Raw genomic sequence first — 47,315 nt, forward strand, 5'->3', positions numbered from 1 at the left:
TGGGTGGCGGAGCCTGCGGCGACGGCGCGGTCATGAGGCGTCCTCGGCGAGGGCCGCGTCCGTGCCGGCCATGGTGTCCGCGACGTGCTGCATCCACCGTGCGAAGTCGTCGAGCGTCTTGCCCGCCTCCGTCATCTCGGTCCGCCACGTCAGTTCGAAGGCGGCGGCGTTCGCGGCCACCTGCTCGTCGAGGAACGACGTGTCGAGGCACGTGGAGAACATCCCCGTCGCGCTCGTGGCCGCCCCACCCACCGTTTGGACGATCGCCGTCAGGCCCGCGTCGTCCACCTGCATCGTGCCACTCATGGGTCCCCGCTCTCCGATGCTGTTCGCGCTTGCCGGTCGATCCCGGTGATGCGCCTGATCCGATGGTTCCACCCTGTCCCCGCCAGCACCGGAAGACGATGGGCAGCACTACCCATCACCCGTCGGGCGTCGGACGTGGCACACGCCGGGGCGTCGGTTACGGTGAGGGTGACGCGTCCGCCCGGGCGCCGCGGAAGGGGCCGTCATGCAGCAGATCCATCGCCGCCTCGCGACCGTGTCGCTGAGCATCCTCGTCGCCGCGCTCTGTTGCACGGGATGCGGCCTGTCGGCGAAACCTGTCGTCGCTGACGGGACCGACGACGCCCGGCTCGCAGCGCTTGCCGATGATCCGCTCTTCACGGACGGCAGCGTCAACGGGCCGCAGGTTCCGGACACCTCCGCCAATGTCAGCGTGCAACGCGGGGCGATCACGGTCGATGGCCTCTGGCCGTCGGACGTGACCGCGGAACCGGGACCGAGCGGGCCCGCTTGGCCTGCCGCCACCGCCATGTTGGTCCAGCTGCGCGAAGCCGGTTGGCGGCCGGTGGCCGTCTCCTGCGAGCTGGATCGGTCGTCGGGCTTGGAGGGAGCGACGGTGTTCGCCACGAAGGAGTTCGGCGACTTCACCGCTGCGCTCGAGGCCGTGGTGAGGCCCCCGTCTTCGAAGCTCGTCGGCTACGTGCCCTTCCATGCCGAGGCCGACGACCCGTGGTCGGCCCACTCGGAGGTCCCCGCCGGATCGAGTTGCCTCGACGGCAGTGGGCCGCCGGTCGACGAGGGGTCCGTCCCCGACGACCTGGCCATCGCTCCCTGGTACTGAGCGGCGGCCGGTCCGGCCGGACGTGTGGGGCCGCGACCGAGCGGCCGCCGATCCCAGGGTCGACTCAGGGTGATCCCGGAGGTTCCGGGGGTTGCCATGCGCCAAAACGCGATATATCGTGAACTTCAGTTCAACGCGATATATCGCGATCACTCGGAAGGAACCGCACCATGGCACAGGAGAAGTGGATCATCGCTCCCGGCGAGAGCCGCATCATCGACCTCGAACTCGTGAGACGGCTCAAGGTCGGCCTCATCGGCGGCCAGGTCGACATCATCGGACACGACGAGCCCGGCGCCCGCATCGAGGTGGGGGCCGTCACCGGCAAGGACCTCAAGATCACCATCGACGGCGACGTCGCCGAGATCGACCACCCGCAGCTGCGGTGGGACAACTTCCTCGAAGTGTTCTCGAACTTCGGCGCCAACCGCGCCACGGCCCAGGTCAGCGTCCTCGTCCCCCGCGACATCGCCCTGACGTTCGGCGTCGTGAGCGCCAGCGGACTGGTCGCAGGCCTCACCGCGGACGCCAAGCTCAACACGGTGTCCGGCGACCTCGTGGCCGACCGGATGACCGGACGACTCGACCTCAACTCCGTGAGCGGCGAGCTCACGGTCCAGAACCACACGGGTCGCATCCAGGCGCACACGGTCTCGGGCGACGTCACCGTCTCCGGCGACATCACGCGCGCCTCGATCGACGGCGTCTCCTCCGACCTGCTCCTCGACATCCACGGTGCGTGCGAGCATCTCGACCTGAACACCGTCAGCGGCACGATCACGGTCCGTCTCGACGAGGAACTCGCCGCACGCTACACGGCGAACTCGGTCGGCGGCCGCCTGGCGATCGACGGCGTCGTCCTCAAGGGACTGCGCGGTGGCGGGTACAACTCGCACACCGGCGCCCTCTCCGGACAGTTCGCCGAGGTGCGCATGAACACCGTCGGCGGCGCGGTGACCGTCCTCCGACGCCCGGCTCCCGAGCCGGCGGGCGCGGCCACCACCGCAGGGAGCGAGGCAGGCGCATGAGCCCCGTCTTCGCCCACGGCAGCCTGCGGCTGTACCTCCTGAGCCTGCTCGACGAGTCGCCGAAGCACGGCTACGAACTCATCCAGGCGCTCACCGACCGGAGCGGTGGCACCTACAGCCCGAGCGCCGGCACCATCTACCCGCGCCTCGCGAAGCTCGAGGAGGAGGGACTCGTCACGAAGACGAGTGACGGCCGGAAGACCGTCTACGAGATCACCGAGGCGGGCCGGGCCGAGCTCGCGGCACGGGCGGGTGAGCTCGACGGCATCGAGGATCAGCTCACCGATTCCGTCCGCCGTATCGCCGACGAGGTCCGCAGCGGGGTCACGGCGGCCATGAAGAGCCTCCGGGCCGATCTCGCCTCCGCCGCGCGCGAGGCGAAGCAGTCCGCGAAGCCCGGTCCGAGCTGGACGTCGACCGCCGAGGAGAGCGCCGATCAGAAGGTGCAGGGTCGCTTGGCGCTCCACGAGACCGACGTGTCGATCAACGAGTTCCGACAGGCGGTCCGAGCCGAACTCCGCGAGCACGTCGCCCGTGGGGGCGCGCTGGACGATGACACCGTGTCAGCCCTGCGTGCCGACCTCGTCGCCGTCCGCGACCGCCTGCGGGAGCGCTTGCAGGGCTGATCGCCCCGCCATGCGAGCCGAGACACGGAACCGCCCGACCTCGTTCTGGAGTCGGGCGGTTCCGTCGGCGCGGCGCGCGCGGTCGAGCTACCGTGCGGCCCCGGCCAGCGAGCCCGTGGTCGCCTCGGAGTCGTAGATCACGCAGGTGACGAGCCGGTCGTCCACCCCGTTCCAGCTGGCCTCGGTCGGCGTGTAGTAGTTGAACTCGAGGTTGGAGTCCTCGTAGACGATCCCGACGAACGCCTGGAACTGCGCGTAACAACCGTCGTCGGCCTGCTGCGTGACGGCCTCCTCGCCGGGCCACTCGTCGCCGGTCAGCGTGACCTCGCCGTACACCTCGTACTGGTGGGGCTCGGAACAGGGCACGGTCGGCACCTCCGTGACCTCGTCGGACGACGACTCGTCGTTCAGGCAGTCGCCGACCGAAAGGGTGAAGACGTCCGTCGTACCTCCACCGACGATCTCGCCGGACTGCGCGTCCCGGGTCTCGGCGGGCTTCGGGAGGATGCCCTCCACGACACTGCACCCGGAGAGCGTCAGGGTCGCGGCGAGGGCGGCGAGGGCGAGCGGGAGGAGACGACGGCGAGCGGTCACGATGAGGGTCCTTGAGGTGGGTGGTCGATCACGAGCGACTGTCCGGGCTCACAGCCCGGCGACAGCCGTCGATCAGGATATTGGTCGACCATTCCGGTCCGCCACTCCCCCGGTCGATGAACACTGCGTCACGGTCGGGTGACGATGCCTGTCCATCCAGCTCATCCCCGCTTGACTCCGGTTCCCGAAGGAGTAATATCGCCGCTCGTGACAACTGAGGGTCGAGAGCCCGGGACAGAACCACGATCGGCAAAACGCTGGTTGATCGGGGACCCGCTGCCGACCGAGAACCTGGAGGGCCAGCTCCTCCCCAAACGGCTCGCGCTGCCGATCTTCGCGAGCGACGCACTGTCGAGTGTGGCGTACGCACCGCAGGAACTCCTCATGATCCTGACGCTCGGCGGGCTCGCCTTCCTGAGCTTCGCGCCGTGGGTCGCCGCGTGCGTCGTGATCCTCCTCGTCGTGGTCGTCGCGAGCTACCGGCAGCTCATCAAGGCGTACCCGTCGGGCGGTGGCGACTACGAGGTCGCCCACCGGAACCTCGGCGAGAAGGCCGGCCTCGTGGTCGCCTCCGCCCTCCTCGTCGACTACGTCCTGACGGTCGCCGTCTCGGTGGCCTCGGGCGTCGACAACATCATCTCCGCGATCCCCGGGCTCAACCCGTGGCGCGTCGAGCTGGCCGTCGGATTCGTCCTCGTCCTCATGGCCGTCAACCTGCGCGGTGTCCGGGAGTCGAGCAAGGCCTTCGCGATCCCCACCTACTTCTTCATCGCGAGCGTGCTCGTCATGATCGTCGCAGGACTCGCCCGCACCGTCATGGGCGACGCCCCGGTCGCTTCGAGCGCCGAGTTCACCGTGCAGGGTGAGAGCCTCACCCAGGCGGCGTTCATCCTGCTCCTCCTGCGCGCCTTCTCCTCCGGTTGCTCGGCACTCACCGGTGTCGAAGCGGTCTCGAACGGTGTGCCCGCGTTCCGCCGCCCGCAGATCAAGAACGCCCAGAAGACGCTGGTCCTCATGGGCGGCACCGCGATCGTGCTGTTCGTCGGCCTCACCGCACTCGCCCTCATCTCCCGCGTGCACTACGCCGAGAACGCCTGTCACCTCGAGGGGTTCGCGGACTGCGCGACGACGCCGCAGCCGAGCCTCATGGCACAGGTCGCGACCGCGGTCTTCGGCGCGAACAGCATCCCGTTCTTCCTCATCCAGGCGGCGACCGCGTGCGTCCTCCTCCTCGCAGCCAACACTGCCTTCAACGGCTTCCCGCTGCTCGGTGCGGTCCTCGCGCGCGACTCCTACGCCCCCAAGTCGCTCAACACCCGCGGCGACCGCCTCGTGTTCTCGAACGGCATGATCATCCTGGGTCTCGCCGCATGCGCGATCCTCGTGGTCTACCAGGCGAACCTCACCCAGCTCATCCAGCTGTACATCATCGGGGTGTTCGTGTCGTTCACGCTCGGCCAGACGGGCATGGTGAAGCACTGGCTGCGGATGCTCCGGGAGGGCTGCGACAACCGCGGCTCCGTCTACCGCGGACTCGCGATCAACGCGTTCGGCGCCCTGCTCACCGCGAGCGTCCTCATCGTCGTCACGATCACGAAGTTCACCCACGGCGCCTGGCTCGTCTTCGTGCTCATGCCGATCCTCTTCATCCTCATGCTCGGCGTGAACCGCTACTACCGCGACGTGGAGAAGGAGGTCGAGGTCGACCCGACCACGACCTTCGGTGCGACCGGCGACCACGCGATCGTCCTCGTCGGCAAGATGCAGAAGCCGATCCTCAAGGCCCTGGACTACGCGATCGCCGCGAAGCACGACAGCCTCGAAGCGGTCCACATGTCGGTCGACCCCGAGGCCACGAAGCTCCTCGAACAGCAGTGGATCGAACAGAACATCCACGTTCCCCTCGTCATCCTTGAGTCGCCGTACCGCGAGTTCGCGATGCCGCTCGCGAAGTACATCAAGGCGCACCGTGCTGAGCACGGCGCCGAGGTCGTGACCGTCTACATGCCGCAGTACATCGTCGGGCACTGGTGGGAGAGCCTCCTCCACAACCGGCGGGCGTCGCGGATCCGCAACCAGATCATGCTCGTCCACGGCGTGACCGTCGCCCTCGTGCCCTGGCTGCTCGACTCCTCGGAGCTCATCTACGGACGTCGGTCACGGCCGCTGCCCGGCCAGGAGCGACGGGGCGAGATCGTCCGCGTCAAGAAGCCGATCGAGCGGAAGCCGCACATCGACCGCAACACGGGGCAGCCGCGCTCCTGATCGGCCACGCGCTCCGGCGACGGCGTGAGGGGTCGGCCGCCGACTGACAGACTGGGGACATGTTCACCTGGGGTCTCTCGCTGCTGTTCCTCGCGGCCGTCTTCGGGACGCTGTCGATGGTCCGACTCATCGCCGCGAACCCCGACTCGCCGCTGCCGATGTGGCACGGCCGCCCGCAGCGACTCCCGCAGTTCACCATCATCCTGCGCGGCCTGTCGGGTGGGCTCGGGGTCTCCGGGGTCTTCCTGCTGTGGTCGGAGATCGGCTTCTGGAGCATCCTCCTGCTCGTCGTCGCCCTCGGGATCCCGATCGTGCTGAACCTCCGGCACAACCGCCGCTTCGAGGCGTAGCCGCCGTATTCGTTCGCCCATCTTCGGGCGAACGAATACTCATTCGCCCATCTTTGGGCGAACGGGCGGCTAGGCGAAGAGCGAACCGAGCCCGTAGCCGACCAGGGCCGCGACGACCGACGCGACGAGCATGCCCAACGCGTTGGTCGATCCGGCCCGGGAACGTCCGTCGTGGAGCAGCCGGACGGTCTCGATGCTCGCGGTGCTGAACGTCGTGTACCCACCGAGCAGCCCGCCCCCGAGGACGAGCCGCCACGCCTCGTCGACGACCCCGCCGAGGGCCAGCGCCGTGACGAGGCCGAGCAGGAGCGACCCGCTGACGTTGATGACGGTCGTGCCCCAGGGGTACGCGCCGCCCACGCGGGACCGGATGAGGCCGTCGACGACGAAGCGAGCAGCGGCGCCGACACCGCCGGCCGCCGCGATCGCGAGGAAGAGCCAGGGCGTCACGAGCGGCCATCGCCGATCCGTCGGGCGAGGACGATGCCGCCCCAGCTCGCGAGGACGCCCATCACGACGCTCCCCACCGCGTACAGCACCCCCACCAGAGCGTTCCCCTCGATGAGGAGGACGCTGCTGTCGGCCGCGAGCGCGCTGTACGTCGTGAAGCCGCCGAGGACGCCGGTGCCGAGGAACAGGCGGACATCGCGTCGACGGCCGTCGTCGGGCCCGTGTCGGAGGAGCGACTCGAGGAGGAGGCCGAGCAGGAAGGCGCCGACGACGTTGATGCCGAGGATGGCCACGGGGACACCGCCGATGGGCGGGACCGCGAGGGAGATCGCCTCGCGGGCGCCCGTCCCGATCGCGCCTCCGAGCGCGACCATCGCGATCGTGGCGGGCCGGAGGTGCGGAGCCCGCGTCCCCGTCGGAGCGGCCGTCACCGCAGGTCGCCGGCGGGGGCGTCCCAGAGCGGTTCGTCGGTGGCGCTCGGCGCGAGCGGGACCACGACCACCGGACGCGCCTGCCGGTGGGCCAGCGTCGCGGCGACGGACCCGTTGAAGAACTCGAGGATGCCCTTCCGGAGGCCCCGCTCCCGGGTCCCGACGATGATCGCCCGGGCGGACACCGAATCGGCGAGCCGACCGAGGGCACGTGCCGGATCACCGGCGAGCTGGGTCAGTTCCCAGGCGACGCCGGTGTCGTCGAGGAGGCGATGCGCCGTCGCCTCCAGGCCGGGATCGACGGGCTCCGGATCGAAGTCGTGCAGATCGGCGTCGAACGGGAGTGACGTGACGGTGCCGTCGACGTTCTCGACCACGACGAACCTGCTCGCGTCGACGTGGGCGAGGACGAGCCGGCAGGCGAAGGCCTGCGCGAACGACGCCGCCTCGACGAGCACGGTGTCGGGTTGCCCCGGCGTGACACCGACCACGATCGCGGCCGACCGTTGCGCTTCGACCATGTCCTCACTCCCCTTTCGCGTGCTTCGCGGCGGCCTTGGCCGCCTGCTTCGCCGCCCGCACCTGCGCGAGCGACTCCGGGTCGACGATGTCGGCGACGGACCGGAGGCTGCCGTCCTCGCCGTAGGGCGCCGACGCTTCCCGCCAGTCGGCGGCGTCGAGCCCGTACTGCTTGCCGAGCAGCGCGAGGAAGATCTTCGCCTTCTGCTCACCGAACCCCGGCAGGGCGAGCAGGCGCTTCAGGATCTCCGGGCCGTCGGGCGCGTCGCGCGTCCAGATCGCCTCAGCGTCGCCGTCCCAATCGTCGACGATCGCGGCGCAGAGCCCCTGCACCCGGCCGGCCATGGAACCCGGGAACCGGTGCACGGCGGGACTCGTCTTGAAGAGCGAGGCGAACGCCTCGGGTTCTTCCCGCGCGATGGTGGCCGCGTCGAAGGAACCGAGGCGGTCGCTGATCTTCAGCGGGCCGGCGAACGCGGTCTCCATCGGCACCTGCTGATCGAGCAGCATGCCGACGAGGAGGGCGAGCGGGTCGGTCGACAACAGGCGGTCGGCGTCCGCATCTCCGGTGATGTGCAGGGTTCCGGTCATGGGTCCATCGTCCCACCACTCGGCGTGCTGGCCCAGCCCCGTTCCGTCGCGGTGTCGGCAGCGGTGCGCGCCGGACCGTCCCCGTACGAGCGCCCCGCCCACGGGCGGCATGGTAAGCTCAACGCTAGTCTTTATCGTTCCCTGGTAGGCGAAAGCCCCGGACGCCCCGCAAGCGCGGCCGGTCAGAAAATCATGAGGGGGTCTCGCATGGGTCGTGGCCGTCAAAAGGCAAAGCACACGAAGATCGCTCGTGAGCTCAAGTCGTTCAGCCCGGACGTGAACTACAACGCGCTCGAGCGCGAGCTCACTGGGCACTCCGTCGACCACCCGGGCACGGGCGTCGACGAGAGCTACGACGACGAGATCGCCAAGTGGGCTGAGTACGCCGAGAAGTACGCCGACGGTGAGGCGAAGGGCGCGTAGGCGCGTCCTTCCCACCGTTCCGGCGCGTCTGCATCAGCGGTTCGCCATCGCTCCGGCACGTCTCGGCCGGGTGATCTCCCAGACGAATGTCGGCAAATGGAGTTCTCGCTGGGCGGAGACTAGCCTGGACGGATGAACACCGACGAACTCCGCGTTGCCGCCAAGAAGCGCCTGAAGGCGCAGCACGATTTCAAGCAGTTTCTCGCCGTCTGGGGTGCGGTCTCCGTCCTCCTGATCGTCATCTGGCTCCTCACCGGCGCCTGGGGGTACTTCTGGCCGATCTGGCCGATCTTCGTGATGGGCATCGCCCTGGTCTTCGTCGGACTCGACGCCTACGGTCCGTCCAAGCACATCACCGAGGACGCCATCGACGCCGAGGTCGCGCGCCTCGTGAACCAGCAGCAGCAGCGCGCTGCCGCTCGCGAGGCCGCCTCGCAGCCGAACTCCACGCAGGCACCGTACGCCGGTCAGAGCGGTTACGAGCAGCACCCCTACCAGGCGGGCCAGACCGGCCAGGCGCCCGTGTACGACCCCGCGCAGTACGGACAGACCACCGCCTACGACACCTCGCAGTATGCCGGTGGCCAGACCGGCGGATACGGCACGACGCAGACCCAGCAGGGCTCCCAGGCGACGCAGCAGTACGGCGCCTACCAGGCACCGTCGACCGAGGCTCCGACCGCTGAGGCTCCGGCCGCGGAGCCCACCTCGGACTGGGTGCGCGCCGCCGAGCCCACCCCGACCGAGCAGTTCGCCGCGGTCTTCTCCGGCACCGACCGCGCGCCCGAGGCCGCCGCCGCACCGGACACCTCCGCCGAACCGGCCGAGTCGATCGTCCTGGAGTCGACGTCCACCGGCGACGCGGAGACCGTCGCAGCCGCCGCCGACGAGACCGAGGCGCGCCTCGCGAGCGACGAGACCGGAGCCGCCGACACGACCGGACGCGACGAGACCGTGTCGGCCGCCGCACCGGCCGCGGCCGTGAGCGCGCCCCGCACCTCGACCAGCCGGTCGACGACGACGCGTTCGACGACGGCTCGGAAGCCCGCCGCGAAGACGACCACGGCGACGGCCGCGGGGACCACCGTCCGCAAGACGAGTTCGACGCGCGCCACCACCGGTTCGACGACGCCCAAGGCGGCAGCGGCCAAGACCACGACGCCGAAGACCGCAGCCGCGAAGGCACCGTCGACGAAGACGACGGGCGCCGCAGCGAAGCCGGCCACCGCGAAGGCACCGGCGAAGCCGCGCACGACGAAGCCGAAGGCGGCCCCCGCGGCCACGCCGGCACCGCTCGAGCAGCCCGGTACGCCGGAGTAGCAGTCGGTTTCTGAACGACGAAGCGCGCGATCCCCTCGGGGCTCGCGCGCTTCGTCGTTCAGGCAGGGCTCAGGAGAGCTGTGAGCGCTCCACCCACTCGAGGTACTCCTCGGAGACCGTACCGGTGACGTACTCGCCGGTGAAGCAGCTCATCTCGAGGTCGCTGATGCCGGAGCCCTCGAGGATGGCGGCCTTCATGTCGGCGACCTCCTGGTAGATGAGGTTGTCAGCGCCCAACTCACGCGCGATGTCGGGGATCTTCTTACCGTGTGCGACGAGCTCCTGGCGGGACGGCATGTTGATGCCGTACACGTGGGGGTAGCGGACCGGCGGTGCGGCGGAGGTGAAGGTCACCTTGTTGGCACCGGCGAGACGCGCCATGTCGACGATCTCCTTCGACGTCGTCCCGCGGACGATCGAGTCGTCGACGATGAGGATGTTCTTGCCCTTGAACTCGGAGCCCATCGCGTTGAGCTTCTGACGGACGCTCTTCTTGCGCTGCGCCTGGCCCGGCATGATGAAGGTGCGCCCCACGTACCGGTTCTTGTAGAAGCCCTCGCGGTATTCGATGCCGAGCTTCTGCGCGACCTGCATGGCCGCTGGACGGGAGGAGTCCGGAATCGGCATGACGACGTCGATGTCGCCCATCGGCGTGTACTCGGCGATGGTGTCGGCGAGCCGGTTGCCGAGACGCAGCCGGGCCTCGTAGACCGAGATGCCGTTCATGACGGAGTCGGGGCGCGCGAGGTAGACGTACTCGAAGGAGCACGGCACGAGCCGCGGGTTCTTCGCGCACTGCCGCGAGTACAGCTCGCCCGACGCGGTGATGAAGACGGCCTCTCCCGGGGCGATCTCGCGGACGATCTCGTAGCCGCCGGCTTCGAGGACGAGCGACTCCGAGGCGACCACCCAGTCGTTGCCGACCATGCCCGTCTGGCGCTTGCCGAGGATGAGCGGGCGGATACCGAACGGGTCGCGGAAGGCGAGCAGGCCGTGACCGGCGATGAGGGCGATCGTCGCGTAGGAGCCCTCGACCCGCTCGTGCACGTTCTCGACGGCGTTGAACACCTGGTCGGGATCGAGGTCGAGGCCGCTGATCTGACCCTGCAGCTCCGTCGCGAGGACGTTGAGCAGCAGCTCGGTGTCGCTCGTGGAGTTCACGTGACGACGGTCGACGTGGAACAGGTCCTTGCTGAGCTCGCGCGTGTTCGTGAGGTTGCCGTTGTGGATGAGCGTGATGCCGTAGGGCGCGTTCACGTAGAACGGCTGCGCCTCGCTCTCGTTGGCGGCGTCGCCCTTCGTCGCGTAGCGCACGTGGCCGAGGCCCATGTTGCCGAGGAGCGAGCGCATGTCGCGGGTGCGGAAGGCTTCACGCACCTGGCCCTTGGCCTTGACCATGTGGAAGGTGCTGCCGTCGGCGGTGGCGATGCCGGTGGAGTCCTGACCGCGGTGCTGGAGGAGCAGGAGGCTGTCGTAGACCTGCTGGTTGGCAGGCTCGGTTGAGACGATGCCGACGATGCCGCACATGCGTGGGGACTCCTTGGGGTTCGTGCTGGGCGAGTGGCGGAACGGAGGAAGGTGGGCCGGAGAGCGGTGGGACTAGTCGCGGTAGGCGCCGACGAGACGGACGGCGCCGCCGTCGACCCCCTTGGCACCCTGTTCGAACGCGCTGAGGTCTGCGGCGTCGTCGCCGAGGTGCACGGTGCCGACCTGCCAGGTCGCGATCCCGTCGGCCTCGAGGGCGGCCGTGACGCCGTCGGCGACCGCCGGCGAGACGACGGCGAAGAACCCGACGCCCAGGTTCCAGGTGCCCTCGCTCGACTCGAGCGAGGATCCGGCCAGCTCGCTCAGGGTGCGGAACACCGGTGACGGGCTCCAGGTGGAGCGGTCGACCTCGGCCCAGGACCCCTTGGGCAGGACGCGCGCGAGGTTGGCGGCGATCCCGCCGCCGGTGACGTGGCTGAGCGAGTGGACGCCACCCGCGAAGGCCGGGGAGTCGAGCAGCCGCAGGAGGGGCAGGGTGTAGAGCCGCGTCGGCTCGAGGAGGGCCTCGCCGAACGTCGTGCCGAGCTCGTCGCTGTGGTCGGCGTAGCCGACGCCTGCCTGGGCGAGGATGTGCCGCACGAGGGAGAAGCCGTTCGAGTGCAGGCCAGAGGAGGCGAGCGCCAGGACGACGTCGCCGTCCTCGACGCGGTGCTCACCGAGGATGGCGTCCGCCTCGACCGCACCGGTGCAGGCGCCGGCGACGTCGTAGTCGTCGACCCCGAGGAGTCCGGGGTGCTCCGCGGTCTCGCCGCCGATGAGCGCCGTCCCGGTGTCGGAGCAGGCCCGGGCGATGCCCGCGACGATGGAGGCGATGCGCTCCGGGTGGACCTTGCCGCAGGCGATGTAGTCGGTCATGAAGAGCGGCTTCGCACCGACCACGACGATGTCGTCGACGACCATGCCGACGAGGTCCTGGCCGATGGTGTCGTGCTTGTCGATGGCCTGGGCGATCGCGACCTTCGTGCCGACGCCGTCGGTCGACGTCGCGAGCAGGGGCCGACGGAAGGCCGTGAGGGCCGAGGCGTCGAACAGGCCGGCGAACCCGCCGAAGCCGCCGAAGACCTCCGGGCCGTGCGTCTTCGCGACGGCGGCCTTCATGAGCTCGACGGCGCGGTCACCGGCCGCCGTGTCGACACCGGCCTCCCGGTAGCTGGTGGATGAGGTCATGACCGTCCTGAACCTTCTGCGATGGGTGGATTCGGGGGGCCGGACTCACCTGGCTCGGCACTGACGGAACCGGTCGGTTCCGCGTCGGCCGCGGGGGTCCCGGCTGGATGCACGTCAACTCTATCCGCTGCGACGATCCGCGTCCGTCGCGCCATGGAGCGGTCGATGAGGAGACCGACGACGAGGGCGATCGCACCGAAGACCACGACGCACACGAGCAGGAGGAACCCGAACACCTGGGTGAGCGAGTAGTCGGCGCTCCCCGGGAACGCGAAGGTGAGGATGAGTGCGGCGATGACACCGACGAAGGCACCGATGACGAGGAACCGCCAGTAGCGGGGTGACCGGCGCACCGAGACCGAACCGGAGGAGTACACGGTCGCGACCTCGGTGTCGGGCTCGGTCGAGGGCGTCGGACCGGTCGGTTCGGATGGGTGCTGAGCTTCCGGTGCTGGCTGCCCGGTGGCGTCTGTCATGCCTCCATTCTCCCCCACGATCCTGGGCATCGTGAACCGATGGTGAACGGCCGCGGTCGACGAGCCGACGGGTACGATCGAGCGGTGGACACGACGGGGACCGAGACGACCGATCCCGCTCCGATCCCTCCCGGCGACGCCCTGCTCTCGGCGGTCGAGTCCGCCGCCGCCGACGCCGGGTTCACGCTCGAGCCGGAGCAGCTGGAGGTGGCGAGGCGCCTGGCATCGCTCCGGATCGCCGACGATCGACCCGCACACCTGTACCTGTGGGGTGCGGCCGGGCGGGGCAAGACCTGGCTCCTCGACGCGTTCTTCGCGGCGCTCCCGACGCAGCGGCGGCGTCGCGTCCATTTCCACTCCTTCTTCCGCGGGCTGCACGCCGCGATCCACCGGGTCCGCGCGGAGGCCGCCGACGCGGCCCGCGCGACGGGCGAGCCGGGCGTCGCGTCCCGGGCGGCGGCGGGAGCGGTGACGAACGCGGTCGAGCAAGCCGTCGACGAGCTGCTCGCCGACGTGGACGTCGTGCTCTTCGACGAGTTCCACGTGCACGATCCCGGCGACGGCACCCTCATGATCCGGCTGCTCGATGCCCTCTTCGCCCGACAGGTGACCCTGTTGGCGAGCTCGAACTTCCGGCCGCAGGACCTCCTGCCGGACCCGGCGTACCATCACGTCTTCGAGCCCGGCATCGCCCTGATCGAGGCGAACATGCAGGTGCTCGAACTCGCCGGCTCGACCGACCACCGTCGCAGTTCGCCGGTCAGTCACCGCGACGGCTTCGCCCGTGGCAGCTGGTCCATCGCCGGCGAGGCCGCGGACGCCCGCCTCGCGACCCTCGGCCTCCACCGACCGGGGCCGGGCGAGGCGACGACGTTGACGATCAGTGGCCACACGTTCCACGCGGCCGCCACGCGCGACGGCATGGTGTGGTTCGCCAGCGCCGAACTCATCGAACGTCCGACCTCCGTGGGCGACTACCTCGCCTGGGCGGCGGACTACGACCGGTGGGTGCTCGACGCCCTGCCCGAATCCCATGCCCTCACCAGGGAGGCGCGCGCCCGGTTCGTCCTGCTCATCGACGCCCTGTGCGATCTCGGCGTCGAACTCCACGTCGTGGCCGCCACCGACCGGGAGACCTTCGTGACCGACCCCGCCCTCGGGCCGGGCGGCTTCGCCCGCGACGCGGTCAGGACGCGCAGTCGGCTCGCCCTGCTCCGCGAGGTCCGCTGACAGCCGCTCAGCTTCCGGCGAGCACGGCCCGCTCGAGGGCACGGTCCAGTCCGACGACGGGGCGGTCCGGACGCTGCGGCGCCACACCGCCGAGGGCCTGCAGCCAATCCCAGGTGTCGGCGACGGTCTCGGCGAGCGGACGACGACGGAGACCCGCCGCGATCGCACGCGAGACGTCACCGTGATGCATCGCGTCCGCGTGGGGTCCAGTCGGAAGCCAGACGGGGAGCTGGGTCCAGGGTTGGATCCCGGCCGCGAGCACCCGCTCCTGATCCACCCAGCGCAGGATCGCACCTGACCCGGTCGCGGCGATACAGGCGTCGAGCAGATCGCCCAGCGTGGCCGCCCGCGGCTCGCTCACGACGTTGAACGCACCACTCGCGCCCGTCGAACCGGCCGTGAGGAGGAAGGCCGCGAGATCCCGCGCATCGATGTACTGGATGGGGTCGGAGGCGGCGCCGGGGGCGAGCACCGCACCGCCCTCGGCGATCCGCGCCAGCCACCACGGCAGTCGACCGATGTTCTCGTGCGGTCCGAGGATGAGACCGGCCCGCGCGAGGACCACTCGATCGCCGAACGCCTGCACGGCGGCCAGCTCACCGCCGCGCTTGGCACGGGCGTAGTCCGCGAAGCCCTCGTCGTGCGCCGATCCGTCGACGACCGGCGCGTCCTCCGAAGCTCCGGCGGGAAGCGGGTCGGCGTAGACGGAACGGCTCGAGACGTAGACGTAGCTCCCGACCCGGTCGGCCAGCAGCGCGGCCGCGTCGCGGACGGCGACCGGAGCCCATGACCAAGTGTCGACGGCGAGGTCCCACGACCCGACCCGGAGCGCGTCGAGTCCGCCGGGCAGCGTCCGGTCGCCGTGCAGCACGCTGACGGCGTCCGACGGGGAGGACCGGTTCGTGCCGCGATGGAAGACGGTGACCTCCCAGCCGGCGGCGACGGCCTCGTCGACGACCGCTCGCCCGACGAACTCCGTCCCGCCCAGGACCAACAGCCGTTTCGTGCTCATGCCTCCATCACAGCGCACGAGGCGGTGATGCACCACCCCGTTCGCTGGGAGCAGCGGGCCCGAGTCGAGCGTCGCGTGCGGGCTACTTGCGACTGTGCTCCAGCGACCCGGCCCGCATAGCGGCCTCGTCGTTCAGGTCGACGCGTGAGGCCGTGTAGTAGCTGCTCCACTTGGCCGCGTGGTACGCGGGGTTCATGACGAACCAGTACGCCCGGCGCTTCCAGCCGTACTCCTTGTCGCGGATGATCCGCTTCGCATCACGGATGGCGCCGACGACGGTGTAGCCGATCTGCCGGGACCGCCGGAGCCGCGCCACGGGCTTGCCGATCCGACGCAACGCCGTCGTCTCGTCGAAGATGCGCTTGCGGTACTCGTCGAGGGTGAGGTCGTTCGAGTGGATGACCCAGCCCCGCGGCGCGTACGCCTTCCGCAGGCCGGCCGCGATGATGTCGGCGCCGAACGCCATGTCCTCGGAGTACGGGAGGTCGCGGTACGGGATGGCGCCGAGCAGGAGTTCGCGGCGGGTCGCCGAATTGACGTCGGAGTAGAACGCGAGGGCGTCGAGCAGTCCGCCGTTCCCGTCGGCGAAGCCGTCGTTCGCGAAGACCGTCGTGCCGAAGTCCGGCCCGAAGTTGTGGAAGACGTCGTGGATCTCGTACTTCAGCAGCGGGAAGCAGGTCGGGCGTGCGATCTGCTTGCCCATGACGGCGACGACGTCCATGCCGTCGGGGTCGAGCGGAGCGGTGAGCTCATGGAGCCATCGGGAGTCGCCGGGGATGGCGTCGTGCGTGAGGTACGCGACGTACTTCCCGCGGGCGAGCCGGGCGGCGAGCTGGCGGGTCCGGCCGTGGCCGAACTCGCTGTTCGGGATGACGTGCAGCCGGACATCGGGGTGGGCTGCGACGATGTCGAGCGTGCGGTCGGTGGAACCGGAATCGATGACGAGGGTCTCGAAGGTGCCGTCGTACTCCTGGGCCTCGATGGCGGAGAGGATCTGTTCGAGGTACATCTCGCCGTTGTACGTGGGGATGACGATCGTCGCGTCGAGCGTCGTCTCGGCAGGGGCTTCGATGTCGGAGGTCACCGCACCAATGTACCCGGAACGTCAGCGCGGCAGCAGCAGTGGCACGAGGCCCGTGAGGTCCGCGCGTTGGCCGGACGCGTGCACCGTGCCGCCGGCCATCGCCGTGGTCCAGTCGATGCGGCCTGAGGCGAGGGCGAGCCAGGTCGGCGCATCCATCTCGATGACGTTCGGCGGCGTGCCTCGGGTGTGGCGGGGGCCCTCGATGCACTGCACTGCGCCGAACGGCGGCACCCGCACCTCGACGGTGTTGCCGGGTGCCCGTTCGACGAGGAGCTCCAACAGGTAGCGGACCGCTGTCGCCGTGTCCGTGCGCGACGCCGGTGCGTCCCCGAGCGCCTGCTCCAGGGCAGCGCGACCGACGGCGTCCGTGATCCTGGGTCTGGCCATGCATTCGAGGCTAGGCCATTGCGCCTTAAGCTAGACGGGTGAAGATCCTCGTCCTCGGTTCCGGTGCTCGCGAGCACGCCATCATCAAGGCTCTCCTCTCCGAAGAGGCCGGGCACCACATCATCGCCGCCCCCGGCAACGCGGGCATCGCGGGCGACGTGACCGTGGTCGGCATCGACCAGGAGAACCCCTCGATCGTGCGTGACTTCGCCCGCGACGAAGCGGTCGACCTCGTCGTCATCGGGCCCGAGGCCCCGCTCGTCGCCGGCGTGGCCGACAAGCTGCGCGCCGCCGGCATCCCGGTCTTCGGCCCCAACCGCTCGGCGGCCGCGCTCGAGGGCTCGAAGTCCTTCGCGAAGCGGATCATGGACGAAGCCGGCGTGCCCACCGGTCGCGCGGTCCGCGCCGAGGACCTCGACGCAGCGATCGCCGCGCTCGACGACTTCGGTGCCCCGTACGTCGTCAAGGCCGACGGCCTCGCGGCGGGCAAGGGCGTCCTCGTCACCCACGACCGCGACGCGGCCATCCAGCACGCCACCAACTGGCTGGGCTACGACGGCGTCCTCGTCGAGGAGTTCCTCGACGGCCAGGAGGTCTCCCTCTTCTTCATCACCGACGGCGAGACGGTGCTCCCGCTCTCCCCCGCGCAGGACTACAAGCGACTGCTCGACGGCGACGCCGGCCCGAACACCGGCGGGATGGGCGCCTACTCCCCGCTGCCCTGGCTCGACAACCGCTTCGGGAGCGAGACGGCCTTCGTCGACGAGGTCCTGGAGACCGTCGCCGTCCCCGTCGTACGGCAGCTGGCGTCGGAGGGCAACCCGTTCCAGGGGCTCCTCTACGCCGGGCTCATCCTCACGGAACGCGGAATCCGCGTGATCGAGTTCAACGCACGCTTCGGCGACCCGGAGACGCAGGTCGTCCTCCCCCGGCTCGTCACCCCGCTGTCGGCGCTCCTGCTCGGCTCGGCCACCGGCACGCTCGACCAGCAGCCACGGCCCGCGTTCGCCGAGGCGAGCGCGGTGACCGTGGTGCTCGCGAGCCAGAACTACCCCGAAACGCCTGTCACCGGCCGGAGCATCACCGGCCTCGACGCCGCCGTCGCCGTCGAGGGGGTCCACCTCGTGCACGCGGCCACGGCCGACGTCGACGGTGGCCTGGTCGCCACCGGCGGCCGCGTCCTCAACGTCGTGGCCCTCGGATCCACCTTCCCGGAGGCACGCGGACGTGCGTACGAGGCGCTGTCGCGCATCGAACTCGAGGGCGGTCAGTACCGCACCGACATCGCCGCACGCGTCTCCTGATCGCGGCCCGGATGAGCGCAGCAGCGGGACTCGGGTCGTCGGCCGTCGTCGAGAGTCACGACGGCACCAGGCTGCACGTGGACGTGATCGGCGACGACGCCTTGCCGCCCCTCGTCGTCCTCGCCGGCGGTCCGGCGCGTCACCCGGTCTACCTCGGCGATCTCGCGGGCCTGAGCACCAGGCGTCGCCTCATCCTGCTGCACCAGCGCGGGGTCGGACGGTCCGAGAGCGGATCGTCGACCGCTGCGGCCAGCTGGCCGGAACTCGCCGAGGACGTCGAGGCCGTGCGTCGCTGGCTGGACGTCGACCGCCTCGAACTCCTCGGGCACTCCGCCGGTACCCGCGTCGCCGTGAGCTACGCCGCGCGCTACCCGCACCGGCTCGACCGCCTGTGCCTCATCACGCCACCCGCCACCTGGCTCGTCGACACGGACGACGACAGCGCGGAGATCATCGCCCGGCACGCGGCGGAGGACTGGTACCCCGGCTTCCTCGAGGCGCTGCCCGCGCTGCTCGCGGCGCCGGACTCCGCGTCGGGGAACCGCTTGTTCCCGGCGGTGGCGCCCATCGCCTGGGGCGAGTGGGACGACACCGCCCGCGAACACGAGCGTCTGGGCGCCTGGCACCCGGCCGCGCAGGACGCGTTCGTGCACACCCCCACGATCGACGAGGTCGAGGACATCCGCGACGCCCTCCGAACCGTCACGGCACCCGTGCTCGTGGTCGCGGGTTCCGAGGACGGCCTGACGGGACTCGCGCCCGTCGTCGCCCTCGCGCAGCGGTTCCCCCTCGGCCAGGCGATCGTGCTCGACGGGTGCGGACACTACCCCTGGGTGGAGCAGCCGCGATCCTTCGCCGCAGCCGTCTCCCCGTTCTTCCCCGTCGACTGAGGCGGTCCAGGACCGCAAGCCCTGTCGACGGGCGCCGCCACCGTGTTGACTGGGAGGGTGCAGACGTTCCTCCCCTACCCCGACTTCCTGGCGAGTGCCGAGGTCCTCGACGACAAGCGGTTGGGCAAGCAGCGGGTGGAGACGCTGCAGGTGATGAAGGCGCTCATCGTCCCGGGGTACGGCTGGCAGCATCATCCGGTGACGGCGATGTGGCGAGGGTATCGGCCCGCGCTCATGGACTACCAGGTCGCCACCTGCGCGGTCTGGGTCGGCCGAGGTCACGCCGACACCTGCCTCGAGAAGACCCTGCTGGCACTCGCCGACGCTCCGGACGACCTCGAAGCCTACGAGGCGGACGACTTCGAGCTGCCGCCGTGGCTCGGGCGGGCCGACGTCCATCGCTCCCACCGGTCCAAGCTCCTCGCCAAAGCGCCGGAGCTCTACAGCGGGATCTTCCCCGACGACCCGGCGACGCTCGACGACGTCTGGCCGGTGCCGACCGACTGATGACGGACAGTGTCGATGTGACCTTCGACGACGAGCTCGACGCGGCCGTCCGGGCTCGATGGCGCGCCCTGACCGAGGCCGGCTTACCGAGCCTGTCCACCCACCAGGGTGCCAGCAACCGTCCGCACGTCACCATGTCCGCTGGGGCGACGCTGGAGCTGCAGGGACGACCCGACTTCCGACCGTTCCCCGTCCGCCTCGGCGCCCCGCTGTTCTTCCCTCGTCGGTCGGGCGCGGTCCTCGCGCTCGGTGTCGTCCCAGGGGTGGCGCTGCTCGAGCTGCACGACCGGATCGCCGCGCTGGTCCAGGGCGCCTCCGACCACACTCGGCCGGGGTTCTGGACGCCGCACGTCACGCTCTCCCGTCGGCTGACCCGGGAGCAGACGGCCAAAGCGCTCGACACCTTGGCTGCGATCGGCCCGCTCCCGGACGGACGGGTCCTCGGCCTCCGATTCTGGAACGACGGCACCAGGACGGTCAGCGACCTCGTCGATACCTGAGCCGACCCGGTGTCGTCGCTCCGAACGCGTCACTCGGCGACTGCGCGACTCGCCGCCTCGGCCGCTGCGGTCGCTTGACCGTGTTGCGTCTCCGGGGTCGACCAGGACGCCGCCTTCGGCTTCTGGAAGAACAGCACCACGACGGCGCCCACGAGCGCCAACGCTGCGGGCAGGAGCAGCGACTGGGCCATCGCGGTGGTGAAGCCGGCGTGCAGGAACTCGGGCAGCTCGCCGCCCGTCACCTCGCTCACGCCCCCGGTCGCCCCACCGGGAGCGGCGGGCAGCTCGGCCGCGAGGCGTCCCTGGATGAGCGCGGCGATCGCGGCGCTGCCGAGGACGGCTCCGATCTGACGGGTCGTGTTGAACACACCTGAGCCGGCGCCGGCCTGGTGCTGCGGGAGCCCCCGGGTGGTGAGATTGGAGACCGGGCCCCACATGAATCCGTTGGCGAGACCGAGGACGGCGCTCGGGAGGAGCAGCATGAGGATCGGCTGCTCCGGCGTGAGCAGGATCGAGTACCAGCCGAGCGCGAGGGCCAGCAGGAGGAGCCCCGCGAGCGCGAACCACTTCGGGTTCACGCGGTCGATCGCCCGCCCGACCACGGGCGCGAGGCCAGCGGAGAGCACGGCCATCGGGACGAGCATGAGCGCGGACTGCGTCGGGGTCAGGCCGCGGACGGTCTGGTAGAAGAAGACGAGCGGCAGCGACATGCTCGTGATCGTGAACCCGATCGTCGAGATCGCGAGGTTGCCGACCGAGAAGTTGCGATCGCGGAACAACGCCAGCGGGAGCAGCGGCTCACCCTTCATGACGGCCTGCCACACGACGAACAGGCCGAGGACGACGACACCGGCGATGATGAGACTCCACACGGTGATCGGACCGGTGATCGTGCCCCAGTCGTAGCTCTGGCCCTCCTGGATGCCGAACACGAGGAGGAACATCCCGAGCCCGCTGAGGACGACCCCGAGCACGTCGAACTTGTGCGGGTGCGTGGCGAGCGCGGGGACGTTGCGCCAGACCATGATGAAGCCGATGACACCGACGGGCACGTTGATGAAGAAGATCCATTCCCACCCGAAGCCGTCGACGAGCACGCCGCCGAGGATCGGGCCGACGAGCGTCGCGACACCGGCGGTCGCTCCCCAGAGACCCATGGCCGCGCCACGGCGATCCGGCGGGAAGATGCGCGTGATGACGGCCATCGTCTGCGGGGTCATGAGCGCCGCACCGAGACCTTGCACGACGCGGGCGACGATGAGCATCTCGATGGAGCCCGACAGGCCGCACCAGAGCGAGGCGAGGGTGAAGACGACGAGACCGGTGAGGTAGAGGTTCTTCGGGCCGAAGCGGTCGCCGAGACGACCGGTGATGAGGAGCGGCACGGCGTAGGCGAGCAGGTAGGCGCTCGTGGCCCAGATGACGTTGTTGATGTCGGTGTCGAGGCCGCGCATGATCGCGGGGTTCGCCACGGACACGATGGTCGTGTCGATGAGGATCATGAAGAAGCCGATGACGAGCGACCAGAGCGCCGGCCAGGGGCGCACCGCCCCCTTCGCAGGAGACGGGACGCCGGCGGGCGGCGGCGTGGGGGATGCGGACATGATGTCCCTTTCTGCATGGAGGACGGGTTCGCGTTCGGGACGCGAGGATGAGCGGGACCGCCGGCCGGACTGGTCGGTCGTCCCGGAGGTTCAGGTGGAGGGCGTCGGCTGAGCCGACACGGGCGGGGTCGCCGCCTGCTCGTGGAGTGGCGCACGGGTCCCCGGCACGTGCCAGGCGAGTGCACCGTCGGCGATCTCGGCGAGGAGCGATTCGAGGTGGGCGATCTCGGCGCGCACCATGGCGGCCGAGTAGGGGACGTTGATCCAGTACACGCGCGGGATCCCGCGTTCGAGCGCCCACGTCATGCGGCGATCGAGGTCGGCGAGCTCGGCCTGCTGCCGGAGGATACGGGTCTCGAGCAGCATCCGCACCTCCTCGGCGCCCAGTTCGTGGGCCTCGGACAGCGCGAGCCCGAGCTCCGGGTACTCGTTCGTGGGGGTGCTGAGCAGCTCGCGCAGCCGCTCCCCCAGCAGGTGCCGACCGAGATCGGTGATCTCGAACATGGTGCGCTCGGGACGGGCTCCCTCGCGGTCGGTCCCGGAAGCGAGCACGAGGCCGTCGGCCTCGAGTCCGTAGACGGCGCGGTAGAGCGAGCCGGGACTCACCTTGACGACGCGGTCCTCCTGGCGGTGGAGCGCGAGTTGGTACATCTCGTAGGGGTGCATGGGTCGCTCGGCCAGATACCCGAGCGCGGCGACGGCGAGCGGACCGAGCGGCTTGACCTTGCCCATGACCCCCACCATCGTTCCGCTCGAACTATTCCACATGGAATATACGCTGCCGTCGACGCTGACGCAAGGCCGACGATCGGCCAGAGAGGAGGCCATGCGCGATAATGAACGAGTGAGCGCACCCTCGGAGACCAACGCCTGGAACCACGTCTACTCGGGCAAGGTCCGCGACCTGTACGAGCCGGCCGCCGGCCCCGACGACCTCCTGCTCGTCGTCGCGAGCGACCGGGTGAGCGCCTTCGACCATGTCCTCGAGCCGGGCATCCCCGGCAAGGGCGATCTGCTCACCAGCCTGAGCCTCTGGTGGTTCGACCAGCTCCGCGAGGTGCCGAACCACCTCGTGCCCGATCATGAGCTCGACGCCGCGGGCGTCGCGGTGTCCAGCATCCCGGTGGAGTTCGCCGGGCGCGCGATGCTCGTCAGGAAGCTCGACATGTTCCCCGTCGAGTGCGTCGTCCGCGGCTACCTCACCGGCTCCGGCTGGAAGGAGTACGTCGCGAACCGCACCGTCTGCGGCATCCCGCTGCCCGACGGTCTGCGCGACGGCGATCGCCTGCCCGAGCCGCTGTTCACCCCCGCGTACAAGGCGCCGCTCGGCGAGCACGACGAGAACATCTCGTTCAGCCGCATGGTCGAACTCATCGGCGAGGACGACGCGGTCGCACTGAAGGACCTGTCACTCGGCATCTACGAGACGGCATCGCTCACGGCGGAGCGTCACGGCGTCATCCTCGCCGACACGAAGTTCGAGTTCGGCCGCAACCCGGCGACCGGCGTCATCACGCTCGGCGACGAAGTGCTCACCTCCGACTCCAGCCGATACTGGGACCGCGACGTCTACCTGACGAGCGACGACCCCACCGCACGGATGGCGAGTTTCGACAAGCAGATCGTCCGCAACTGGTTGGCCCACAACTGGGACCAAAACGACGCCTCGACGCCCACACCACCGACCCTGCCTGCCGAGATCGTCACGCAGACGGCCGCCCGCTACCGCGAACTCCTCGAGCGCCTCACCGGCACCGGTCGCTGATCGAGGTACCGGTCAGCTCGTCTTCCGACGGGCACGGAGCCGAGCACTGTCGGCCAGGATGGCCTGCGCATCGGGCAGCGGCCCCTCCGGCACGATGACACCCATGAGCGTGGCCGTCTTCTCGAGCGCGTCGCGTGCATCGTCGGCCGCGAGCCGTGCCTCGACGAGATCGCATGAATCGTCACTGCCCACCTCGCTGCGTGTGCCGCTGCGCTCCACGAGCTCCCGCTGCAGCCGCTCCGCAGTGGCGTACATGCGCGTCAGCGTCCAGAGCGAGGTCCACGGAAGGTCGTCACTCAGCCCGATGAGGTGATCGTTGAGCGGATCGATCCACCGCGACGGCTGGTGTCCGCCGTCCAGTCGGCGGCGGCGGTTGCGTCGCTCGGCCGACGCGAGCAGGAGGACGGCGACGAGGATCGCACCGAGCAAGGCGCCGACGACGTCGAGCCCGGGCGCCCAATCCGGGTCGAAGCCGGGGAGTGACACGGACGAGCGTTCGTCGTGCACGAGCCACCACTCGACCAGCACGCCCGCCGTCGCACCGAGGACGAAGCCCGCGAGGAGGAGGAAGGCACCGAGCAGGAGGGTGATCCTCCGCCGCAGCTGGTGACCGCGCTGCTGACCCTCGGTGAGCTCGCCTCGTTCCGCGAAGGGATCCACGACCATGAGGCGACCACCGACACGGACCACCCCGGGGTGGCGAGTCGTGACCGTCATGGCCCGAGGATACCCCACAAGGTGGGTCATGCGGCGGGATTCACGAGCCGAGATCGGCGGAAATCCGCGGCGGATCGACCGCGCTGGCCCCCGGAATGGGGGCGCCCGAAGGGGTCACGCCACCTTGGCGGGCCGTCGCCGAGCCGTCGTCGGGACCCCGCCAGGCTTATCGGACGATCCGCGCCAGGTCGAAGCGCACCCCGTGGTCCGTTCAGGGTCGCACCCCGACGCGGGGGAAGGCGCCCGACGCAGCTGCGGCGAGCGCGTCGTCGACGTCCTGCAAGGGGAACTCCGGGCCGACGAGTTCGGCGAACGGATACCGACGCCACGCACCGGTGAGGAAGTCGACCGCGCGGGCCAGATCCCGCGGTCGGTAGTTGTGTGCCCCGCGCACCGTGAGGAGGCGTCGGACGATGCGTTCGGCGTCGATGCCGAGCGGCGCACCGGGCGACACACTGCCGACGAGGACAGCTGTTCCACCGATCGACAGCGACGCGATGGCGGCGTCCACGGCACGGGCGTCACCGGACATCTCGATGGCGACGGGGAAGCCCTCCACACCCGCCGCGAGGTGTGCGGCGTCGAGGTGCTCGGCGGCGCCGATGGTGGGGTCGACCGTCGCGATGGCCCCGAAACGGCCGGCGAGCAGCCGGCGGGCGGGGTCCGGATCGCTCACGACGACGCGTGCCCCGGCATCGGCCGCCATGGCCGCGACGGTCAGCCCGAGCATCCCGGCGCCGGTCACGAGCACCGCCGTGCCGGGCAGGTCGTGCCCGGCCGCATCCAGTGCGGCGATCGCGGTGGCCGTCGCGCAGGACGCGGGCGCGAAGACGGCGGCGGGCGGCGTCTCCCCCACGATGACGATGGCCGTGCCCTCGAGGAGTTCGACGTGGGTCGCGAACCCACCGCTCAACTCCCACCCGCGGTGCACCCGGTCGTGCCCGTACTTCGCGAGCCGGCGGCACTTCTGCTCCAGGCCGGCGGAGCAGCGGTCGCAGACGCCGCAGCTCACGACGACCGACCACACGACCCGCATCCCAGCGACGAGGACGGTGCCGTCCACCGCCGTGACCGGTCCCCCGACCGCGACGACGCGTCCCACCTGTTCGTGCCCGAGGACGAGCGGTGTGGCGGCGTCACGGTGCCCGAGGACGGTGTGCACGTCGGAGCCGCACACGGTCGCCAGTTCCACCTCGACGAGGACGTCCCCCGGCCCGAGCGTCACCCCGGGCACCGCCATCGCCTGGTGCGGGTGCCCGGGCCCCTGCCAGACCATCGCGATCGGCGACGGTCTGATGAAGACGTCGTTGCCCGCGTGCGCGGTGAGCGTCGTGTGCATGGTTCCCCCCGGTCGGTCGTTCAGTCGAGACCGAGGAGCGCGGGCAGCTCGGCGATGCTCGTGATGATCTCGTCGGCGCCCGCCGCGAGCAGCGTCTCCTCGTCGTGCGCTCCGGTGAGCACCCCGACGACGAGCCCCGCGCCGGCGTTCACCCCGGACAGCATGTCGCTTGCCGTGTCGCCGACGACGACGACGGTGTCGACGGCGCTCGCTCCGAACCGGAGGAGCGCCGTCAGCGGCAGGTCGGGCGCTGGACGCCCTCGGCCGGCGTCGGCGGGTGACAGGGCGTCGTCGGCGAGCTCGGACCACCCGAGGCTCGCGAGGAGTGCGTCGCGCGTCGCCGGGGCGAACCCGGTGGTGAACACGACCCCCACGCCGAGCTCGCGGAGCCGCCGCACCGTGTCCTCGGCTCCGGGGATCGCCTCGACGCGCCCCTCGCCGACGAGGCGCTCGTAGGCCGCTTCGAAGGTGGCGTTGCCGGAAGCGGCTCGAGCCTCGTCGCCGTCGGTCAGCATGAGGAACACGTCGAGCTTCGACTGGCCCATCGTGTCGCGGACGAGCTCGATGGCCGCGTCGAGCGCGTCCTCGGTGTCGATGCCGATCGTCTCGGCGGCGACGCGGAAGGCGTCCTCGACGACGCCGTGGTCCGAGACCGTCGTCCCGGCGAGGTCCAGGACCACCAGTTCGAGCAGGAGGTCGTCCTCGTGTGCGTCGTCGAACCCGTCCTCCAGCTCGTCGAGGTCGTCGAGGTCGGTCTCCACGTCGTCGAGGTCGGGCGCCGCGGTGCTGTCCTGCTGGGGTCGATCGATGCTGGTCACGAGAGGCCTTTCTGAAGGTGGGCTGATGCGGCACGGATGCTGGTCGGCTGCGCCGGCGAGAAGGTCGGGCCGAGGTGCTCGGCGACGGCCAGCTCGCCGAGCGCGGGTCCGGTCGTCATCCCGATGCCCGTCGTCGCGGCGACCACGCGGACGCCCGGGGTCGGTTCGTCGATGAGCAGCTCCTCCGGGGCGGTGGCGTAGACGCCCTGCCAGCGTTCGAGGACGTCGAGCCTCGTCCCGAACAGCGCGCTTCCTGCCCGGAGGAGTTCGTCGAAGGCGTGCTCGGACTGGAACGGGGAGACCGCCTCGCCGCGGCTGTGGGTGTCGCCGAGGATGATCGACCCGTCCGGCAGCTGGGTCGCCATGAGGTTGACGTCGAGCGAAGCGAGCCCGGGGTGGTCCTGCTGCAGTCGCTCCCGGAGTGCCGGGATGGCGGGCGAGTCGGCGAATCCCGCGTAGCGCAGGAGCGACCATCCGGTCAGGAGCGGCGCCGGCATCGGCATCGGGAGCTCGGCGCGCACCCGGACCATGTCGAGCGCGCATCGACGGACGACCGCCCGCTCGGCCAGCTCGGGGAGGAGCGTGTCGATGTCGTGGTTCACCGCGACCACGGTGAGGCCTGCGGCGATGACGCCGCGGCTGGTGTCGACGAAGCCGGAGCGCAGTCCGGTCACGGTCGTCCGGCGCCGGAACTCGACACCGCGGCGTTCCAGGTACGCCGTGACGGCGCCCAGCGCTTGGCGCGGGTTCACTTGGAGGTCGCGCGGCAGCCAGGCGCCGCCCACCACGTCGTCGGCGCTGATCGGCACCTGCTGCAGGAACTCGGCCGCGTCGTACAGGCGGACGTCGGCCGCGGCACCCGCCTGGGCACGGGACGCCGCGAAGTCCTCGAGGACGCGCAGCTCGTCGAGGTGCCGGGCGACCACGTGCGTGCCCGAACGCCGGACCCACAGCCCCGCGTCCTGCTCGAGTCGTTGCCAGATCTCGGCCGAACGCGCGGCGAGGCGCGAGGCGAGCCCGGCCTGCGGCGTCGCCGCCAGGTGGCCGAAGTTGCGGACCGACGCGCCCTGGGCTTCGGCCGAGCGTTCGACGACCACGACCTCGGCACCGGCGTCAACGGCGGCGAGCGCCGCCGACAGCCCGACGATGCCGGCTCCGACGATCACGACGTCGGCGCGATCGGCCGAAGCACCCAGCGAGCCGACGCCGAGGCCGACCCGCGCCGCCGACACCCCGCCGCTCATCCGTCGTCCGTTCACGAGAACACCCTCCGCATCCACATGGCGATGCCCTCGACGACGAGGACCACCGCGAGGATCATCAGCACGATGGCCGTGACCTGGTCGTAGTTCCCGCCCTGGTCCGCCTGGATCAGGTAGTAGCCGATGCCGCCTCCGCCGACGATGCCGAGCATGGTCGCGGCGCGGATGTTCGTGTCGAGCGTGTAGAAGGTGTGCCCGACCAGTGCGCGGGCCCCCTGCGGGAGGGTCGCGGCGGCGTAGACCTGCGGTCGGGTCGCACCGACGGCGATCAGCGCCCGTTCCGGTCCGGGCGCGACCTCCTCGAAGGAGTCGGCGATGAGCTTGCCGAGGAGGCCGATCCCGCATATGCCGAGCGCGAGCGTCCCCGCCTGGGCACCGAGCCCGGTGACGACGATGAGCAGGATCGCGAGGATGAGCTCCGGGATGCCGCGGATGCCGACGAGCGCGAACCGGGCGCCGGCGCGGACACCACGGTTCGGGGCGACGTTCCGTGCGGCGAGGGACCCGATGACGATCGAGCAGACGAGGGCGATGAGGGTCGCCGCGAAGGCGATCGCGACGGTCTCGAACATCGCCTCGACCATCTGCTCCGTCGTGCGCATGCCGAACGACGGCGGCCAGAGACGGGCGAGGACGTCGGGCGCCTTCGCCCAGAACGTCACGAGGTCGCCCCACTGGATGTCCGACACGACGACGCCCCAGACCACGACCGCCACGGCGAGCCAGGCACCGACGGTGTCGCGGACGCGGGCCGGCGTCCAGGGGCGCTTCGCTGCAGCGGCGATCCGGGACTCGGCGCTCGGAGCAGCGGTCGTCCGACTGCTCCCATTCACCGCGCGACGCGCGTCCCGACCCGCAGCCACCCGACGCACGACGCGGTCACCGAGTCCGCGTCCGGTCGGCTGCACCCCGAGCATCACGGTGCGCACGGTGCTCGACACGATCTCCATGACGACGCACAGCGCGAAGATGACGATCGCGAGTCCGATGCCGAGCGAGTAGTCGAGTGACTTGAACGCGAGCGACAGTTCACGGCCGAGGCCGAGGACGCCGACGTAGCCGAGGAGGACCGAACCGCGCAGGTTGATGTCGCCGCGGTGGAGGACCGTGGCCACCCAGGACGGGAGGACCTGCGGCAGGACGCCCGAGGTGAACTCCTGCAGCTTCGAGCCTCCGGCCGCCCGGATCGCGAGTCGCGGCCCTTCGTCGACCTGCTCGATCGCGTCCGCGAAGAGCTTCGAGATCATGCCGACGGAGTGCAGCCCGATCGCGATGATGCCGGGCAGTGAGCCGAGCGAGAACATGAGCACGAGGATCATCGCGATGACGACGTCCGGCACGGCACGGCTGAGCACGCCGATGAACCGACCGACTGCGCGCCAGGCCGGTCCCGGGGTCGTGTTGGCGGCTGCGAGGTACGCGACCGGGATCGAGAGCACCGCAGCGAGGACGGTGCCGGAGATCACGATCCCCAGGGTCAGGGCGGTGAGCGACAGCAGTTCCCCGGCCGGCGGGAACGTGATCGTCCCCACCCGGTTGAAGAAGTTGACCGCGTTGCCCCAGCTCGCCACCATGTTCGGGATCGAGATCCCGACCTCGAGGAGCGAGTAGACCGAGAACGCGAGCAGCGCGACGAGCGTGAGCACGGCGGCGATCGTCTGCGGGCGGAGCCGACCGACCGGGACGGGTCCGGAGAGTCCGGGCGGGCGGTCGGCGGGCGGTGCCGTCTTCGCGGGCGCGGTGACGACCATCAGCGGGTCCTGCCAGGTCGACGGAGCTCGTCGGGCTCGCGGCCGTCGACATCGGCGTCGAACTCCCACTCCGGTTCGTCGGGGAGTTCGTCCTCGCCCACGCGCTCCTCGACGCCGAGCAGGCCGCGGAGGTCGTCGTCGGGGTCGCCGAGCAGCTCGTCGGTCTCCAACTCCACGGCGATCGCCTGCAGCTCACGGGTGCTCGTCGCGACCCGGCCGTAGATCTCCATCACCTCGGTCTTCGACAGGCCGTCGGTCGTGGTGTCGAGGACCACCTCGCCGTGCCGGAGACCGACGATACGGTCGCCCCAGGAGAGCGCGAGGTCGACCTGGTGCAGGCTGCACACGACGGTGAGTCCACGGTCGATCGCGATCTCGCGGATGAGGGCCATCACCTGCTCGCTCGACTCCGGGTCGAGGGAGGCGACGGGCTCGTCGGCGAGGAGGATCTCGGGGTCCTGCATGAGCGCTCTGGCGATGGCCACGCGCTGCTGCTGACCACCGGAGAGGGTGTCGGCGCGCTGGTAGGCGCGCTCCAGGAGGCCGACGCGGTCGAGGTGGCCGAGCGCCTTCATCTTCAGGTTGCGGCCGTAGCCGAGGATGCCGAGACGTGGTCCGCGGACACCCGCCAGCGAACCGGTCAGGACGTTCTCGAGGACGGTGAGCGACGGGACCAACTCGAACTGCTGGAAGACGAATCCGACGCGGGCGCGGAGCCGGCGCAGGGCGCGCTGCCCGAGGGCCGGCACCTCGTCGCCGAGGACCGAGACGGACCCGGCGGTGGGCCGCTCGAGACCGTCCAGGTGACGGAGGAGCGTCGACTTGCCGGATCCCGACAGGCCGAGGAGGACGACGATCTCACCGCGACGGATGTCGAGGTCGACGCGCTGCAGGGCGACCGTCCGGTCGAAGCGCTTCGTGACCCCGCGGAGACGCACGAGCGGTTCCGCTCCGCCGGGTGCGGTGTGACGCGCCTGCTGCTCGGTGACGCTCATGACTGCTGCCTCTCGTGAGGTTGGTGGTGATGCGGACGTCGCACCGCGACGGGCTCGGTGACCGGGAACCGGAGCACCGGTCACTGCCCTTCGACAAGCTCAGGAACCGCTTGTCGAAGGGCGGTGCCGGTGCTCAGATCAGGCCTGGCACTGCTTGGCGTTGGTCTTCTTGCAGATGTCGCGGATGGTGTCGTAGTACGCGTCGTCGACCGGCGAGGTGCCGTAGAAGGTCGCGCGGAAGGCGTCGCTGTCGGCGCTCTTCACGCCGGAGTCGATGATCTGATCGATCGTGACCTCGGCGAGGGCCTTCTCGAGCTTCTCCTTCACGTCGGCGGGCAGGGAGTCGGACTCGACGATCGGCGCGCCGGGGACCATCGTGCGGTCGATGACCTTCACGCCGTCGTTCTTCTCGACCTCGGAGTCCTCGGCGAAGCCCGCCTCGCACTCGACGCCCTCGGCGGTCTTCGTCACCGAGACGTCGTGCTTGCCGGCGAAGACCGGGGTGATGTCCTTCTCGGGGTCGATGCCGGCCTCGAGCAGGTTGTAGCTCGGGAAGAGGTACCCGGACGTCGAGGACGGGTCGACGAAGCAGACCTTCTTGCCCTTGAACTCCTCGATCTTGGTGATCGACGAGTCCTTCGGGACGATCGCCTCGGAGTAGTAGCCCGGCTCCTGCCCCTCGACGGTGATGATCGACGAGATCGGCGTGATCTTGGCCCCGTTGTTGAGCGCGGTGACGTAGGTGAAGCCGGAGAAGGACGCGACGTCGATCTTGCCGGCGACGGCCGCCTCGATGAGGGCCGCGTAGTCGGTCGACTCGTGGTATTCGACCTTCTTGCCGGTCTCCTGGGCGATGTAGTCCATGAGCGGCTGGTAGTTGGTCTGCGTGTCGACCGAGTCGGGGACGACGCCGAAGACGAGGGTCTGGTCGTCGACCGCGAAGGTCCCGGCCGCGGCTGAACCGGTGTCGGTGGCGCTGGCGCTCGAGCAGGCGGCCAGGCCGATCGAGAGGAGGGCGGCGGCGCCGAGCGCAGCGACGCGGGTGAGGGAGAGCTTCATGTGCTGGGACGTACCTTTCAGAAGGACCGATGCACCCGCCCGCTCCGCGCGTGGCTCCGGTGGAGCGGAACCGCGAGTGACCGACGCGGGCACTGCTGTGTGCCGTACGTGTGATCACGCTACGAGCGGCACCCGAACAGGGCCGGGCCTCCCGGTGAACAGGAGGTGAAGCCGAGCGGAAGGATCGATCGGGCAAGCCACGGTCGTCGTCTGCCGAGCCCGCCTAGACTGCTGGGATCCGCCCATCCGAGCAGCAAGGCAGGTGAGTCGTTTGCCTCTCGACCCGATCTTCGTCGAACGAGCGCGGACGCACCGTGCCTACCTCATCTCGACCGCACTCGAGCAGGCGAAGGCCTTCTTCCTGCGGCCGAAGACGACCACCGTCGCGCGCCCGAAGCCCGCTCCCGCCGCGGACCCGAAGGCGACCTCCCCGAAGGCCACCGGACCGAAGGCGAAGCCCTCGAGCCCGACGGCGAAGGCCACCACCGCCGCACCCCGCCGCAAGAAGACACGCGCACAGCACCGCAAGGCCGCGCGGAACTGGGACAAGAAGGAGTTCGCGACCGTCGGCGTCCCGGGCCCGGAGCTGCGCATCGAGGAGCACACGATCCCGGTCGCCGGCTTCCCCGACGTCCGGATCCGGCTCTATCACCCGCCCACGGCCGACGGAGACCAGGCGGTGCCCGCGGTCCTGTCCTTCTTCGGTGGGGCGTTCCGCATCGGCGGGATCGACTACCCGACGACCGACGCGGGGTTCCGTCGTCGGGCGGCCGACGCCGGCGTGGTCATCGCCGCCGTCGACTACGCGCTCGCTCCCGAGCACCGGTACCCGACCCAGCTGGAACAGGCCCACGCGGCGCTCGAGTGGCTGTTCGCCCAGGCCACGACGCTCGGGATCGACACGGGGCGGATCGCCGTCGCCGGGGTGTCCGCCGGCGGCAGCATCGCGGCGGCGCTCACGCTCGCGAACCGTGAACGCGGCCGGCTGCCCATCCGACTCCAGCTGCTCGAGGTGCCGGTCACGGACCTCACCGGCGGCCACATCGACCTCCGTCCTGTGCGGGAGATGGGCATCCCGAGGATCTTCGCGATCAAGGAGCTGCGCTCCGTGGCGAAGACCTACCTCCTGGACCGACGTCAGGCGAAGGAGCCGCACGCGTCGCCCCTCCTCGCCCGGTCGCACGCGGACCTCCCCCGCGCCGTGATCCTCACGGCCGAGTACGACCCCCTCCGCGGTGACGGCGCGGCCTACCTCGCCGCGCTCCGGGCCGACGGCGTCGACGCGAGCGGGACGATGTACCTGGGCGCGACGCACGACACCCCGATCTTCGGCGGCGTGCTCCCTGCGGCCCGCCGCTGGCACGACGACGTCGTGACCGCCCTGCGGTCACTCCACGACGCGGACTGAGTCGGGTCGCCGCGCCCAGCGGCTTCCCCTCGGACCGGAAAGCTGGAATCGTGTCGGCATGGACGCCCACGACATCCGGAACGCCTACCTCGACTTCCTCGAACGGAACGGCCACGCGTTGATCAAGCGGGCTCCGCTCGTCCCGCGCGGCGACACGAGCACCCTCTTCAACGGCAGCGGGATGCAGGCGCTCCTGCCGTACCTCCTCGGTGAGGATCACCCCGACGGACGGCGGTTGACCGACAGCCAGCCGTGCGTCCGGGCCCAGGACATCGAGGACGTCGGCGACAACCGGCACACCACCTTCTTCGAGATGCTCGGCAACTGGTCGCTCGGCGACTACTTCAAGGAGACGCAGATCCGGCAGTTCTTCACCTTCCTGGTCGACATCGTCGGACTGGATCCGGAGCGGATCTCCGTCACCTGCTTCATCGGCGATCCCGCGAACGGCATCCCGCGCGACGACGAGGCCGCCTCGATCTGGGCGTCGGTGTTCGCCGAGCGCGGGGTCTCCAACGGGATCGCGGAGATCGGCTCCCAGGCCGACGGCGACGCCCGCGGGGTGCGGCCCGGTGAGCGGATCTTCTTCTACGACGGCGGCGAGAACTGGTGGTCCCGCGGCGGGTCACTCGAGGGCACCCCGATCGGTGACCCGTGCGGCCCCGACAGCGAGGTGTTCTACGACTTCGGCCCCGAGTTCCAGGACCCGTCCTACGGCCTCGCGCATCCCGCGAGCGACGGCGGACGGTTCATGGAGATCGGCAACCAGGTGTTCATGCAGTACCGACGGCGCGAGGACGGCTCGTTCGAGGAACTCGCCAGACGCAACGTCGACTTCGGCGGCGGCCTCGAACGCATCGCCGCCGCGTCGATCGACTCCGACGACGTCTTCCGCATCTCGCTGCTCTGGCCCATCGTCGAGCGCCTCGAGGAGCTCACCGGGAGACGCTACGAGGACGAGACCACCGCCATGCGCATCATCGCCGACCATCTGCGGGGTGCGACCTTCCTCGCGGTCGACGGTGTGCGTCCGTCGAACAAGGAGCAGGGCTACGTCATGCGACGACTGCTCCGACGGGCGATCCGGCTGGCGCTCTCGCTCGATCTCCACGAGAACTTCTTCGGCGAGATCGTGCCCGTCATCGCCGGGTTGTACGCCGACGACTACCCGGAGGTGGCCGCCGCCCGCGACGAGGTCGTCGCCGTCCTCGTCAAGGAGGAGCAGTCATTCCGGCGCACGCTGGGCGCAGGGCTCCAGATGGTCCAGGGGTACGCCGGACGGGTCATGACGGGACACGACGTGTTCCGGCTGTCCGACACGAACGGCTTCCCGAAGGAGCTGACCATCGAGGAGGCCGGGCGCCTCGGCATCGAGGTCGCTTCCGACTGGGAGACGGAGTTCGCCGCCGCCCTCGCCGAGCAGCGAGCGCGGTCCCGCGGGGCGACACACCTCGGCGCAGCGGGACTCCCGGGCGGCGACACCGCCTGAGGGCCGGCCTCGCTCAGTCGCGCTTGAGCATGTCGATGCCGGCGCCGGCGAACTGCCGGAGGGTCGCGTCCGGCAGGAACGCACGGGTGAGCGCCGCCGCGATCCGCGTGAGGTCGCCCTCGTCGCGGTACAGGAGGTAGATCGGCTCCGATCGCGGGTTGAACTTCTGCTTGAACCGGTGGAGGGACGAGAAGCCGTACACGGGCTCCAGGATGCCGCTGAGCTGACCCAGCAGGTGCGCGATGCGGCCCTCGTCGTCCTCCACCCGGTGCGCGAGCGGCGCACCCGAGAGCGAGAGGATCTGCGCGCCCTCCTCGGCGAAGATCTTGGCCGAGGAGGCGATGAGGAACTCCATGACCGAACCGAAGCCCTCCTCGCGGCGCCGCATGAGGTCGAGCGTCCATCCGCGGTGCTCGCCGTCGGGGCCGAAGACCGGGAGCCAGCTGAGGAAGCCGTCGACGTCGCCGTCCGGCGAGATCGCGAGTGCCAGACGGACCTCGGGGTCGTCGGCCTCCTGCAGGGTCCCGAGGGTGAACCGCATCTCCGGCAGACCCTTGTCGCCGACCCAGCCCTCGGAGATGGCGCGGATCTGCTGTCGGACGCCCCACGTCTCGGCGCCATAGGTGCTCATCCGGAAGACCATCCCCTCGCGCTCGGCCTTGTTGAGCGCCGTGCGGATGTTCGACCAGGCCTTGCCGGTGAACGCGAGACCGGGAAGGTCGACGATCGTGTCGTCCGCGATGATGAGGTCGCGCCATCCCTCGGGCATCGCGTCCTTCGTCCCCTGGCTGGAACTGAAGAAGCACGGGATGAGGGAGTCGCGCTCGGCCGCCTGGACGAACTCCGCGACGCTCGTCCGCAGGTGATCCGGTGGGCCGAGCGGGTCGGCCAGCACGATCGCGACACCGGCGTGCTTCTGGTAGGGCACGAGGCCCACCGAGGTGCGGAAGTACTCCATGCCGTCCCACGTGGCCATCCAGGAGAGCGAGCCGCCGCCTTCGGTCCGGATGAGCGCGCGGGCGTCGTCCGCCGACGGCAGGTCCTGCTGCTGCTTGTGCCCGACGCCGAGCTGTCGGCGTCGGTGGGATGAGAACGCGCTGCGGGTCGCGACGAGGTAGACGAGGAAGGCGAGCCAGAGCACCGACGTCGCCAGGAACACGTCGGTGTCGCCCCAGTCGATCGGGAGGTCGGCGGGATCGAGCGGCGACAGCGCCAGGTACAGGACCGCGACCAGGACGTTGAGGATCGCCCAGACGACGCTCAGCACCCACGCCCAGCGACGACCGAGCCGCAGGCCGTTGGCGACGACGATGATCACGACCGTGTCGATCGCGACGTCGAGCCACGGGCCCTCCGCCGGAGCGGTCGGACCGAACGGGCCGTTGGTCGGCACGAGCAGGGCGACGATCTGGACGACGCCGAGGGCCACGCTCGTCGTGAACGCGAGCAGTCGGCGCTCGCGCACACTGGCCCGCTGGATGCGGAAGGAACGGTTCACCGCGAGGACGAAGAGCACCGCGAAGGCGTGCTCGAGGTCCGCGAGCGACCCGATGAAGAGGACCCCGATCGCGGCGTAGGACGCGACGATGATCCAGCCCCGCTGCCGCCACGGAGAGGCGAAGAGCGACACGCACGCGGCGAAGCAGGCCATCGTCCCGCCGGAGGGACCGACGTCGAGCATCCCGGCGAGGCTCGTCGCCCACGGCCAGGGCAGGTGACTCGCGGCCCAGAGGAACCCGGCGGTGGCGAGGACGGCGACGAGCTGACCGGCGGCGAAGGTGATGAGCGCGACCTTCGATCCCCGCCACCACTCCAGCAGGCCGACCCAGGCGAACCCGATCACCGCGAACACGTAGGCCCACGGCTCCACGACGAGGAACGTCCCGGTGACGGGAGTCCACCAGCGCCCGGCCTCGAAGGCGGGCAAGCCGTAGGCGACCGCGTCCCACCACGGTTGCGCCGTCGTCGACTCCCAGAGGCCACGCCCGACGACACCCACGACGAGGACGACCAGCACCAGGGCGATCGTGACCGGCACCCGGGCGACCACCGTTCGGATCCTCATGCGCGCCGCCCCCTTCGTGGTTCCACGGAGCACACGCGCGCCGTGCGGTCGAGGCTACAGAACGGCCTCGCGGGACCGCAACGCATCCCCGTCCGGCAGGCTGGCCAGCGCGAGCCAGAGTTCGGCCCGAGCGGCGAAGGTGTCGAGCGGTCGCCCGAGCACCTGTTCCACCCGGGTGATGCGGTTGCGGAGCGTGTGTCGATGGATCCCGAGTCGCCGCGCGGCGGGCTCCCACTGGCCGTTCGCCTCGAGCCAGCCGCGGAGGCTCGGCACGAGGTCGGAGCCCTCCTCGCGGTCGACGCGGAGCACGGGCTCGAGCAGTTCCTCGGCCACGGCGGCGGCGCGGACGGGGTCGAGCAACCCTGCCATCCCTGCCGCGGCGAGCGCCCCGAACCGCACGACGGCCTCGCCTGCGGAGACGGCGTGCTCGTGCGCGGAGACCGCCTGCTCGATCCCCGTCGGCAGATCGGCGAGCGCGAGGGATCGGGAGAGTCCGAGCCGCCGTGCGGGGGCCGCCGCGATCACCGCCTCGACCGCCCGATCGACGTCCGTGTCGGTGTCCCCCTCAGCCGCTGCGAGAAGCAGGACGGGCCGTCCGTCCTGCTCGGCGACGAAGAGCGAACCCGGACCGAGCGTCTCGGCCCGTTCCAGCTCGGTGAGGAGCGCCTCGCGCCCGTCGGTCGGCCCGGAGCAGACGCCGACACGAACCGCTCCGCTCGGCAACGGCGTGCCGAGCTGTTCGGCGACCTCGCGCGCCGCGGCGGCCTGTCCGGCGCGGAGCAGCTGCCAGACACCGGTGCGCAGCGAGCGCCCCGCCCGTCCGAGTGCGCCGCCCTGCTCGAGGGTGAGCCCGGCGATGGCGACGACCGAGGTCACGACGCTCTGGGCCGCGGCGTCCAACGGGCCGTCGGTCCCGGCGATGGCGAGCACGCCCCGGAGGTCGCCGCGTCGGCCGAGGGTCTGCAGCGACACCGTCCGCGTGCGGCTCGCGAGCGTCGCCCCCGAACGCTGTCCGCGGCTCAGGAGCATGGTGGCCTCGCCGGCCACCCGCTCCAGGAGGCGCTCGGCCTCGGGAGCGGCGGTGGGCCCGTCGCCCGCGATCGCCACCGGGGTCGCGTGCGCGTCGAAGAGCACGACCCAGGCGCCGAGGGACCGCGCGAGTTCGGTCACGACGGCGACCGTCGCGTCGGGACGGAGCGCGGCGAACGCGATCGCACGCTGGGCGCCCAGTGCCCAGGCGTCCCTCGCCCGAGCCGCCTCGGTGAGGAGGTCGGCCGCGTACCGGATGACGGCGATGAACGGCGTGCGGTACGGGACCTCGACGAGCGGCATCCCGTGCGCCGCGCAGGCCTCGGCGAGTTCCGGCGGTGTCCCGGCCGTGATCACCTCGGTACCGAACCCCAGTCCGGCGACACCGGCGTCGGCGAGGCGGGCGACGTACGCCTCGACCTGCGTCGTCGACACGGCGGTCCCGAACTGCGTGCCCGTCGTGAGCAGCACCTGGTCGGCGAGGAGGAAGGGCGTGGGGTCCGGCAGGTCCGACCCGGATACCCAGGCGACCTGCCGGTCGAGGGCGCCCTCGGTTCCTGCCACCACGAGCTTCAGGCCGAGCGCACGGTGGTCGAGGAGGTCCTGCAGCGTCGGTGCCATGGCGCGAGTCTACGCAGGGATGCCGGATCGTCCAACTGAAGCCGCTGGTATGGACAGACTGTCGACTGTACCGATGCGGACCGCTGCCTAGCCTGGTGGCACTGCTCGCGGACGACCTCGGCGCCCCCGCCGGACGCGGCAGCCGAAGGAGTACCGATGACGAGCAGCACCGCAGCCCCCGCGCCCTCCATCCTCGGCGGACCCTCGCTCCCCCAGGAACGTCGCCTCGTCACCGCCATCCCCGGACCGATCTCCGAGGAACTCATGGCCCGGAAACACGCTGCGGTCGCGTCCGGCGTCGGCACGACGATGCCGGTGTTCGCGGCCGGCGCGGGCGGTGGCGTCCTCGTCGACGTCGACGGCAACTCCCTGATCGACCTCGGGTCCGGCATCGCCGTGACCGGCGTGGGCAACAGCAACCCGCGCGTCGTCGAGGCCGTCGCCCGACAGCTGCAGGAGTTCACCCACACCTGCTTCACCATCACCCCCTACGACTCCTACGTCGAGGTCGCCGAGGCGCTCAACCGCCTCACCCCCGGCGACCACGCCAAGCGGACGGCACTGTTCAACTCGGGCGCCGAAGCGGTCGAGAACGCGGTGAAGATCGCCCGCAGCCACACGAAGAAGCAGGCGGTCGTCGCCTTCGACCACGCGTACCACGGCCGCACGAACCTGACGATGGCCCTCACTGCGAAGTCCATGCCGTACAAGAGCGGCTTCGGCCCCTTCGCCTCCGAGGTGTACCGCGCACCGCTGTCCTACCCCTTCCGCGACGGCGGGCTCACCGGCGCCGAGGCGGCACAGCGCGCGATCACCCAGATCGAGAAGCAGATCGGCGCCGACAACCTCGCGGCGATCATCATCGAACCCATCCAGGGCGAGGGCGGCTTCATCGTCCCGGCGGACGGCTTCCTGCCGGCCCTGCTCGACTGGGCCCGCGCGAACGACGTCGTCTTCATCGCCGACGAGGTGCAGACCGGCTTCGCCCGCACGGGTGCGATGTTCGCGTCCGAGCGCTTCGACATCGTGCCCGACATCATCATCACCGCCAAGGGCATCGCGGGCGGCCTGCCGCTCTCCGCCGTCACCGGACGCGCGGAGATCATGGACGCCCCGCACGTCGGCGGGCTCGGCGGCACCTACGGCGGCAACCCACTCGCCTGTGTCGCCGCTCTAGCGGCCATCGAAGCGTACGAGGAGGAGGACCTCGCAGCCTCGGCCCGGGCGATCGAAACCCGCATCGTCGACCGCTTCACCGCGGCGCAGACCTCCGACCCCCGCATCGGCGACATCCGCGGGCGCGGCGCCATGATGGCGGTCGAGTTCGTCGACCCGGCCACCGGCGAGCCCGACGCCACCCTCACGGCACGCGTCGCGAAGGCCGCCCACCAGGCCGGCGTCATCGTCCTGACCTGCGGCACCTACGGCAACGTGGTCCGCTTCCTCCCACCGCTGACCATCCCCCTCGAACTGCTCGACGAAGGACTCGACGTCGTCCTCGAGGCGCTCGCCGCGGACTGACGCCACGCCCGCCGGTCCCGCCCTTCGACAAGCTCAGGAACCGCCTGTCGAAGGGCAGGGACCGAGGCGGCCCCCGCAGCACAACCCCGGACCCTGAGCTTGTCGAGGGGCATGCACGCTGAAACACTGTGACCGACGGCACCGACACCACCAAGGAGCTCCCCCCCCCATGACCGACGCACGTGAAACCGATCTGCTCGCCAAGGTCCCGAACGGCCTGTTCATCGGAGGCGTCTGGCGCGACGCGACGGAGGGCGCGACGCTCGACGTGAGCGACCCGTCCACCGGCGACGTCATCAAGACGATCGCGGACGCCTCGGTCGCCGACGGCACGGCGGCCCTCGACGCCGCGGTCGCAGCCCAGGACGAGTGGGCGGCGACCGCTCCCCGCACCCGCTCCAACATCCTCCGGAAGGCCTTCGACCTCCTGCAGGAGCGTCGCGAGGAGTTCGCCCTCCTCATGACGCTCGAGATGGGCAAGCCGCTCGCCGAGGCGAACGGCGAGGTCACCTACGGTGGTGAGTTCCTCCGCTGGTTCTCCGAGGAGGCCGTCCGCATCTCCGGACGCTACGGGTCGAACCCCGAGGGCACCGGCATGATGACCGTCTCGCAGCACCCCGTCGGCCCGTGCTTCCTCATCACCCCGTGGAACTTCCCCCTCGCGATGGCGACCCGCAAGATCGCCCCGGCGCTCGCAGCCGGCTGCACGGTCGTCGTCAAGCCCGCCGAGCTCACCCCGCTCACGACCCTGTACTTCGTGAAGCTGCTCGAGGACGCCGGGCTCCCCGCCGGCGTCGTGAACGTCATCACCACCTCCAGCTCCTCCGCGGTCTCCGGCCCGATCATCGCCGACCCGCGGCTCCGCAAACTGAGCTTCACGGGATCGACGGCCGTCGGCCAGAAACTCATCGAGCAGTCCGCGAAGAACGTCCTCCGCACCTCGATGGAGCTCGGCGGCAACGCCCCGTTCGTCGTGTTCGAGGACGCCGACCTCGACAAGGCCGTGGAGGGCGCGATGGCCGCCAAGTTCCGCAACATCGGACAGGCGTGCACCGCGGCGAACCGCTTCATCGTCCACCGGGACGTCGCGGATGAGTTCGCGAAGCGCGTCACCGACAAGGTGAACGCGTTCCGCATCGGTCGTGGCACCGAGGACGGCGTGACGATCGGCCCACTCATCGACGACCGCGCGGTCACGAAGGCGAAGACCCTCGTGGGCGACGCCGTCGAGCGCGGCGCCGAGGTCCTCACCGGCGGCGAGGCCGTCGACGGACCGGGCACCTTCTTCCAGCCGACGGTCGTCACCGGGGTCGTACCGGGGTCCGACATCCTCCGCGAGGAGATCTTCGGCCCGGTCCTCGCGATCGTGCCGTTCGACGACGAGGATGAGGCCGTGCGGCTCGCGAACGACACCGAGTACGGGCTCGTCTCCTACGTGTTCACCACCGACCTCGCCCGCGGACAGCGCATGATCGGCCGTCTGCAGACCGGCATGATGGGCCTCAACGTGGGCGTCATCTCGAACGCCGCAGCACCGTTCGGTGGTGTCAAGCAGTCGGGCATCGGACGCGAGGGCGGGCTCGAGGGCATCCACGAGTACCTGTACACGAAGTACACCATGACGCCCATCGGCTGATCCACCTCGGTCGGCACAACGGAAACCGTCGCCGATCACCGATCCGACCGGCGACCTCGCCATCCTCGGTTCCATCCGACCGCCGGATCCGCCATACTCGACTATCGGCGCCGGGCCCGAGCACCACCCGAGCACCACCCCGGTCCCGAGCGCCACCCGGTCACCCGAGCACCACCCCGGTCCCTGAGCTCGTCGAAGGGCCACGAACAGGAAGACACCTCATGAGCGCTATCGAACGCGACGTCGTCATCATCGGCGCCGGGGCCTCCGGGCTCACGGCCGCCACCAAGCTCCGCGCGGCGGGCCTGTCCGTCGCCGTCCTCGAGGCGCGCGACCGCGTCGGTGGTCGCCTCTGGACGAACCACATCGACGGAGCCATGCTCGAGCTGGGCGGCCAGTGGGTCTCCCCCGACCAGACCGCGCTGCTCGCCACACTCGAGGAGCTCGGGCTCGACACCTACTCCCGCTACCGCGAGGGCGACAGCGTCTACGTCGATGCCGAGGGCGTGCGCACCCGCTTCACGGGCGACATCTTCCCCGTCGCCGAGTCGACCGCAGCGGAGATGGAGCGACTCATCACCCTGCTCGACGAGCTCGTGGAGGAGGTCGGTGTCACCGAGCCGTGGGCGCACGCCCGGGCGAAGGAGTACGACCGCATCTCGTGGAGCGCCTGGCTCGCCGAGCAGACGGACGACGTCGAGGCGCGCGACAACATCGCCCTCTTCATCGCCGCTGCGATGCTCACGAAGCCCTCCCACTCCTTCTCGCTCCTGCAGGCGCTCCTCATGGCGGCGTCCGCGGGCAGCTTCACCCACCTCGTCGAGGCCGACTTCATCCTCGACAAGCGCGTCGTCGGCGGCCTGCAGCAGGTCCCGATCAAGCTCGCCGAGGCCCTCGGCGACGACGTCCACCTGTCCTCGCCCGTGCGTCGCCTCGAGTGGTCCGACGCCGGCGTCTCGGCTGAGGCGGACAGCGTGACGGTCAACGCGCGGTACGCGATCGTCGCCGTCCCGCCGAACCTCTACTCCCGCATCGACTTCCAGCCGCCGCTGCCCCGCCTCAGCCACCAGATGCACCAGCACATGTCGCTCGGGCTCGTCATCAAGGTCCACGCCGTGTACGAGACGCCGTTCTGGCGCGAGGACGGTCTGTCGGCCACCGCGTTCAGCCCGTACGAGCTCGTCCACGAGGCCTACGACAACACGAACCACGAGGACCCGCGCGGCACGCTCGTCGGGTTCGTCTCGGACGAGCGCGCCGACGAGGTCTTCAAGCTGAGCGCCGAGGAGCGTCGCGAGCGGATCCTCACCTCGCTCTCCCACTACTACGGCGAGCAGGCCCTCTCCCCAGTCGTCTACTACGAGAGCGACTGGGGCAGCGAGGAGTGGACGCGAGGCGCGTACGCGGCGAGCTTCGACCTGGGCGGCCTCTCGCGTTACGGCGCCATGCAGTCGACGCCGGTCGGTCCGATCTTCTGGTCGACGAGCGACCTCGCCGCCGAGGGCTACCAGCACGTGGACGGCGCGATCCGCAAGGGCGCCGACACCGCTGAGGCGATCATCGCCCGCCACCAGGCGTAGCGATCCGGGGAGCGGGGCCCGCTCCGCTCCCCGCCCACCACCTCCGGTCCCTGAGCACCACTTCCGGTCCCTGAGCTTGTCGAAGGGCCACCCCCGTCGATACCCTGCACCAACGAAACACCCGCACACCGCCGTGCATCCTGGTCCCGGTCCCGCCCTTCGACAGGCTCAGGAACCGCCATCACACGCTCGCACCCGATCGAAAGCGAACACCAGATGAGATACATCGTTGGCTACACCGATACGCCGGCGGGACGCGACGCGCTCGCGCTCGGCATCCGGATCGCTCGGACCACCGGAGCCCGGCTCGACATCGTCCTCGTGCTCGCGAACGAGGAACGCCCGACGATCACCCCGGCCGATCCCGGGTACGAACGGTTCCTCCGTGAGACGGCCGAACGCTGGCTCGCCGAGGCGCTCGACGCGGTTCCAGCCGACATCACCGCCAAGACGCACCTCGTGTACGACGAGTCGTTCGCCGAGGGCCTCTTGGAGGCCTCCCGCATCCTCGAGGGCGGGCTCATCATCATCGGTGCGGCGCGCGGTGGACTCCTCGGGCGGTTCACGCTCGGCAGCGTCGCGAACACGCTCCTGCACTCGGCGGTCGTCCCGGTCGCCCTCGCTCCGGTCGGCAGCCGGGACCTCCTCGAGGCCCAGCCCACCGGCGGCACCGTGAGCCGCATCACCTGCGCGATCGGCACCCGCGCCGGCGCGCACCAGCTGCTCGACGCGGCCATCGTCGTCGCCAAGAACGCGGTCATCCCGCTCCGGCTGGTCTCGCTCGTCGCGCTCGACCAGCCGGAGGGCGCCGAGCACCCCGAGGCGACCGCCCGGGCCGAGTCGCACGCGGCGGAAGTCCTCGCCTACGCGACCGAGCATCTGCCGAAGGACATCGACGTGACCACCGAGATCGCCTCTGGCACCCGTATCGAGGACGCCGTCTCGAACCTCGAGTGGAAGCCCGCGGAGATCGTGCTCGTCGGTTCCAGCCGACTCGCCACCCCGAAGCACCTCTTCCTCGGCTCCACGGCAGCGAAGATGCTGCGGGAGCTCCCCGTACCCATGGTGGTCGTGCCCCGCGACTCCGTGCTGACCCTCGGAGACCCGACATGACTCCTCCCGAAACCACCCCACCACGCGACGTCGCCCACCCCGAGACGACCGCGACGGGCGCCCTCTCCAAGAAGGGCCTCGGCGCCGGCACCGTCGGCCTCATCGGTGCGATCGTCATCGGCATCTCGTGCATCGCCCCGGCGTACACCCTGACGGGTGCCCTCGGTCCGACGGTCGCGGAGGTCGGCACCCACGTGCCGGCCATCTTCCTCGTCGGATTCATCCCGATGCTGCTCGTCGCCTTCGGCTACCGGGAGCTCAACAGCCGCATGCCGGACTCCGGCACCTCGTTCACCTGGGCGACGCGCGCGTTCGGCCCGTGGGTCGGTTGGATGGCCGGTTGGGGCCTCATCGCCGCGACCATCGTCGTGCTCTCGAACCTCGCGGGCATCGCGGTCGACTTCTTCTACCTGATGCTGTCGCAGATCTTCCAGAACCCCGACATCGCCGGCCTCACGTCGAACCCGTTCATCAACGTCATCACCTGTCTGGCGTTCATGCTCGGGGCGACGCTCATCTCCTACCGCGACATGCAGACGACGCAGAAGCTGCAGTACGTGCTCGTGGGCTTCCAGTTGCTCGTGATGGTGCTGTTCGGCATCGTCGCCTTCGCGCACGTGGCGGGCGGTGACGCGTTCGACGCCCTCCCGATCTCGCTCGACTGGTTCAACCCGTTCGCCGTCGGGTCGTTCAGCGCCTTCGCCGCAGGCCTCTCGCTCTCCATCTTCATCTTCTGGGGTTGGGACGTCACGCTGACGATGAGCGAGGAGACGAAGGGGTCGAGCTCGACGCCGGGCAAGGCCGCCACCGCGACCGTCATCATCATCGTCGTCCTCTACCTGTTCCTGTCGGTCGCGCTCATCAACTACGCGGGCGTCGGCGACGGCGAGTTCGGGCTCGGCAACGAGGACATCCAGGGCAACGTGTTCTTCTCGCTCGCGGGGCCCATCCTCGGCCCGCTCGCGATCCTCGTGTCGATCGCGGTGCTGTCGTCCTCGGCCGCCTCGCTGCAGTCGACGTTCGTCTCCCCTGCGCGGACCCTGCTCGCGATGGGACACTACGGCGCGCTGTCGCCGAAGTTCTCGAAGGTGCACCCGAAGTTCTTCACGCCCGGCTACGCGACGATCGTCTCGAGTGTCGTCGCGTCGGTGTTCTACGCGGTCATGCGCTTCATCTCCGAGGACGTCCTCTGGGACACGATCACGACCCTCGGCATGATGATCTGCTTCTACTACGGCCTGACCGCGTTCGCGTGCGTCTGGTACTTCCGGAAGCAGTGGTTCTCGAGCGCACGGAACTTCTTCTTCCAGTTCTTCTCCCCGCTCGTCGGCGGTCTCATCCTGGGCGTGCTCTTCTTCACCACGATCATCGAGAGCGCGGACCCCGACTACGGCAGCGGGTCGAACATCGGCGGTGTCGGGCTCGTGTTCATCCTCGGCATGATCATCATCGTGGCGGGCATCGTCATCATGCTCATCCAGGCGAAGCTCCGACCGGACTTCTTCCGCAACAAGACGCTCGCCCGCGGCATCGCCGGCGACGCGAACGAAGCGGACGCCGCCCTCCCGGAATGAACCGCTGACCACGACGCGGCGCCGAGGCCCCGCCGTCGGACGGTCGTCGTGTGCTCGGCGCTAGACTGTTCGCATCCCCGCCGCGTCGCAACGAAAGAGACCTCCGTGCCGACCATCGTCGTAGAAGTCATGCCGAAAGCCGAACTGCTGGACCCCCAGGGCAAGGCCGTCGCCGGCGCCCTCGCGCGTCTCGGCAAGAGCGAGTTCACCGATGTCCGCATCGGCAAGCGGTTCGAGCTCACGGTCGACGGCCCCATCACCGACGCCACGCGCGCCACGGTGCAGCAGATCGCCGACGACATCCTCTCGAACGCCGTGATCGAGGACGTCGTGGCCATCCACTACCCCGAGGGCTCCGAGGCATGACGACCCGTATCGGTGTCATCACCTTCCCCGGTTCGCTCGACGACCGCGACGCCCAGCGCGCGGTCCGCATGGCGGGTGCCGAGCCCGTCGCGCTCTGGCACGGCGACCACGACCTCCAGGGCGTCGACGCCGTGATCCTGCCCGGTGGCTTCAGCTACGGCGACTACCTCCGCGCCGGAGCGATCGCCGCGGTCTCGCCGATCATGACCGAGCTGAAGGACGCCGCCGGCAAGGGCATGCCGATCCTCGGGATCTGCAACGGCTTCCAGATGCTCGTCGAGGCGCACCTGCTGCCCGGTGGCCTCATCCGGAACGCCCACCAGCAGTTCATCCGTCGCGACCAGCTGCTCACGGTCGAGAACGCCGACACCGCCTGGACCCACCAGTTCTCGAAGGGGCAGGAGATCACCATCCCGCTCAAGAACGCCGACGGTGGCTACATCGCCGACGCCGAGACGCTGGCGCGCGTCGAAGGCGAGGGTCTGGTCGCCTTCCGCTACGCGGGCGTGAACCCGAACGGTTCCCTCGACGACATCGCCGGGCTCACGAACCCGGCCGGCAACGTCGTCGGGCTCATGCCGCACCCCGAGCACGCGATCGAGCCCGGTTTCGGTCCCGACACCCCGGTCGCCATGCGCTCCGGTGTCGACGGTCTCGCCTTCTTCACGAGCGCGGTCCAAGCCCTCCAGGCGGTCTAGCCAACACGCGTCGTCTCCACGCCCGTCCCGATCCGTCGGGGCGGGCGTGTTGCGTCGATGGGCGCATCCCTGAGCCCCGCCCCGGTCCCTGAGCCCCACACCGTGGTCCCTGAGCCTGTCGAAGGGCGGCCAGCAGCACCGGCTACCATCGACACTGGTCGGACCAATCGAGGGGGCAGGATGGCGGAGCCGCTCGAAGCGCTCGTGGCGAGGCTCGTCGAACTGGCCACGCCGGAGCCCGGCACCTCCGCGCGGCGTCTGCCGCCCGAACGCGAACTCGGCGAGGCACTGCAGATGAGCCGCGGCGCCCTCCGCGAGCAGCTCGCCGTCCTCGAACGGCTCGGCTTCCTCCACCGCACCCAGGGTCGGGGCACCTCCATCGACGCCCCGGGCGACGACTTCGTCCGCAGTTGGTTCACCATCTCCCGTCAGCTGGGCTACCTGTCCGACGACCAGTTCGCCCGGTCGCGCATGATGCTGGAGGAGACCGTCGCCGAGGCGGCGGCCGGGCTCGTCAACGACGAAGCGGTCGCGGTGCTGCGCGGCGACGTCGACCGCATGATCGCCGCGACGCTCGCCGGGGATCACGATGCGGCGCTCGAGGCCGACGTCGACTTCCACAGCCGACTGAACGCCATCGTCGACGACCCGATCTTCCGACTCATGCACGAGGGCTTCAGTCACGTGCTCCGCGAGACGATCCGGCAGCGTCGACTCCGCGCGCTCGAGGTGGAGCAGCCGGACGAGCGCGGCGTCCGGCGGACCGACAGCGTGCACTACGCCGTCGTCGACGCCCTGGCCGCTCGAGACGCCGAGGCCGCGAGGCGCGCGATGCGCCAGCACTTCGAGGACTGGTTGCAGCTCGAAGCCGACGACGCCGCGAGCTGACGCGTCGCGACCCCGACCCCGTCCGGGCAACCTCAACCGGTCCCTGAGCCTGTCGAAGGGCACATGTGGGCACTTCGACAAGCTCAGTGACCGGAAGAGGCGCACGCGCATCCCCTCCGGTCCCCGAGCAACCGTCCCCGGTCCCTGAGCAACCCTCCCCGGTCCCTGAGCAACCCTCCCCGGTCCCTGAGC

47 protein-coding genes (1 of these 47 running past the window's edge) are annotated in these 47,315 nt (G+C 70.3%); 23 read left to right on the forward strand and 24 right to left on the reverse strand.

Annotation, left to right across the window (positions count from 1 at the left end):
• Both RWN05_RS13630 and RWN05_RS13635 read right to left on the reverse strand, forming a co-directional pair.
• A protein-coding gene (locus RWN05_RS13630; RefSeq protein WP_314139906.1) for a hypothetical protein crosses the window boundary here: on the reverse strand, window positions 1-34 show its 5' portion. The gene continues 362 nt to the left of window position 1, outside the view; only the first 34 of its 396 coding nucleotides appear in the window; its start codon is at window positions 32-34; the stop codon falls past the left edge of the window.
• Complete coding sequence (locus tag RWN05_RS13635) at window positions 31-306, reverse strand: hypothetical protein (RefSeq protein ID WP_314139908.1); 276 nt, start codon at window positions 304-306, stop codon at window positions 31-33. Before RWN05_RS13635 ends, RWN05_RS13630 begins: the two co-directional genes overlap by 4 nt.
• Window positions 307-511: 205 nt before the next feature.
• Here RWN05_RS13635 and RWN05_RS13640 point away from each other — a divergent pair, with 205 nt between their 5' ends.
• From RWN05_RS13640 to RWN05_RS13650, 3 genes are all read left to right on the forward strand, one after another.
• A complete protein-coding gene (locus tag RWN05_RS13640; protein WP_314139910.1) occupies window positions 512-1,126 on the forward strand; it encodes a hypothetical protein in 615 nt (204 codons plus the stop codon).
• A gap of 170 nt (window positions 1,127-1,296) precedes the next feature.
• Window positions 1,297-2,154 carry a DUF4097 family beta strand repeat-containing protein gene (locus RWN05_RS13645; RefSeq protein WP_314139912.1) on the forward strand — a complete coding sequence of 286 codons (858 nt, stop codon included), beginning with the start codon at window positions 1,297-1,299 and terminating at the stop codon, window positions 2,152-2,154.
• Window positions 2,151-2,780, forward strand: coding sequence for a PadR family transcriptional regulator (locus RWN05_RS13650; RefSeq protein ID WP_064294217.1), 630 nt, complete (start codon window positions 2,151-2,153; stop codon window positions 2,778-2,780). The genes RWN05_RS13645 and RWN05_RS13650 overlap by 4 nt, the downstream gene beginning before the upstream one ends.
• 87 nt (window positions 2,781-2,867) lie before the next feature.
• Here the strand turns inward: RWN05_RS13650 and RWN05_RS13655 are convergent, their stop codons facing one another.
• The gene (locus RWN05_RS13655; protein ID WP_285038356.1) at window positions 2,868-3,374 is read right to left on the reverse strand and encodes a septum formation family protein; all 507 of its coding nucleotides are present in this window, start codon (window positions 3,372-3,374) and stop codon (window positions 2,868-2,870) included.
• A gap of 261 nt (window positions 3,375-3,635) precedes the next feature.
• On the opposite strand from RWN05_RS13655, the gene RWN05_RS13660 reads away from it, so the two are divergent.
• Window positions 3,636-5,639: an APC family permease gene (locus tag RWN05_RS13660; protein WP_399543036.1), complete on the forward strand. Its 2,004-nt coding sequence runs from the start codon at window positions 3,636-3,638 to the stop codon at window positions 5,637-5,639.
• A gap of 59 nt (window positions 5,640-5,698) precedes the next feature.
• A complete protein-coding gene (locus tag RWN05_RS13665; protein ID WP_314139914.1) occupies window positions 5,699-5,989 on the forward strand; it encodes a hypothetical protein in 291 nt (96 codons plus the stop codon).
• Window positions 5,990-6,058: 69 nt separating this feature from the next.
• On the opposite strand, the gene RWN05_RS13670 is transcribed toward RWN05_RS13665, so the two are convergent.
• Genes RWN05_RS13670 through RWN05_RS13685 form a run of 4 tightly spaced genes read right to left on the reverse strand, consistent with a single transcriptional unit; the run spans window position 6,059 to window position 7,980 of the window.
• Window positions 6,059-6,439 (reverse strand): CrcB family protein, encoded by a 381-nt coding sequence (locus tag RWN05_RS13670; RefSeq protein ID WP_314139916.1) that lies wholly within the window; start codon window positions 6,437-6,439, stop codon window positions 6,059-6,061.
• Entirely contained in the window at window positions 6,436-6,813 is a 378-nt protein-coding gene (locus RWN05_RS13675; RefSeq protein ID WP_314139918.1) for a CrcB family protein, read from the reverse strand. The genes RWN05_RS13670 and RWN05_RS13675 overlap by 4 nt, the downstream gene beginning before the upstream one ends.
• 53 nt (window positions 6,814-6,866) lie before the next feature.
• Window positions 6,867-7,391 (reverse strand): universal stress protein, encoded by a 525-nt coding sequence (locus RWN05_RS13680; protein WP_314139919.1) that lies wholly within the window; start codon window positions 7,389-7,391, stop codon window positions 6,867-6,869.
• Between the two features lie 4 nt (window positions 7,392-7,395).
• Window positions 7,396-7,980: an HhH-GPD-type base excision DNA repair protein gene (locus tag RWN05_RS13685; RefSeq protein WP_314139920.1), complete on the reverse strand. Its 585-nt coding sequence runs from the start codon at window positions 7,978-7,980 to the stop codon at window positions 7,396-7,398.
• A gap of 207 nt (window positions 7,981-8,187) precedes the next feature.
• On the opposite strand from RWN05_RS13685, the gene RWN05_RS13690 reads away from it, so the two are divergent.
• Window positions 8,188-8,403: a DUF3073 domain-containing protein gene (locus tag RWN05_RS13690; protein ID WP_064294210.1), complete on the forward strand. Its 216-nt coding sequence runs from the start codon at window positions 8,188-8,190 to the stop codon at window positions 8,401-8,403.
• 132 nt (window positions 8,404-8,535) lie between these two features.
• On the forward strand, window positions 8,536-9,723 hold the full coding sequence (locus RWN05_RS13695; RefSeq protein WP_314139921.1) for a 2TM domain-containing protein: 1,188 nt from the start codon (window positions 8,536-8,538) through the stop codon (window positions 9,721-9,723).
• A 69-nt stretch (window positions 9,724-9,792) separates the two neighbouring features.
• Here RWN05_RS13695 and purF read toward each other — a convergent pair whose 3' ends face one another.
• The 3 genes from purF to RWN05_RS13710 form a co-directional block, all read right to left on the reverse strand.
• Window positions 9,793-11,250 (reverse strand): amidophosphoribosyltransferase, encoded by a 1,458-nt coding sequence (purF, locus tag RWN05_RS13700; protein WP_064294208.1) that lies wholly within the window; start codon window positions 11,248-11,250, stop codon window positions 9,793-9,795.
• Window positions 11,251-11,322: 72 nt separating this feature from the next.
• Window positions 11,323-12,435: a phosphoribosylformylglycinamidine cyclo-ligase gene (purM, locus tag RWN05_RS13705; protein ID WP_071262413.1), complete on the reverse strand. Its 1,113-nt coding sequence runs from the start codon at window positions 12,433-12,435 to the stop codon at window positions 11,323-11,325.
• Complete coding sequence (locus RWN05_RS13710) at window positions 12,432-12,911, reverse strand: DUF2273 domain-containing protein (protein WP_071262414.1); 480 nt, start codon at window positions 12,909-12,911, stop codon at window positions 12,432-12,434. The genes purM and RWN05_RS13710 overlap by 4 nt, the downstream gene beginning before the upstream one ends.
• Window positions 12,912-12,995: 84 nt before the next feature.
• Here RWN05_RS13710 and zapE point away from each other — a divergent pair, with 84 nt between their 5' ends.
• Window positions 12,996-14,141: a cell division protein ZapE gene (gene zapE / locus RWN05_RS13715; RefSeq protein WP_314139922.1), complete on the forward strand. Its 1,146-nt coding sequence runs from the start codon at window positions 12,996-12,998 to the stop codon at window positions 14,139-14,141.
• A 7-nt stretch (window positions 14,142-14,148) separates the two neighbouring features.
• On the opposite strand, the gene RWN05_RS13720 is transcribed toward zapE, so the two are convergent.
• The 3 genes from RWN05_RS13720 to RWN05_RS13730 all read right to left on the reverse strand — a co-directional run bounded on the left by RWN05_RS13720 (window position 14,149) and on the right by RWN05_RS13730 (window position 16,624).
• Window positions 14,149-15,153, reverse strand: coding sequence for an NAD-dependent epimerase/dehydratase family protein (locus tag RWN05_RS13720; RefSeq protein WP_314139923.1), 1,005 nt, complete (start codon window positions 15,151-15,153; stop codon window positions 14,149-14,151).
• Between the two features lie 82 nt (window positions 15,154-15,235).
• Complete coding sequence (locus tag RWN05_RS13725; RefSeq protein WP_314139925.1) at window positions 15,236-16,237, reverse strand: glycosyltransferase family 2 protein; 1,002 nt, start codon at window positions 16,235-16,237, stop codon at window positions 15,236-15,238.
• A gap of 21 nt (window positions 16,238-16,258) precedes the next feature.
• Complete coding sequence (locus tag RWN05_RS13730) at window positions 16,259-16,624, reverse strand: sterol carrier family protein (protein ID WP_064294203.1); 366 nt, start codon at window positions 16,622-16,624, stop codon at window positions 16,259-16,261.
• A gap of 38 nt (window positions 16,625-16,662) precedes the next feature.
• On the opposite strand from RWN05_RS13730, the gene purD reads away from it, so the two are divergent.
• The 4 genes from purD to RWN05_RS13750 are packed head-to-tail and all read left to right on the forward strand — an operon-like array spanning window position 16,663 to window position 19,825.
• Window positions 16,663-17,928: a phosphoribosylamine--glycine ligase gene (purD, locus tag RWN05_RS13735; protein WP_314139926.1), complete on the forward strand. Its 1,266-nt coding sequence runs from the start codon at window positions 16,663-16,665 to the stop codon at window positions 17,926-17,928.
• Between the two features lie 11 nt (window positions 17,929-17,939).
• Entirely contained in the window at window positions 17,940-18,818 is an 879-nt protein-coding gene (locus tag RWN05_RS13740) for an alpha/beta fold hydrolase (RefSeq protein ID WP_285038364.1), read from the forward strand.
• A gap of 57 nt (window positions 18,819-18,875) precedes the next feature.
• Complete coding sequence (locus tag RWN05_RS13745) at window positions 18,876-19,325, forward strand: MSMEG_6728 family protein (protein WP_314139928.1); 450 nt, start codon at window positions 18,876-18,878, stop codon at window positions 19,323-19,325.
• Window positions 19,326-19,342: 17 nt separating this feature from the next.
• Window positions 19,343-19,825 (forward strand): 2'-5' RNA ligase family protein, encoded by a 483-nt coding sequence (locus RWN05_RS13750; protein WP_314139929.1) that lies wholly within the window; start codon window positions 19,343-19,345, stop codon window positions 19,823-19,825.
• Window positions 19,826-19,854: 29 nt separating this feature from the next.
• Here the strand turns inward: RWN05_RS13750 and RWN05_RS13755 are convergent, their stop codons facing one another.
• Both RWN05_RS13755 and RWN05_RS13760 read right to left on the reverse strand, forming a co-directional pair.
• Complete coding sequence (locus RWN05_RS13755; protein WP_314139930.1) at window positions 19,855-21,429, reverse strand: DHA2 family efflux MFS transporter permease subunit; 1,575 nt, start codon at window positions 21,427-21,429, stop codon at window positions 19,855-19,857.
• 90 nt (window positions 21,430-21,519) lie between these two features.
• Window positions 21,520-22,161: a PadR family transcriptional regulator gene (locus RWN05_RS13760; RefSeq protein WP_314139931.1), complete on the reverse strand. Its 642-nt coding sequence runs from the start codon at window positions 22,159-22,161 to the stop codon at window positions 21,520-21,522.
• Between the two features lie 94 nt (window positions 22,162-22,255).
• Between RWN05_RS13760 and RWN05_RS13765 the strand changes: the two genes are divergently transcribed.
• Entirely contained in the window at window positions 22,256-23,194 is a 939-nt protein-coding gene (locus tag RWN05_RS13765; RefSeq protein WP_314139932.1) for a phosphoribosylaminoimidazolesuccinocarboxamide synthase, read from the forward strand.
• 12 nt (window positions 23,195-23,206) lie between these two features.
• On the opposite strand, the gene RWN05_RS13770 is transcribed toward RWN05_RS13765, so the two are convergent.
• The 7 genes from RWN05_RS13770 to RWN05_RS13800 all read right to left on the reverse strand — a co-directional run bounded on the left by RWN05_RS13770 (window position 23,207) and on the right by RWN05_RS13800 (window position 31,135).
• Complete coding sequence (locus tag RWN05_RS13770; RefSeq protein WP_314139933.1) at window positions 23,207-23,911, reverse strand: hypothetical protein; 705 nt, start codon at window positions 23,909-23,911, stop codon at window positions 23,207-23,209.
• A gap of 211 nt (window positions 23,912-24,122) precedes the next feature.
• The gene (locus RWN05_RS13775; protein ID WP_314139934.1) at window positions 24,123-25,250 is read right to left on the reverse strand and encodes a zinc-binding dehydrogenase; all 1,128 of its coding nucleotides are present in this window, start codon (window positions 25,248-25,250) and stop codon (window positions 24,123-24,125) included.
• Window positions 25,251-25,270: 20 nt separating this feature from the next.
• The gene (locus tag RWN05_RS13780) at window positions 25,271-26,068 is read right to left on the reverse strand and encodes an HAD family hydrolase (RefSeq protein ID WP_314139935.1); all 798 of its coding nucleotides are present in this window, start codon (window positions 26,066-26,068) and stop codon (window positions 25,271-25,273) included.
• On the reverse strand, window positions 26,065-27,327 hold the full coding sequence (locus RWN05_RS13785) for a TIGR03364 family FAD-dependent oxidoreductase (RefSeq protein ID WP_314139936.1): 1,263 nt from the start codon (window positions 27,325-27,327) through the stop codon (window positions 26,065-26,067). The genes RWN05_RS13780 and RWN05_RS13785 overlap by 4 nt, the downstream gene beginning before the upstream one ends.
• Window positions 27,324-29,081: a phosphonate ABC transporter, permease protein PhnE gene (phnE, locus tag RWN05_RS13790; protein WP_121291604.1), complete on the reverse strand. Its 1,758-nt coding sequence runs from the start codon at window positions 29,079-29,081 to the stop codon at window positions 27,324-27,326. Before phnE ends, RWN05_RS13785 begins: the two co-directional genes overlap by 4 nt.
• Complete coding sequence (phnC, locus tag RWN05_RS13795) at window positions 29,081-30,076, reverse strand: phosphonate ABC transporter ATP-binding protein (protein WP_314139937.1); 996 nt, start codon at window positions 30,074-30,076, stop codon at window positions 29,081-29,083. The genes phnE and phnC overlap by 1 nt, the downstream gene beginning before the upstream one ends.
• 138 nt (window positions 30,077-30,214) lie before the next feature.
• Window positions 30,215-31,135: a phosphate/phosphite/phosphonate ABC transporter substrate-binding protein gene (locus RWN05_RS13800; RefSeq protein ID WP_314139940.1), complete on the reverse strand. Its 921-nt coding sequence runs from the start codon at window positions 31,133-31,135 to the stop codon at window positions 30,215-30,217.
• A gap of 262 nt (window positions 31,136-31,397) precedes the next feature.
• Here RWN05_RS13800 and RWN05_RS13805 point away from each other — a divergent pair, with 262 nt between their 5' ends.
• Entirely contained in the window at window positions 31,398-32,543 is a 1,146-nt protein-coding gene (locus RWN05_RS13805; RefSeq protein WP_314139941.1) for an alpha/beta hydrolase fold domain-containing protein, read from the forward strand.
• 58 nt (window positions 32,544-32,601) lie between these two features.
• On the forward strand, window positions 32,602-34,032 hold the full coding sequence (locus RWN05_RS13810; protein ID WP_314139942.1) for an alanine--tRNA ligase-related protein: 1,431 nt from the start codon (window positions 32,602-32,604) through the stop codon (window positions 34,030-34,032).
• A 13-nt stretch (window positions 34,033-34,045) separates the two neighbouring features.
• On the opposite strand, the gene RWN05_RS13815 is transcribed toward RWN05_RS13810, so the two are convergent.
• Both RWN05_RS13815 and RWN05_RS13820 read right to left on the reverse strand, forming a co-directional pair.
• Entirely contained in the window at window positions 34,046-36,097 is a 2,052-nt protein-coding gene (locus RWN05_RS13815; RefSeq protein ID WP_314139943.1) for a DUF2156 domain-containing protein, read from the reverse strand.
• Between the two features lie 54 nt (window positions 36,098-36,151).
• On the reverse strand, window positions 36,152-37,747 hold the full coding sequence (locus tag RWN05_RS13820) for a PucR family transcriptional regulator (protein ID WP_314139945.1): 1,596 nt from the start codon (window positions 37,745-37,747) through the stop codon (window positions 36,152-36,154).
• A 156-nt stretch (window positions 37,748-37,903) separates the two neighbouring features.
• Between RWN05_RS13820 and gabT the strand changes: the two genes are divergently transcribed.
• From gabT to RWN05_RS13860, 8 genes are all read left to right on the forward strand, one after another.
• Window positions 37,904-39,268, forward strand: a complete 1,365-nt coding sequence (gene gabT, locus RWN05_RS13825) for a 4-aminobutyrate--2-oxoglutarate transaminase (protein ID WP_314139947.1) — start codon at window positions 37,904-37,906, stop codon at window positions 39,266-39,268.
• 169 nt (window positions 39,269-39,437) lie between these two features.
• Window positions 39,438-40,904, forward strand: a complete 1,467-nt coding sequence (locus RWN05_RS13830) for an NAD-dependent succinate-semialdehyde dehydrogenase (protein ID WP_079001414.1) — start codon at window positions 39,438-39,440, stop codon at window positions 40,902-40,904.
• 221 nt (window positions 40,905-41,125) lie between these two features.
• The gene (locus RWN05_RS13835) at window positions 41,126-42,484 is read left to right on the forward strand and encodes an NAD(P)/FAD-dependent oxidoreductase (RefSeq protein ID WP_314139949.1); all 1,359 of its coding nucleotides are present in this window, start codon (window positions 41,126-41,128) and stop codon (window positions 42,482-42,484) included.
• Window positions 42,485-42,700: 216 nt separating this feature from the next.
• A complete protein-coding gene (locus RWN05_RS13840) occupies window positions 42,701-43,597 on the forward strand; it encodes a universal stress protein (protein ID WP_064294184.1) in 897 nt (298 codons plus the stop codon).
• Entirely contained in the window at window positions 43,594-45,171 is a 1,578-nt protein-coding gene (locus RWN05_RS13845; RefSeq protein ID WP_079001410.1) for an APC family permease, read from the forward strand. The genes RWN05_RS13840 and RWN05_RS13845 overlap by 4 nt, the downstream gene beginning before the upstream one ends.
• 105 nt (window positions 45,172-45,276) lie before the next feature.
• Window positions 45,277-45,537: a phosphoribosylformylglycinamidine synthase subunit PurS gene (purS, locus tag RWN05_RS13850; RefSeq protein WP_064294182.1), complete on the forward strand. Its 261-nt coding sequence runs from the start codon at window positions 45,277-45,279 to the stop codon at window positions 45,535-45,537.
• Window positions 45,534-46,235 (forward strand): phosphoribosylformylglycinamidine synthase subunit PurQ, encoded by a 702-nt coding sequence (gene purQ / locus RWN05_RS13855; protein WP_314139951.1) that lies wholly within the window; start codon window positions 45,534-45,536, stop codon window positions 46,233-46,235. Before purS ends, purQ begins: the two co-directional genes overlap by 4 nt.
• Window positions 46,236-46,415: 180 nt before the next feature.
• Window positions 46,416-47,123 (forward strand): FCD domain-containing protein, encoded by a 708-nt coding sequence (locus RWN05_RS13860; RefSeq protein ID WP_314139952.1) that lies wholly within the window; start codon window positions 46,416-46,418, stop codon window positions 47,121-47,123.
• Window positions 47,124-47,315 lie beyond the last annotated feature (192 nt).

Origin of the sequence: uncultured Plantibacter sp., assembly GCF_963518075.1 — a bacterium.
Classification (GTDB): domain Bacteria; phylum Actinomycetota; class Actinomycetes; order Actinomycetales; family Microbacteriaceae; genus Plantibacter; species Plantibacter flavus_A.

Coding starts and splice junctions, on each gene's coding strand:
- RWN05_RS13635 (WP_314139908.1), bottom strand. CDS start 306: ATGAGTGGCACGATGCAGGTGGACGACGCGGGCCTGACGGCGATCGTC.
- RWN05_RS13640 (WP_314139910.1), top strand. CDS start 512: ATGCAGCAGATCCATCGCCGCCTCGCGACCGTGTCGCTGAGCATCCTC.
- RWN05_RS13645 (WP_314139912.1), top strand. CDS start 1,297: ATGGCACAGGAGAAGTGGATCATCGCTCCCGGCGAGAGCCGCATCATC.
- RWN05_RS13650 (WP_064294217.1), top strand. CDS start 2,151: ATGAGCCCCGTCTTCGCCCACGGCAGCCTGCGGCTGTACCTCCTGAGC.
- RWN05_RS13665 (WP_314139914.1), top strand. CDS start 5,699: ATGTTCACCTGGGGTCTCTCGCTGCTGTTCCTCGCGGCCGTCTTCGGG.
- RWN05_RS13675 (WP_314139918.1), bottom strand. CDS start 6,813: ATGGTCGCGCTCGGAGGCGCGATCGGGACGGGCGCCCGCGAGGCGATC.
- RWN05_RS13680 (WP_314139919.1), bottom strand. CDS start 7,391: ATGGTCGAAGCGCAACGGTCGGCCGCGATCGTGGTCGGTGTCACGCCG.
- RWN05_RS13685 (WP_314139920.1), bottom strand. CDS start 7,980: ATGACCGGAACCCTGCACATCACCGGAGATGCGGACGCCGACCGCCTG.
- RWN05_RS13690 (WP_064294210.1), top strand. CDS start 8,188: ATGGGTCGTGGCCGTCAAAAGGCAAAGCACACGAAGATCGCTCGTGAG.
- RWN05_RS13695 (WP_314139921.1), top strand. CDS start 8,536: ATGAACACCGACGAACTCCGCGTTGCCGCCAAGAAGCGCCTGAAGGCG.
- purF (WP_064294208.1), bottom strand. CDS start 11,250: ATGTGCGGCATCGTCGGCATCGTCTCAACCGAGCCTGCCAACCAGCAG.
- purM (WP_071262413.1), bottom strand. CDS start 12,435: ATGACCTCATCCACCAGCTACCGGGAGGCCGGTGTCGACACGGCGGCC.
- RWN05_RS13710 (WP_071262414.1), bottom strand. CDS start 12,911: ATGACAGACGCCACCGGGCAGCCAGCACCGGAAGCTCAGCACCCATCC.
- RWN05_RS13720 (WP_314139923.1), bottom strand. CDS start 15,153: ATGAGCACGAAACGGCTGTTGGTCCTGGGCGGGACGGAGTTCGTCGGG.
- RWN05_RS13730 (WP_064294203.1), bottom strand. CDS start 16,624: ATGGCCAGACCCAGGATCACGGACGCCGTCGGTCGCGCTGCCCTGGAG.
- RWN05_RS13740 (WP_285038364.1), top strand. CDS start 17,940: ATGAGCGCAGCAGCGGGACTCGGGTCGTCGGCCGTCGTCGAGAGTCAC.
- RWN05_RS13755 (WP_314139930.1), bottom strand. CDS start 21,429: ATGTCCGCATCCCCCACGCCGCCGCCCGCCGGCGTCCCGTCTCCTGCG.
- RWN05_RS13760 (WP_314139931.1), bottom strand. CDS start 22,161: ATGGGCAAGGTCAAGCCGCTCGGTCCGCTCGCCGTCGCCGCGCTCGGG.
- RWN05_RS13765 (WP_314139932.1), top strand. CDS start 22,256: ATGCGCGATAATGAACGAGTGAGCGCACCCTCGGAGACCAACGCCTGG.
- RWN05_RS13770 (WP_314139933.1), bottom strand. CDS start 23,911: ATGACGGTCACGACTCGCCACCCCGGGGTGGTCCGTGTCGGTGGTCGC.
- RWN05_RS13775 (WP_314139934.1), bottom strand. CDS start 25,250: ATGCACACGACGCTCACCGCGCACGCGGGCAACGACGTCTTCATCAGA.
- phnE (WP_121291604.1), bottom strand. CDS start 29,081: ATGGTCGTCACCGCGCCCGCGAAGACGGCACCGCCCGCCGACCGCCCG.
- phnC (WP_314139937.1), bottom strand. CDS start 30,076: ATGAGCGTCACCGAGCAGCAGGCGCGTCACACCGCACCCGGCGGAGCG.
- RWN05_RS13800 (WP_314139940.1), bottom strand. CDS start 31,135: ATGAAGCTCTCCCTCACCCGCGTCGCTGCGCTCGGCGCCGCCGCCCTC.
- RWN05_RS13810 (WP_314139942.1), top strand. CDS start 32,602: ATGGACGCCCACGACATCCGGAACGCCTACCTCGACTTCCTCGAACGG.
- RWN05_RS13815 (WP_314139943.1), bottom strand. CDS start 36,097: ATGAGGATCCGAACGGTGGTCGCCCGGGTGCCGGTCACGATCGCCCTG.
- RWN05_RS13820 (WP_314139945.1), bottom strand. CDS start 37,747: ATGGCACCGACGCTGCAGGACCTCCTCGACCACCGTGCGCTCGGCCTG.
- gabT (WP_314139947.1), top strand. CDS start 37,904: ATGACGAGCAGCACCGCAGCCCCCGCGCCCTCCATCCTCGGCGGACCC.
- RWN05_RS13830 (WP_079001414.1), top strand. CDS start 39,438: ATGACCGACGCACGTGAAACCGATCTGCTCGCCAAGGTCCCGAACGGC.
- RWN05_RS13835 (WP_314139949.1), top strand. CDS start 41,126: ATGAGCGCTATCGAACGCGACGTCGTCATCATCGGCGCCGGGGCCTCC.
- RWN05_RS13840 (WP_064294184.1), top strand. CDS start 42,701: ATGAGATACATCGTTGGCTACACCGATACGCCGGCGGGACGCGACGCG.
- RWN05_RS13845 (WP_079001410.1), top strand. CDS start 43,594: ATGACTCCTCCCGAAACCACCCCACCACGCGACGTCGCCCACCCCGAG.
- purQ (WP_314139951.1), top strand. CDS start 45,534: ATGACGACCCGTATCGGTGTCATCACCTTCCCCGGTTCGCTCGACGAC.
- RWN05_RS13860 (WP_314139952.1), top strand. CDS start 46,416: ATGGCGGAGCCGCTCGAAGCGCTCGTGGCGAGGCTCGTCGAACTGGCC.